38 protein-coding genes and 3 pseudogenes (1 of these 41 running past the window's edge) are annotated in these 57,671 nt (G+C 72.0%); 20 read left to right on the top strand and 21 right to left on the bottom strand.

Translation table 11 applies throughout. The features are described 5' to 3' along the window. Positions 1-17, bottom strand: the start of a protein-coding gene (locus tag AC068A_RS18985) for a phytanoyl-CoA dioxygenase family protein (protein WP_478586283.1). It extends 775 nt beyond the left edge of the window; 17 of the gene's 792 nt are visible here — the first part of the coding sequence; it begins with the start codon at positions 15-17; its stop codon lies off the left edge, out of view. A gap of 534 nt (positions 18-551) precedes the next feature. Here AC068A_RS18985 and AC068A_RS18980 point away from each other — a divergent pair. From AC068A_RS18980 to AC068A_RS18965, 4 genes are all read left to right on the top strand, one after another. Continuing rightward, positions 552-884 carry a hypothetical protein gene (locus AC068A_RS18980; protein WP_478586281.1) on the top strand — a complete coding sequence of 111 codons (333 nt, stop codon included), beginning with the start codon at positions 552-554 and terminating at the stop codon, positions 882-884. Positions 885-1,277: 393 nt separating this feature from the next. Continuing rightward, entirely contained in the window at positions 1,278-1,802 is a 525-nt protein-coding gene (locus AC068A_RS18975) for a GNAT family N-acetyltransferase (protein WP_478586279.1), read from the top strand. A gap of 579 nt (positions 1,803-2,381) precedes the next feature. Next, positions 2,382-2,762 carry an RNHCP domain-containing protein gene (locus AC068A_RS18970; RefSeq protein ID WP_478586277.1) on the top strand — a complete coding sequence of 127 codons (381 nt, stop codon included), beginning with the start codon at positions 2,382-2,384 and terminating at the stop codon, positions 2,760-2,762. 26 nt (positions 2,763-2,788) lie between these two features. Next, the gene (locus AC068A_RS18965) at positions 2,789-3,211 is read left to right on the top strand and encodes an RNHCP domain-containing protein (protein WP_478586275.1); all 423 of its coding nucleotides are present in this window, start codon (positions 2,789-2,791) and stop codon (positions 3,209-3,211) included. Positions 3,212-3,617: 406 nt separating this feature from the next. Here AC068A_RS18965 and AC068A_RS18960 read toward each other — a convergent pair whose 3' ends face one another. Beyond that, a complete protein-coding gene (locus tag AC068A_RS18960; RefSeq protein ID WP_478586273.1) occupies positions 3,618-5,165 on the bottom strand; it encodes an AMP-binding protein in 1,548 nt (515 codons plus the stop codon). A gap of 751 nt (positions 5,166-5,916) precedes the next feature. Then, positions 5,917-6,549: a DUF3105 domain-containing protein gene (locus AC068A_RS18955; protein ID WP_478586271.1), complete on the bottom strand. Its 633-nt coding sequence runs from the start codon at positions 6,547-6,549 to the stop codon at positions 5,917-5,919. Positions 6,550-6,767: 218 nt separating this feature from the next. On the opposite strand from AC068A_RS18955, the gene AC068A_RS18950 reads away from it, so the two are divergent. Together AC068A_RS18950 and AC068A_RS18945 are read left to right on the top strand one after the other, a co-directional pair. Next, positions 6,768-7,172, top strand: a complete 405-nt coding sequence (locus AC068A_RS18950) for a DUF6153 family protein (protein WP_478586269.1) — start codon at positions 6,768-6,770, stop codon at positions 7,170-7,172. 128 nt (positions 7,173-7,300) lie between these two features. Next, the gene (locus tag AC068A_RS18945) at positions 7,301-7,930 is read left to right on the top strand and encodes a DUF305 domain-containing protein (protein ID WP_478586267.1); all 630 of its coding nucleotides are present in this window, start codon (positions 7,301-7,303) and stop codon (positions 7,928-7,930) included. Positions 7,931-8,011: 81 nt separating this feature from the next. Here the strand turns inward: AC068A_RS18945 and AC068A_RS18940 are convergent, their stop codons facing one another. Both AC068A_RS18940 and AC068A_RS18935 read right to left on the bottom strand, forming a co-directional pair. Further along, positions 8,012-8,533, bottom strand: coding sequence for a hypothetical protein (locus AC068A_RS18940; RefSeq protein ID WP_478586265.1), 522 nt, complete (start codon positions 8,531-8,533; stop codon positions 8,012-8,014). Positions 8,534-8,550: 17 nt separating this feature from the next. Then, on the bottom strand, positions 8,551-8,706 hold the full coding sequence (locus AC068A_RS18935; RefSeq protein WP_478586263.1) for a hypothetical protein: 156 nt from the start codon (positions 8,704-8,706) through the stop codon (positions 8,551-8,553). Positions 8,707-8,786: 80 nt separating this feature from the next. Here AC068A_RS18935 and AC068A_RS18930 point away from each other — a divergent pair, with 80 nt between their 5' ends. After that, entirely contained in the window at positions 8,787-9,356 is a 570-nt protein-coding gene (locus tag AC068A_RS18930; protein ID WP_478586261.1) for a TetR/AcrR family transcriptional regulator, read from the top strand. A gap of 803 nt (positions 9,357-10,159) precedes the next feature. Further along, on the top strand, positions 10,160-10,879 hold the full coding sequence (locus AC068A_RS18925; protein WP_478586259.1) for a hypothetical protein: 720 nt from the start codon (positions 10,160-10,162) through the stop codon (positions 10,877-10,879). Positions 10,880-10,892: 13 nt separating this feature from the next. Here AC068A_RS18925 and AC068A_RS18920 read toward each other — a convergent pair. Beyond that, positions 10,893-11,153: pseudogene (locus AC068A_RS18920) on the bottom strand (transposase); the annotation flags it as partial. A 551-nt stretch (positions 11,154-11,704) separates the two neighbouring features. On the opposite strand from AC068A_RS18920, the gene AC068A_RS18915 reads away from it, so the two are divergent. From AC068A_RS18915 to AC068A_RS18905, 3 genes and pseudogenes are all read left to right on the top strand, one after another. Further along, on the top strand, positions 11,705-12,193 hold the full coding sequence (locus AC068A_RS18915; protein WP_478586257.1) for an allene oxide cyclase barrel-like domain-containing protein: 489 nt from the start codon (positions 11,705-11,707) through the stop codon (positions 12,191-12,193). A gap of 553 nt (positions 12,194-12,746) precedes the next feature. Beyond that, positions 12,747-13,100, top strand: a pseudogene (locus AC068A_RS18910) (IS110 family transposase); the annotation flags it as partial. A 153-nt stretch (positions 13,101-13,253) separates the two neighbouring features. Continuing rightward, positions 13,254-13,646, top strand: a complete 393-nt coding sequence (locus AC068A_RS18905) for a hypothetical protein (RefSeq protein ID WP_478586255.1) — start codon at positions 13,254-13,256, stop codon at positions 13,644-13,646. A 214-nt stretch (positions 13,647-13,860) separates the two neighbouring features. On the opposite strand, the gene AC068A_RS18900 is transcribed toward AC068A_RS18905, so the two are convergent. After that, positions 13,861-14,523 (bottom strand): response regulator, encoded by a 663-nt coding sequence (locus AC068A_RS18900; RefSeq protein ID WP_150497990.1) that lies wholly within the window; start codon positions 14,521-14,523, stop codon positions 13,861-13,863. Continuing rightward, positions 14,498-15,670 (bottom strand): sensor histidine kinase, encoded by a 1,173-nt coding sequence (locus AC068A_RS18895; protein ID WP_478586253.1) that lies wholly within the window; start codon positions 15,668-15,670, stop codon positions 14,498-14,500. Before AC068A_RS18895 ends, AC068A_RS18900 begins: the two co-directional genes overlap by 26 nt. Before the next feature lie 175 nt (positions 15,671-15,845). Between AC068A_RS18895 and AC068A_RS18890 the strand changes: the two genes are divergently transcribed. After that, a complete protein-coding gene (locus AC068A_RS18890) occupies positions 15,846-18,116 on the top strand; it encodes an MMPL family transporter (RefSeq protein ID WP_478586251.1) in 2,271 nt (756 codons plus the stop codon). Positions 18,117-18,211: 95 nt separating this feature from the next. Here AC068A_RS18890 and AC068A_RS18885 read toward each other — a convergent pair. After that, positions 18,212-18,660: pseudogene (locus AC068A_RS18885) on the bottom strand (DEAD/DEAH box helicase); the annotation flags it as partial. A 428-nt stretch (positions 18,661-19,088) separates the two neighbouring features. Here AC068A_RS18885 and AC068A_RS18880 point away from each other — a divergent pair. Next, the gene (locus AC068A_RS18880; protein ID WP_478586249.1) at positions 19,089-19,934 is read left to right on the top strand and encodes a glycerophosphodiester phosphodiesterase family protein; all 846 of its coding nucleotides are present in this window, start codon (positions 19,089-19,091) and stop codon (positions 19,932-19,934) included. 504 nt (positions 19,935-20,438) lie between these two features. Then, positions 20,439-20,627 (top strand): DUF3117 domain-containing protein, encoded by a 189-nt coding sequence (locus tag AC068A_RS18875; protein ID WP_478586408.1) that lies wholly within the window; start codon positions 20,439-20,441, stop codon positions 20,625-20,627. A gap of 120 nt (positions 20,628-20,747) precedes the next feature. On the opposite strand, the gene AC068A_RS18870 is transcribed toward AC068A_RS18875, so the two are convergent. Further along, a complete protein-coding gene (locus tag AC068A_RS18870; RefSeq protein WP_478586406.1) occupies positions 20,748-22,781 on the bottom strand; it encodes an APC family permease in 2,034 nt (677 codons plus the stop codon). Between the two features lie 167 nt (positions 22,782-22,948). Here AC068A_RS18870 and AC068A_RS18865 point away from each other — a divergent pair, with 167 nt between their 5' ends. After that, a complete protein-coding gene (locus tag AC068A_RS18865; RefSeq protein WP_478586247.1) occupies positions 22,949-23,116 on the top strand; it encodes a hypothetical protein in 168 nt (55 codons plus the stop codon). Between the two features lie 685 nt (positions 23,117-23,801). Further along, positions 23,802-24,608: an SDR family NAD(P)-dependent oxidoreductase gene (locus AC068A_RS18860; RefSeq protein WP_478586245.1), complete on the top strand. Its 807-nt coding sequence runs from the start codon at positions 23,802-23,804 to the stop codon at positions 24,606-24,608. 417 nt (positions 24,609-25,025) lie between these two features. On the opposite strand, the gene AC068A_RS18855 is transcribed toward AC068A_RS18860, so the two are convergent. The 11 genes from AC068A_RS18855 to AC068A_RS18805 all read right to left on the bottom strand — a co-directional run bounded on the left by AC068A_RS18855 (position 25,026) and on the right by AC068A_RS18805 (position 51,995). Next, positions 25,026-25,556: a flavin reductase family protein gene (locus AC068A_RS18855; protein ID WP_478586243.1), complete on the bottom strand. Its 531-nt coding sequence runs from the start codon at positions 25,554-25,556 to the stop codon at positions 25,026-25,028. Positions 25,557-25,607: 51 nt separating this feature from the next. Continuing rightward, the gene (locus tag AC068A_RS18850; protein WP_478586241.1) at positions 25,608-27,182 is read right to left on the bottom strand and encodes a tryptophan halogenase family protein; all 1,575 of its coding nucleotides are present in this window, start codon (positions 27,180-27,182) and stop codon (positions 25,608-25,610) included. A 129-nt stretch (positions 27,183-27,311) separates the two neighbouring features. Further along, the gene (locus AC068A_RS18845) at positions 27,312-41,510 is read right to left on the bottom strand and encodes an amino acid adenylation domain-containing protein (protein ID WP_478586239.1); all 14,199 of its coding nucleotides are present in this window, start codon (positions 41,508-41,510) and stop codon (positions 27,312-27,314) included. A 188-nt stretch (positions 41,511-41,698) separates the two neighbouring features. Continuing rightward, a complete protein-coding gene (locus AC068A_RS18840; protein ID WP_478586237.1) occupies positions 41,699-43,000 on the bottom strand; it encodes a glycosyltransferase in 1,302 nt (433 codons plus the stop codon). A gap of 28 nt (positions 43,001-43,028) precedes the next feature. Then, a complete protein-coding gene (locus AC068A_RS18835) occupies positions 43,029-44,099 on the bottom strand; it encodes an LLM class F420-dependent oxidoreductase (RefSeq protein ID WP_478586235.1) in 1,071 nt (356 codons plus the stop codon). Next, positions 44,096-45,748 (bottom strand): class I adenylate-forming enzyme family protein, encoded by a 1,653-nt coding sequence (locus AC068A_RS18830; protein ID WP_478586233.1) that lies wholly within the window; start codon positions 45,746-45,748, stop codon positions 44,096-44,098. The genes AC068A_RS18835 and AC068A_RS18830 overlap by 4 nt, the downstream gene beginning before the upstream one ends. A 160-nt stretch (positions 45,749-45,908) precedes the next feature. Beyond that, positions 45,909-48,032, bottom strand: coding sequence for a BTAD domain-containing putative transcriptional regulator (locus AC068A_RS18825; protein WP_478586404.1), 2,124 nt, complete (start codon positions 48,030-48,032; stop codon positions 45,909-45,911). Positions 48,033-48,189: 157 nt separating this feature from the next. Then, a complete protein-coding gene (locus AC068A_RS18820) occupies positions 48,190-49,221 on the bottom strand; it encodes an ornithine cyclodeaminase (protein ID WP_478586231.1) in 1,032 nt (343 codons plus the stop codon). Then, positions 49,218-50,240, bottom strand: a complete 1,023-nt coding sequence (locus tag AC068A_RS18815; protein WP_478586229.1) for a pyridoxal-phosphate dependent enzyme — start codon at positions 50,238-50,240, stop codon at positions 49,218-49,220. Before AC068A_RS18815 ends, AC068A_RS18820 begins: the two co-directional genes overlap by 4 nt. Further along, a complete protein-coding gene (locus AC068A_RS18810) occupies positions 50,237-51,118 on the bottom strand; it encodes an oxygenase MpaB family protein (protein ID WP_478586227.1) in 882 nt (293 codons plus the stop codon). Before AC068A_RS18810 ends, AC068A_RS18815 begins: the two co-directional genes overlap by 4 nt. A 19-nt stretch (positions 51,119-51,137) precedes the next feature. After that, positions 51,138-51,995 carry a terpene synthase family protein gene (locus AC068A_RS18805; RefSeq protein ID WP_478586225.1) on the bottom strand — a complete coding sequence of 286 codons (858 nt, stop codon included), beginning with the start codon at positions 51,993-51,995 and terminating at the stop codon, positions 51,138-51,140. A gap of 357 nt (positions 51,996-52,352) precedes the next feature. Between AC068A_RS18805 and AC068A_RS18800 the strand changes: the two genes are divergently transcribed. The 4 genes from AC068A_RS18800 to AC068A_RS18785 form a co-directional block, all read left to right on the top strand. Next, positions 52,353-53,141: a thioesterase II family protein gene (locus AC068A_RS18800; protein WP_478586223.1), complete on the top strand. Its 789-nt coding sequence runs from the start codon at positions 52,353-52,355 to the stop codon at positions 53,139-53,141. Next, positions 53,138-53,935: an enoyl-CoA hydratase/isomerase family protein gene (locus tag AC068A_RS18795; protein ID WP_478586221.1), complete on the top strand. Its 798-nt coding sequence runs from the start codon at positions 53,138-53,140 to the stop codon at positions 53,933-53,935. Before AC068A_RS18800 ends, AC068A_RS18795 begins: the two co-directional genes overlap by 4 nt. A gap of 141 nt (positions 53,936-54,076) precedes the next feature. Further along, complete coding sequence (locus AC068A_RS18790) at positions 54,077-55,021, top strand: TauD/TfdA family dioxygenase (RefSeq protein WP_478586219.1); 945 nt, start codon at positions 54,077-54,079, stop codon at positions 55,019-55,021. Positions 55,022-55,135: 114 nt separating this feature from the next. Next, the coding region (locus AC068A_RS18785; RefSeq protein ID WP_478586217.1) for a non-ribosomal peptide synthetase at positions 55,136-57,671 on the top strand (2,536 nt) is incomplete at its 3' end.

The following is a 57,671-nucleotide window of genomic DNA, read 5'->3' as shown; positions in this document are numbered from 1 at the left end:
AAGGTCGTGTCATCCATGCCCCCATCGTGCGGCGGCACCGGTCCCGATCACCCGACATTCTCCGCACCGCCTTTGTCGGGTGTTCACCGAGCATCACGGCTTGGCAAAGCCCGAAGCCCGGCGTCACACAGGCGCCTTCGCAGACACCTGTGGCAGGTGAACGGCGGGACAGGCCCGCCTCAGCCTTCAGGAGCGCCCGTGGCGAGTACCGCCGATGATCCCGGGCAGACCCCTGTCCGCGCCCGGACAGCCACCTCCACAGACCCCTCCGTGCCCCCCTCCGCGCCGACTTCTCGGCACCGTGCCGTCTCCGCAGGTCAGACCGTGCGGTCAAGGGGGCGGGCGAGGTCCGATAACCCTTCTGCCGTCCGACCCGAGTACCGGTGCGGGTCGACAGGGCCTCGGAGGCGGGAGGTGCAGCAGGCGCTGGGGATCCGGGCCCGGGGCCACAGCACCACCTGGCACGAGAGGGGCACCACCATGAGCACCGCGACGACCGAGCTGCACCGGTTCCTCACCATCACCGGCCAGCGCCTGAAGAGCGGCCAGCCATGCCCGAGATGTTGTCCCCGGCCGTGGACGCCGCCTGGCACGACATCCTCGGCACCCCCGCGTACGCGGCCCTGTGCCAGGAGACCGCCGGCCAGCCGATCCGCCACGTCGCGAACAACGGCCACGGCCCGATCGCTTGGGCCGCCGACTACGAAGCCGCCTACGGTCCGCTCCCGGAGATCTGGTTCACCAACGCCGACGGCACCGCGGACGACCAAGCCCTCGCCCGCTACCGCTCCACCGGCACCCTGGTCGCCGAGTGGGACTGCGGCCCCGCCGGCGGCGACGGCGACGACCTCACGCCCGAGCAGCCGGATACCGGCCGCCGGTGACCACCGGACACACCAGCGCAGCGCCCCGGCCCTCGCCTGCGTCCCTGACCCCGACGGGCGCCTGCCGTACCGGGGCGCTCTCACCCACACGACCGCCCCCGAGATCGCCACCGCCATCCTCTCCACCCCCACCGACAGCCACATCCAGGCGCAGCCGGCCTCCGATGTCTGGAGCCTGGGCGCATCCCTCCTCTGGTGCTGGACCGGCCACCGCCCCGTCCCCTACGACGACAACGCCGACCGGCCGGACAAGCTCGCCGCCATCGCCAAGGGCACCACCACGGCGCTCCGCGACGTACGGCCCTGGCCGTTCCCCGACTTCGAGAACACCATCACCGCGTGCCTGGCCCCCGACCCCGCCGACCGCCCCACCGCGAAGGAGCTGACCACCGCATGGTGACCCTGCGCGCCCTGGCCCTCGAGGACGCCGAAGCCCTCACCCGCATCTACAGCGGCGCCTCCGTCCGGTACACCACCGGCCAGGCCCTCACCCACGACCAGGCCCAGGAGAAGGTACGCGCGGCCCTCGCCCGAGCCGCCGAAACCCCGCGCGCACAGTGGAGCTGGGCCATCCTCGTCCACGGCGAGATGATCGGCCTGATCGCCCTGCGGCGACGCTCCCCGACCATGGGCACCCTCAGCTACATCCTCCGCGACGACACCTGGGGCAACGGCTACGCCACCGAAGCCGTCAAGCACGTCGTCGCCCACGCCTTCACCACTGCCGGCCTCGAACGCCTGGAAGCCATGCACCACCCCGCCCACCCCGCCCACCCCGCCTCCGGCCGCGTCCTTGCCAAGGCCGGCTTCACTCGCACCGGCACCTACGAGCAGCCGGCCGCGGACGGATCGGCCGTGCCGTACACGGTGTACGTGTTGCCGGCCGCTGCCCTCCATCGGGGAGCGGGTAGCAGCTGACCGCGGCTCGGAGAGCACGGCGGGCCGCGAAGGGGTACTCGTGCCGCATGAGCCGTGAGCGGGTGCGGTGGCCGGCCGTGGTGGACCAGGCCCGGGAGATCGTGGAGGGGTACGAGGGCGGTGTCACCTCCTGGCTTGCCGAGTACGGCATTCCGGTGCTGGTGGTCCGAGGCTTCGCTCGCAGTCCCGACGTTCCGCGAGGCGCCGTCAGGCGACGGCTCCGCAGGGGGCGAGGCTGAGGGGCGAGGCTGGGGGGCGAGCGCGCGGGTCCGGTGCGTCGAATAATGCGTTGACACCCCCGGAAGGCGTCCTGTTAGCCTTCCAGGGTCGTTCTGTTTCGTTCTGGGCCTGTGTGCCCTGGAAAAGGGTGTTTGATGTCCCGGCCCGCGCCGAGTGCGCCTCGCCGTACCGCGTAACCGTCCGCTGTTTCCCGCTGCCCGCTTCTCCGGGCGGCTGCCGGACGTGTTCTCCGGTGCTCTGACCTGCCTGTCCGCCGTTCCATGGCGTTTTCGGGCCCTCTGACGAGGCCACTCGGCCTGCTCTTGCTGTCATGACCGACTTCCAGCAAGGAGCACCCGGGTGTCCAGCAACACCAGCAACACCAGCAACACCACCAACACTTTCAGCCTCGGCACCTTCGCCTGCGCCTGGTGCGGGCTGACCGTGTCCGCGTACGCCGCCGACGGCGCGCCGCGCAACCACTGCCCGTCCTGCCTGCACTCCCGGCACGTCCTCGACCACGTCGAGGGCGGTCCGAGCGACTGCGAGGGCCGGATGTCCCCGATCGCCATCGCCGTGCTCCGCACTGGTGACTGGATGGTGATCCACCGCTGCGTGCGCTGCGACGAGCTCACCTCGAACCCGGTCCGCGCCGACGACAACCAGCTCATCCTGATGCGCATGGCGGTCCGCCCACTGGCCCAACCGCCCTTCCCGCTCGAAGCGTTCGGAACCCTCTGACCGCCCGACAGGGAAGGAGTACCGCCATGTCACGCAACAACCACAGCGGTCGCGGGCGACGGCGCCGTCCGCAGCGGCACAAGGACGTCCTGCACACCCAAGGCGGCCACCGGGCAGGCGCCTTCCGGTGCACCTCCTGCCGGCTCGACGTGTCCCTGGACGCCCCCGGCACCGCACACCGCAACCACTGCCCCAACTGCCTGGCCAGCCTGCACGTCGACCGGAAGATCCCCGGCGACCGCGACGCGGACTGCCGCGGCCGGATGGAGGCGCTGGGCATGTCCGTCCGCACCGACGGCGAGTGGATGATCATCCACCAGTGCGCCTCCTGCGGCGAACTCAGCGCCAACCGCATCGCCGGCGATGACAACCCGCTCGCCTTGGTCCGCCTCGCCCTCAGACCCCTCGCCGACCCCAAGTACGCCGGCCGTGCCCTGCTCACCCTGTGACCCGCCCGCGGCGGCCGTGGGCGGGCCGCACGCGCGGCCAGCACCTGCAGCCGCGCCCCGTCCACGGCGCCAACCGACCACGACCAAGACTTCCATCTCCACGGAAAAGGAACACCCCAGCAGTGAAGATCAGGACCGAGACCCGCACGACACCGAGCGCGTACGCGAGGTGATCACCGCGGCCCCTTCGGCTCCCCCGAGGACGCCGACCTCGTCGACGCCCTGCGCGCCGACGCGTGCCGGATCCCCGAACTACCCGCGGTTCGGCTTCGAACGCGCCGACGCCCACGGGGTCACCTGCACTCTCAGCGCCGGCCCCGGCGAGGCCAACATGGTCCTCTCCCTCGACGGCAGCCCGATCCCGTCCGGTGACATGACCTTCGTCCCGGCACGGTGTCGTCCATCGTCAGGGAGACTCGACCAGCGTGACGGCCCGGCCGCGGAGCAGCTTCTTGTCCGGCTTGCCCGCGTCGGTCAGGGGCAGCGCGTCGACGAAGGTGATGCTCGCGGGCTCGTACATGGCGCCCTTCCTGTCCCGCACCATGGCGCGCAGCTCCTTTTCGCCGACGTCGCCGCCCGGCGTGCGGACGACGACGGCGTGGACCCGCTCCATGAGGCTGGCGTCGGGGACCCCGAGCACTGCGCTCTGCCGGACCTGCGGGTGGGAGTTCAGCACGTCTTCCAGTTCCACCGTGTACACGTGGCCTCCCATCACCACGATCATGTCTTTGAGCCGGTCCACGATCGTGACGTAGCCGTCCGAGTCGACGAACCCGATGTCACCGGTGTGGAGCCAGCCGTCCCGCAATACCTCCGCGGTGAGCTCGGGCTGCTTCCAGTAGCCCTTCATCACGTGTGGGGAACGGACGCATATCTCGCCGTGCTCGCCGGCGGGCAGGTGCCGTCCTTCCGGGTCGAGGACGGCGACCTCGACGCCTTCCATGATCTTCCCGGCGGTGCGCAGTAGCCACGGGCGTTGCGGATCGTGGTCCTCGGGGGAGAGCCTGCTGATCGCGCCCGCTTCGTTCTGGCCGTAGAACTGGTTGAGTACGGGGCCGAAGCGCCGGACCGCCGCCGCGAGGCGGGTCGGGGAGGATGCGCAGCCCCCGTAGGTGAGCATGCGCAGGCTGGAGGTGTCGGTGCGGTCGACCGCGGGGTGGTCCATCAACTGGTAGAGGAGCGGCGGCAGCAGGAACATGTGGGAGATGCGCTCGCGCTCTATGGCAGCGAGCACGGCACCGGCTTCGAACTCGTCAAGCAGGACGACGGTGCCGCCGCGGTGCAGCGTGGTGTCCGCCATGTGGCCTGCAGCATGCGCGAGGGTGGTGCACACGAGGGCCCTGACGTGACCCTCCTCGGACCAATCCGGTCCGATCGACGCCCGCTGCTTGAAGGTCGTACAGATTGCCTTGGGATGACCGGTGGTGCCACCGGTGTGACGGATGGTGCAGATGTCCTGCGGATGCGCCGCGCCCGGTAAGACCTCGGTGGATTGCTCGGCGGCGAGGTTCACCAGGTCCAGACCCACACCGGTGCCTCCGCCGAGGACCAGCACCCGTTCCAGCGGCACCCGCTGGGCCAGGTCGGCGGCGCGATCGCGGTAGGCGGGGTCGACAATCAGCGCCCGGGTTTCGACGTCCCGGAGGATGTCGGCGTGCACGTCGGCCGAAAGACCGGGGTAGAGGTGGTTCACGGCGCAGCCGAGCAGTCCGGCGGCGTGGCGGGCCGCGATCGTCTCGGGAAGGTTGCCGGAGAGGAGGGTGACCGTCTGACCGCGCCTCACCCCCTGGGACCGCAGCGCGCGTGCCATGCCGTAAACGAGACCGCGTAGTTCACCCGCGCTCACACGCCGGCCCCGGTGTACCAGGGCCTCACGGCCGGGTTCCTCTTCCAGGGCGTCAAGAATCTCTTCCACGTGGCTGTGGAAGTGTTCGGTGGTGTCGTCCACACACATCTCCGTTGGTTGACTTGAGCAACTAATGGAAGCCTAACGGTCGGTGATCCACCAGCCCAAATCGGACGCCGACATCCAGCCAGTACTCCCCGCACTCGTCCACGCGCCCGTCCGCGCCCTCCGTCGTGCCCGCGCATCGCGTTCGTCTTCGCCCCGGCCCCGCGCCGCGCGGCCCCGGAAACGAGGGAGGCAGCCTTCCACGAGCGGGCCCGCGGCGTCGGGGGCGTGAACCACCGGCTCGCCGTGGCGACCACGACCCTGCCCCTGCTGACCCGCGACGGGGCCGATCGGCCGGTGTGGCGGGTCGTCGGCCGCGGCGAGGACCGCCTGCCCCTGGCAGCACTGCCGAAGGCACGGTGAGCGCGACGGGGTGACAAGCCATCCGGCAGGGGCTTGCCCGCCCGCTGCGGGAGCCGGCCCAACAGGCTGGGCAAGCCCAAAGGGAGCCTGGGCAAGCCGCCTTGAACAGCGGCTTGCCCACCCAGGCCGGAGCGCCTCCTCAACGAGGCCGCGTTGACCGACGGCCGGTGACCGGTTCGGCCGGGAGTTGCACGGGCCGGTCACGGCGCTGACGCGCTGTTTGACCGATCACGGGAGGCGGATCGGTCACGCTCGGTCCGCCGACCGGGCATCGGTCACGGGCCTGGCTGGGCAAGCCTCTCCGCACGAGGGGCTTGCCCGGCGGTGAGCAGCAGGTACGGCGCTCCAGGGCATCGCAGCACCGGCTCAGCGCCCTCGCCTGGTTGGTTGGTCAGCCGGTCTTCCCGCCCGTGCACGCCGCACCCGGCTCGGGGGTCTGCTCGCCCTGTACGTACTTCTCGAGGAACTGCTCCACCCGCGGGTCCGACGCGTTCTCCACGTTCAGCTGGTGCCCCCAGGCGGTGAGCGTAACCGGCGAGGGCTGGCCGGGATACGGACTCATCAGGGTGTAGGGGGACTTGGACACCTTCGCTGCCAAGGCCTTGACGTCGGTGCTGGTGGCCTTGTCGTTGTACGTGACCCATACGGCGCCGTGCTCCATGGAGTGCACGGCGTTCTCCTGCCGTATCGGCCGGGTGTAGACGTCACCGTTGCAGTTCTGCCAGACCGGGTCGTGGTCACCGCCGGCGGGCGGGGTCATCGGATAGCCGACGGTCCCTGTGACGTGGTTCCGGCTCAACTCCGACCAGGTCCGCTCCCCCGCGATGGGAGCGGCCTTGGCCCGCTCCTTCCCTCCGCCGAAGAGGTACCAGCCGCCCACGGCGAGTCCGGCGAGGATCACGACAGCGACGAGCGCGGTGAAGAGCATGCTGCGGCGGTCACGGGCCTGGGCGGCCCGGCGCGTCTCCTCGGCCCGGGCTCGCCGCCCCGCCGCTCCCTGGTCTTTCCGGTCGGAAGATCCCATGGGACGTCCTTGTCCCCGCCGCGCCCGCAGGACTCGGCGGTGCCGGTCGAGACCGCGCGGCACCGGAACCGCGCGCCCCGCCCCTTTCCATGGTGCGCCCGCGATCCTCGCGCAGGGCGGTGACGAGGCGCGGGAGAAGGTGGGGGAGGCGTCCCAGGCCATCGCCCGCATGGTCCGCTCCTGACGGCGCGCCCGTCGGCGACTCGTACGATGACCTCATGACCGCCGCCCAGCGCTCGAGGAGCCGCCGCCCTGCCGGGCGGGGGTTCGTCCTGCTGGTGCTGGCGGTGCTGGCCGGCGTGCTGGCGATGCACGGCCTGGGCCCGACGCCGGCCTTCGCGGCGCAGGGTCGGGCGCACCACGCGGCGCCGGTGTCCCACGGCGAGAGCGCACATGCCGCCGATGCGGCCTGCTCCCACTCGGCCGGCGGGTCGGGACACCTCGATCACGCGGATGGGACCTGCGCGGCGGCCGGTGTCGGCTCCGCGTACGCGCCGCCGCCGCTGGCCGCGGCTCTGAACGAGGCTCTGCCGCCGGCCGGGCCGCCCGGCCTGGCCGGGGCCGGGGCGCAGGGCGGGCGGGCTCCGCCCGATCCGGCCGAACTGCAGCTCCTGCGGATATAGGACCGCCCGCGCGGCCCCTGCCCTGGCCGAGCGCCGAGCGCCGGGCGCCTGGTGCCGTGCTCCGGGTCCTTCATCCGTTCTTCGCGCATGCCCCGACCGGGGCATCCGCTGCAAGGAGTTGCACCACCATGAGCACCAGCAAGCGTTCCCTCATCCGCGGTACCGCCGCCGTCCTGGCCGCGGGGGCCGCCGCGGTCGTCCTGGCCGCCTGCGGAGGCAACGACGGCGGCTCGGCCGGACACAACGGCCACACCACCACCTCGCCGTCCGCGTCGGCTCCGGCCGCCCAGGGGCAGCACAACGCCGCCGACGTGGCGTTCGCCAAGGGGATGATTCCCCACCACCGCCAGGCCATCGAGATGGCCGACCTCGCCCCCTCCCGGGCCGAGTCGGCGGAGGTGAAGAAGCTCGCCGAAGACATCAAGAAGGCCCAGGACCCCGAGATCAAGACCCTGTCGGGGTGGCTGACGTCCTGGGGTGAGCAGGTGCCCGCCCCCGGCGCCACGGACCACGCCGCTCACGGCATGGCCGGGATGATGAGCCCGCAGGAGATGGAGAAGCTGAAGAACGCCTCGGGCAAGGCGTTCGACACCGCCTTCATGGAGCTGATGATCAAGCACCACGAAGGAGCGGTGGAGATGGCGAAGACCGAGCAGGCCCAGGGTGGCTTCCAGCCCGCCAAGGACATGGCCGGCGCCATCGTCACCTCCCAGTCCGCCGAGATCGAGCAGATGAACGAGCTCCTCGGCAGGAACTGACCCGCCCCGCGCCAGGTCCAGGGGTCGGACGCCCGCCCGGCGCCCGCCTCCTGGGTCCGGCGGCCCGTGCGCTGTACGGCGTCAGCCGGCGGCGGCCATCGGTGCGCCGAGGTTCTGCTCGCGGCGTTTGCGCAGGCCGTAGCGGGTCATCCCGCGGGGCTTGAACACCGACAGGCAGGCGGTGGTCAGCAGTACCACGATCGCGGCAGCCGCGTCGGCGACCAACTGGATCCGCATGCCGGACAGCTCTCCTTCGGCGAGCGCGGCGCGGGCGGCCGCATCCGCCAGGTGCCCGACCGGCTGCATGTGCACCAGCAGCAGCACCGTGGCCGCGACGGTCAGCAGCAGCTTGGCGATGACCCAGTAGTGGCGCAGCAGCCCCCACACCGTGCCCAGCGACTGCACCACACCCGTCACCAGCGCGGCCACGCTCAGCGGCACGATCACGAACCAGCCCACCACATCCATCGCCACATACGCCCCGCGCACCGTCTGCGGCTCGGCGCTGGTCAGCCCCGCCAGGGCGAGGGCGAGGAAGGCGGCCACCGACCCGAGCCAGCCCAGAGAAGCGGCCACGTGCGCGGTCAGCAGTGTCTTGCGCACAGCGGGCGGGAACGGCTTCACGACCCGTGCCCCACCATGCCGCCGCCGGCCAGGTGCACGATCACGAACACCACCACCAGCGCTACGGCCACCGCCGCGGAGACCTTCACCCAGCGCGGCGTGTGGTGCTCCTCCTCCGGCTGCCCGCTGTCAGGGGTCTGTGAACCAGACATGATCACCTCCGCTTTATCGAGACACTCTGTCTTGCCTGTGCTCGGAGTGTAACTCCCGTGGACGTCCGTATCCTGTGTGGGTGCCGAAGCTGTGGAACCAGACCATCGATGCCCACCGCCACGCCGTACGCGAAGCGATCCTGGATGCTGCCGCCGAGCTGGTCGAGGCCGGCGGGCTGCGGGCGGTGAGCATGTCCCAGCTCGCCGAGCGCGCCGGGATCGGCCGCGCGACGCTCTACAAGTACTTCCCCGACGCCGAGGCCGTCCTGTCGGCCTGGCACGAACGCCAGGTCGCAAGCCACCTCCACCAGCTGGCCGAGGTCTGCGGCCGGCCGGGCACCACTCGTGAACGCCTCACCGCAGTTCTCGAGGCGTATGCGGCAATGGCCGGCCGGCGCCACGGCGGCGAACTGGCCGCCCTCCTCCACCAGGGCGACCACGTCACCCACGCCGAACGACGCCTGACGGGCATGGTGGAAGCCCTGATCGCAGACGGCGTCGCGGCGGGCAACCTGCGCTCCGACGTTCCCCCTGCTGAACTCGCCCAGTACTGCCTCCATGCCCTGACGGCTGCCGCCGGCCTGCCGTCCAAGGAGGCCGTCCAGCGCCTGGTCGAGGTCACCATCGACGGCCTGCGCCCACCCGCCTGACCCGCAAGCCGGCCCGTCTTCCCCGGCGCACAAGGGTCCGTTCCCCCTGCCGGAACGGTGCCGCTATGCTGCCCGGCATGGTTGCGGCCCGGCCGATACGCGGTGCGCTGCGGTCCCGTTCTCGTGCAGCGGGTCCGTGGCGGAGCTGGATATGGGCCGTCCTCCTCCTCGCCCTGGCCTACACCCACGGCGTCAGTGCCGAGAGCGCCGCAGGCCACGCGCACCCCGCAACGGCGCCCGGCACAGCGGTGACTCAGGACCGCCATCAGGCCGGGCACAGCCACGACGCAGCGGGCCCGCGGTCCGGCCAATGGGACACCGGTCACCACGACCAGGACATTGGCCACCACGACGTGCCCGAATCCGACCACGCCGCTCACCAGTGCGTGTCAGGCCACCCGAAGACGACCCCCGCGCTGCACGGCCCGTCCGTAGGTGCTCCCCTCGGGCCCCCGCTCCGGAATCTCCTCGCCGCCGGCCCCGTCCGGGCCCTTCGGGCGTCCGTCCCCTTGCCGGATTCAGCGGTTCTACGGATCTAGACCGTTCATGCCGCCCAGCCTGCAGACGACCCGCTGGGCACACCTCCCACCACCTCTCCGTCAGTGCGCTGACGGCGGCTCGGCCCTGCCGCACAAATGCCCCTTCCCGCTGCCCGTGGTGACCCGTGCCGCGGAAGCCGGGGGCCACCAGTCCGTCTGGGCCTGCCGCCGCGCTCTCGGCCGCCTGCCACACGTCCCTGACAGACCCAGGTGATCACCCCCTGGGCAGGCAGGCCACTTACCTCACCTGTTGAAAGGCCCGTTTTGTCTTCCTCGTCCGGTCTCGTCACGACCCCGCTGCCGACCCCGTCGGAGCCGACCCGCCGACAGCGCCGCTCGGCAGGCAGGCGCGAGAATGCCTCTCTGCCGTGGCGCTACCTCGGCTATGTCGGCTACTACGTCGGTGCCGGCCTCATCAGCGGCGCGGTGGTGCACCACCCCATGGACCCCACCCGCTACACGATGATCGCCGCGTCCGGCGTGCTGGTCTTCCTGCTCGCCACCGTCCTCAACGACATCATCCTGGCGTCGGAGAAGCCCGTCCTCTCCCGCATGCTGCGCGTGCTCGGCACCTCGACGATGCTCTCCTTCGGCCTCGGCATGCTCAGCGGCGGCATGCAGCACTTCGCCGACCTCCCCGACCGCTGCGCCGTGCTGATTCCCCTGGGGATCGTCCTGTCCTTCATCGCGTTCTTCCTGAAGGAGGCCAAGAGGCCGTGGCGCCGGATCTTCGGCCTCATGGGCCTGGTCGTGCTCGCCGTCACGGCAGTCACCTTCCTGGGTCTGCGGCACATCGCCCCCACCGTGGCCGGCTCCGGAGGCGGCCACAGCCACGGCGACGTCGCGCCGGAGAAGGGAAGCGGGGAAGGCCATGGCGGCGAACACAGCACCGGCACCCCCACCCCTGCCCCCTCGCCCACCGCCTCGTCGAAGGACACCCACCCGAGCAAGGAACCTGGGCACGACGACGGACACCAGCACTGAACCGACGCTCACGCCGAGCACTTCTGCGTCGCAGACGATGGCCGATCCGGTCGGACGGCTGGGGAATGACCGCACGGATCCCGCGCCGGCGGAGGTGGCTCCGGATCGCACGGGACGAGTAAGCCCGATCGGCCAGGACGGCCTCCGGCCGGGTCCTCGGTCTTCCGGGTCCGCTTCGCGGAACACGGATGCCTGCCATGACGGCTTCGAAAGCCGGTGCGTCGCCCGCCTGGCCTGCAGTGACGCGAAGGACCAGAGGCCGTGCACGGCTGTCGAATGGATCACCGCCCCCGACGCACCCGGGCCCGCACAGCGCCGCTGACCGCATCCCCCCGCGTGCCGACGCTCGCCTGCATCACCGCACCTGCGCACCGCCCGCCCTGCCCGAGGACGACCATCGCTGAACTGCAACACGTCACCACGGACGCCAACGCTGCATCCGCCGCGTTCAGCCTTACCCCGGAGCCATTCACAGCCTGCTGTCGCGAGTGACCCCACTGCCTGGGCTTGTGCTCGATTTCAGCGCACACAGAGGAACGGCAGAAGAGAGAAACATCCGCAACTCGCCGATCACATTCAGTGGCTCAGGCTGACTCGCCCGGCCCACACGCAGAAGGGGTGCCACCGATCCGGTGGCGCCCCTTCCGACCTGTCCGGCAGCTCCTGGACAGGCCGACAGGTGGTCCGCGCGGGCCCGATCGGGCAGGATTCCACGCCCGCCCCGGCGCGCCGCGTCATGCAGGTAATCCGGCGAGGTAAGCACAAGACCGTAAGTGATAAATCATCACTTACGGACGAATCATCCACTCTCTCAGGAGACGTAAGATGCGCCGTTTCAGGGCACTGGGGCCCGTCGCGGTCACCGCGCTGGCCGCCGTCCTCGCCTGTTCACCCCTCGCGCAGGCAGCCACCCCGACCCCCGACACGACCTCGGCCGGCGACGACAAGGGCATCGCGCTGGTCGCCATCCAGCGGGAGTTTGCCTTCATTGACGAGGGCACGCCGGGACCGAGCCTCGGCGATGAGGCCGTCGGCTCCGATGAGCTCTTCCGTGACGGCGTATCGGTCGGCAGGGACGGTTTCGTCTGCACGGTGACCAGCCTTGCGCCGAACCTGCGGGAGTGCCGGGCCACCTTCCGCCTGCCCAAGGGTGACATCACCGTCGAGGGGCTCGCCTCGGTGACCACCAGCTTCCCCGCGGAGTTCACTTTCGCCATCACCGGTGGCACCGGCAGCTACCGCAACGCCGGCGGCTTTGTGAACGGGGTCAACGTCGATGGCACGCGGACCGAGCTCACGTTCCACCTCAAGTGATCCGGTTCGCAGACGCGTGAGCAGGAGCGGCAGATGCGGTCGAGGATCTGGTCGGCGGTCCCGGTCCACTCGAACCGGTCACGAGCCGGCTTCCCTCCCACCATCCGAATGACACAGACCACGACGGCCAGCAGCAGCGCGGCATCGGCATCCTCCCGAACGACACCCACGGCGTAGGTCTCGCGCACCCGGAACCACTTGCGCGAGACCAGTGCCAGCAGCTCCCCGGCGTACTCGATCCCGAACTCCCGTTCCAGGATCCGCCCGCTGCGCACCACATCCCATCGAGGCACCCCCCTTGGTATGTGATCAGCCAAGCCTCGGCCAGGCGCGAGCGGCGGCACAAGACCGCCTCACGCCATACCCCGCCGAACATACGCCGGCCTGGCTTCCGTAGCGGCCGATGAACCCGCGGAACGTCCGCTCGGCGACCTTCAAGGTGCTCCACGTGCCGGTCACGGATTAGGAATCGCGAATGATCGCTCCGTAGGGAATCGACAGCGAGGTCGTCCGTCGGGAGGCACCCAGCACACCCACCGCACGGAGGCACCACATGGCCGCGATCTGGGCCTGCATCGACGCAGGCAAGACCCACCACCACTGCGTCGCGATCGACGAGCCCGAACTCCTCGAACTCCTCGCCGACGTCCTGGGCCTGGGCGACGAGGTGACCTGGGGCATCGACCTGGCCGACGGCGGAGCCGCCCTGGCCATCACGATCCTCCTCAACCACGACCAGCCGGTCCACTACATCTCCGGCCGGGCCATCCACCGCGCATCCGAGAGCTACCGCGGTGAAGGCAAGACCGATGCCGAGGACGCCGCCGTCATCGCCGACCAGGTCCGTATCCGCCGCGACCTCAACCCCTTACGCGGCGGCGACGAGACGGTCATCGACCTCAAAATCTCCGCAACCGCAGCGTCCGCGGCGGCGACATGACCGCCTTCGGAACCCCCGACCGCCTCGCCGGCTTCGGCGGCGTCGCACCCGTTCCCCACGATTCGGATGCCCGACGCACGCACTTGCGCGGTAGCGCCCTCCAGCCTTTACGATCTTGCGGTGCAAACCTGGACGGAGCGCCCGCCTAATACGGATGTCGAGGCGACCATTTGTCGCTACGTCAGTCTGCTCCGGGCCGGCAAGATCCCTGAGGCCGAACGACTCGTCGATCACTCACCGGTGATCCACGTGCTCGCGTCACTGTGGGACGGCGCCCTCGGAGTCGGCGTTGATGCGGACGAGGCGAGTCACGCCCCTGTCGCCCACGGCGGCGAGCAGGACCTGTCTTGGCTCAATGAACTTGATGTTGCCGGCTTCCACTGGGGTCCCACCGGCAGCCATGTCTACGTCGAACTCACTTACCGCGCAGAAACTATCGAGGTTGCCTTCGGATTCTGGGTCAAACCAACCGAAGCCGGCTGGGTCGTCTCCGGACCAGCCACCCTCTGGTAGGACACACGCGATTTCCGGTGAAGACAGGGCAGAGCTGCTGGTCACATCCACGATATCGCGGTCCCACCCGGGGCCCGCAAGGTGTCTCACCGTCCCAGTTCCGGCCTCCTGGTACGTCACGCTCTGGGGCGGGTGAGGCACGTGGAGCAGACGTGAGCCGACCGGTGCACTGATGTCCGGGCGGGGACTCATGGGACATGGCCCGGCAGCCGGCTCAGGTTCCGGGGAGGATACGGCGCGTTTCGTAGGCCCACATCGCGATCTCGACCCGGTTGCGGGCGCCGAGTTTGGCCATCAGGCTGGCCAGATGCGTCTTCACCGTGCTGAGGCTGATGTGCAGCGCATCGGCGATCTCGGTGTTGGTCAGCCCGCGAGCGACGGCCAGGAGCACCTGCTCCTCGCGGGCGGTGACGGGGGAGACCGGCTGGGCCACGGGCCGGCCGGCGGGCAGGTCCGCGAATGCCTGGAGCAGACGGACGGTGACGCTGGGCGCGATGAGCGCCTCACCGTCGGACGCCGACCGTACGGCCTGCGCCAGAAGGTCTGGTCCCGTGTCTTTGAGGAGGAATCCGCGGGCGCCGGCACGCAGTGAGCCGTAGACGTACTCGTCGAGGTCGAACGTGGTGATGACGACCACGGCCAGCGGGTCGGCGACGCCCGGGCCGGCGACCAGCCGGGTGGCCTCGAGCCCGTCGAGTACGGGCATGCGGATGTCGAACAGGCAGACGTCGGGGCGTAGTTCGCGGGCCAGACGTACCGCTTCCCGCCCGTCGGCGGCCTCGCCGACCACCTCGATGCCGGGCTGGGCGTTCAGCATGATCCGCAACCCGGTGCGGATGATCGTCTGGTCGTCAGCGACGAGGACGCGAATGGACACCGCTCTCGCTCCTCGCTCTCGGCAGTTCGGCTTCGACATGCCAGCCCCGGTCAGTATCCGGGCCGGCTCGTAGTGTGCCGCCGAGCAGGGTCGCGCGCTCGCGCAGTCCGGTAAGTCCGTATCCGTCGCGACCCCGGCCGGTGCGCCGGCCGTTGTCGCGCACGCTCACCAGTACCGTGTGCCGTTCCGCGGCGACCCGAACGACGAGCTCGGTCGCGTCGACCGCATGGCGCAGCGCGTTGGTCACCGACTCCTGCACGATCCGGTAGACGGCCGCGTCCACGGCCGGGGGCAGCGCGTCCAGTTCGCCGTCGAGCCCCAGGTCGACCCTGAGGCGACCACCCGGGGTGCGCACCAGGCGCTCCAGATCCGCGACTCCGGCAGGGGGCGCCAGCTCGGCGCCGACCCCGCGGTCGCGCAGCGCGGCGACCATGGCGCGCATTTCCTCCAGCGTGCGCGCCCCTTCCTCCTCGACCCCCTCCAGCGCCTCGACGGCGGCGGACGGGTCGGTGCCCGCGAGCACCCGGCCCGCCTGGGCGATGATCACCATGGCCGACACGTGGTGGGCCACCGTGTCGTGCAGTTCCCGGGCGAGCTGCTCGCGCTCGCGGGAGCGCACCTGCTCCAACTGCCGCTCGCGAGCGGTCACCCGGAACCGCACGGCAGCCCCGAACACGCCGGGCAGCAGCAGGAAGACGAGGCCCACGACCTTTTCGACGACCGGGGTCTCGTCCATGACGACACACAGCGCGCCGGTCGCGACGATCACCGCGCCGCCCAGCACGATCTCGCGTCCCGATCCCCACCGGGGCAGTGCGTACACCAGCACGAGCACGACCGCGCCGGTGTACAGGCCGACGGGCTCGCGCGGTGCGGCGACGAGCGAGGCCACCGGAAGCAGGATCACCGAGCCGAACGCCAGCGTCACCATCGCCAGCGGGCGGGTCCGGCGCCACAGGGGCAGCAGGCACAGCCATACGGCGAACACCACCGCCACCGGCCGCCACACGACGTTCTCGCGCAGGGTGGCCTCCAGCGCCACACCGGCAAGGCCCGCGGCGAGCAGCACCCAGTCCCTCCGCACCCGGGCGGGCGCGTCGGGCGGCCGGGGCTCGGTCCACAGGGTTCGCAGGTCGTCTCGCAGCACGGTTCCCAGCCTAGGGACCGCGCAGCGCCGCGCATCGGCCGAAAGGACGGGGCGTCACTCCGACTTGAGGCCGACGGATCCGCGGCCCGCGAGCCGATGCCGCAGAGCGCCGTGGCGACGAGCCTCGGCATCGGCGGCCGTACAACGACGGCCAACGTAGTGGTTGGAGGACCCGATGCTCTCGAAAGCCCTGTTGCGCCTGGGCACAAGCGCCGCCCGCCATCCCTGGCGGGTGATCGCGGCATGGCTGCTCGCCGCCACGCTCGCCGTCCTCGCCGCCCTCGCCTTCGGCGGGCGGACCGCGGACTCGATGACCGCTCCGGGACTGGACTCCCAACAGGCCGCGGAACTGATCGAGCGGGCAGGCACCGGCCAGGAGGGGATGACCGCCCAAGTGGTCGTCACCCCCCTCGACGATGGTGCGACGTTCTTCGACGACGACGGCGCGCGCACCGCTCTCACGCGGCTGCAGACCGAGGTGAAGCGGCTGCCGCACGTGCTCGGCACGAGCGACCCGGCGCTGGCACTTGACGCAGGCCGGGACACCGCCGTGCGCGGCGGCCTCGTTTCGGCCGACGGACGGATCGCGGTCGTCCGGGTGCAGTACCCCGACCAGAGCCGGCTGTCGGCCGAAGACCTCGACGCCCTCGTCGATCTCGGCGACCGACTGCGCGCCGAGCTACCCCTGCGCATCGAGATGGGCGGGAACCTCTTCTACGCCTTCTCCGACCCCGACGGCGGCGCAAGCGAGCTGATCGGCCTCCTCGCCGCGGCCGCGATCCTGTTCCTGGCGTTCGGTTCGCTCGTCGCCGCCGCGCTGCCGATCGGCATGGCGGTCTTCGGGCTGACCATCGGAGTCGCCACGATGACGGTACTGGCGGGGGTGATGGACGTCCCGACCTTCGCCCCCGTCCTGGGCAGCATGGTCGGGCTCGGAGTGGGCATCGACTACGCGCTGTTCGTGCTCGCCAGGCACCGGGAGTACCTCGCGCGCGGGCTCGATCCCCGCGAGGCGGCGGGGCGAGCGGTGGCCACGGCGGGGAGGCCCGTGGTCTTCGCCGGCGTCGTCGTCGTCGTGTCGATCCTCGGCCTGGCGGTCGCGAACGTGCCGTTCATGACGGTGGGCGGGGTTGCCGTCTCGATCGTCGTCCTGACGATGGTGCTCGCGTCGGTGACGCTGCTGCCGGCCTTCCTCGGCGCGGCGGGCCCGCGCCTGGCCCGGGCCGGCCGGATCGGCCGGGCTCTGCAGACCAGGAAGCCGGGCCGACTCGCACGGCGGCGGGACCCGGCGGCAGGCGCCGCCCACGCCGCCGGGTGGCGTCGCTGGATCGGGCACGTCAGCCGGCACCCGGTGCCGTACGCGGTCGGCGCGGCGGGGCTGCTGCTGACCGCGACGCTGCCCGTGCTCGGCCTGCGCGTCGGCCTGCCCGACGACGGCTCACTGCCCCAGAGCCGTACCGAGCGCCGCGCCTACGACCTCGTCGCCGAGGGGTTCGGCCCGGGCACCAACGGTCCCCTCGTCATCGCCGCGGACCCCACCGGTGATCCGGGAGTGCTGGACCGACTCGTCGCAACGGTCGCGGCGGATCCGGGCATCGCATCCGTCGCGCCGACGCACATCGATCGGGCCACCGGCATCGCGACCCTCGTGGTGTTCCCGACCACCGGCCCTCAGGACAAGGCCACGGCCGACACCATCGCCCGGCTGCGCACCGACGTGCTGCCCACGGCGATCGGGCACGGCCCGGCCAGGGCCCACGTCGGCGGCGCCGCCGCGAGCCTGTCCGATGTGGGCCAACGCACCAGCCAACGCCTGCCGGTGTTCGTCGCCGCCGTGCTGGCGATGTCGTTCCTGCTGCTGATGCTGGTCTTCCGCTCGATACTCGTACCGCTCAAGGCGGTACTGCTGAATCTGCTGAGCATCGGCGCGGCCTACGGCATCATGGTCGCGGTCTTCCAGTGGGGCTGGGGAGGCGCACTCATCGGGCTGGAAGCGACGGTTCCGATCGTGTCGTTCATCCCGATGTTCCTCTTCGCCATCCTGTTCGGCCTGTCGATGGACTACGAGGTGTTCCTCCTCTCCCGTGTACGCGAGGAGTACCTGCGCACCGGCGACAACGGCACGGCGATCGTCGAGGGCGTCTCGCGCACCGCCCGGATCATCACCTCGGCCGCCCTCATCATGGTGGCGGTCTTCCTGTCCTTCGCCGTCGCCGAGGACCCCTCCACCAAAATGTTCGGGCTCGGCCTGGCCACCGCGATCTTCATCGACGCCACGGTCGTACGCATGGTGCTGGTACCGGCGACCATGACACTCCTCGGCCGGACCAACTGGTGGCTGCCGAAGTGGCTGGACCGGATGCTTCCCCGCGGCCCGGTCGGCACCGACGACACCGACGCGGAATCCACGGGTGAAGCCCCGCGTCCACGGCTGGTTGACCGTTGACTCAACTCCTGCCCGCCCTTGGCGTCCGGCACCTCAGCGCGTCACCCAGGGGCATAGCGAGTCGTGATCACCGGGTGGTCCTGGTGAGGTCCTTGATCAGACTCCTCCCCCAAGACCCGTACGGAAGCGAGGAACGCCCGGTGCACGCGCCGGTTGTCGGCGTGGATGCCGCCTGCGAACTGCCGCAGTACCTCGCGCCGCTCGGTGACGAGGTGGTCGCCGCACAGCGAGGCAGACCAGACGCGGTCCGGCGGGACGTGGCGGCCGGCCTCCAGCTCGTAGCACTCCGCGTCGATCGCCTCGCCAGAGCGCGTCGTCCGACGTCTCGGTGACGTACAGCTCCGTGGCGGCTTCCGGCAGCTTGTCCGCGAACGCGGCGGCCTCTTCCACCCGCTGGTGGAGCGTCATCACCCGTCCTGAGGTTGTGCCGGGCGTCGTGCTCCAGGCGGGCGGCGTGCAGGAGCGCGAGGCGCCAGCCTCGCAGCGCCTCCTCCGGCAGGCCGAGGACGGGCGAGGGGCCGCGGATCTCGAGGACGTCGATCTCGTGAACGAGGCCGGTCTGTGCCGGCTGGTCTCCCGGTCGTCGGCCGGCGTGGGCCATGCCCGGCGCCGCGCCTCGGGCGTTCCCTGCCCGGGGCGCGGAAGGGTGTGGTGGGGTGGGGTCTTGGCCGTTGTGTGTCGGGTGGGGGTGGTTTTCGGCCGGGGCTGGGCTGGCTTGAGGGTTGGGTGGGTAGCGTCCGCTGCGACGGTTCATGATCGAAACGGGATGGGGTTCGGGTGATGGCGTACGGGGTCGGGAGGGAAGCCGGCAGGTGGGCGGCTGGTGTGGCCGCGGCGGTTGCTGTCGCGGCCACCGCTGTTTCGGCGGCCGCGGTCCCGGACCATGCAGGGGCGTCTGCTGTGCCTGAGCGGCGGGCCGCCTCGGCCGCGGGCTCGGAGCGTCATTCGGCGGCGGGTGATCGTCGTCCGTTGGTGATCGCCCACCGTGCCGGCACGGCGGACTTCCCGGAGAACACCGTGCGGGCCATCGACGGCGCGCTGGCGCACCAGGTGGACATGATGTGGCTGAGCGTGCAGGTCAGCAGAGACGGCGTCCCCGTCCTGTACCGGCCCGGCGACCTGTCGGCCCTCACCGACGGCACGGGCCGGGTAGCCGACCACGACGCCGCCGAGCTGATGGGTCTGAACGCCGGCTACCAGTTCAAGGACGACTCCGGCGCCTACCCGTACCGTACGCACCCCACCCCCCTGCCCACGCTGGAGGAAGCGCTGCGGCGGATCCCGCAGCGGATGGGCGTGCTGCTGGACATGAAGTCCGCCGACGCCCAGGCCCTGGTGCCCGCGATCGCCAAGACGCTGGACGCCCTGCAGAGCCAGGGACGCAGGGAGTGGCAGCGCGTACGGTTCTACTCCACCGAGAAGGCCAACCTCGACGCGATGGCGTCCCACCCCCAGGCCCGGTTGTTCGAGGACCGCGATACCACCCGCACCCGCCTGGTCACTTCGCGCCTGACGGGCGACTGCCTCGACGCACCCCGGACGGGGACCTGGGCCGCTTTCGAGCTGCGCCGTGACGTGACGGTGGCGGAGAAGTACACACTCGGCGAGGGGCGCAGCCCGGTGCAGCGGGCCCTGATGTGGGACCGGGCCGCCGCTGCCTGCTTTCACACCCGCCCCCAGGTCAGGACCGTGTTAATCGGTATCGAGAGCAAGGACGACTACGCCACCGCCTGGGGACTGGAGGCCTATGCGGTCCTGGCCGACTCGCCCGAGCGGATGATGAAGATCAAGAACGAGACCGAGACGGCAGCTCGCTGAGCAGCCTGGAGCACGCCCTCGTCCAGCCCGTACGAGGCGTTCATCGGCCGAAGCCAAGCCGTCGAGCCGCCCTGTGGCGAGCTGCTGGGCCTGTCCGCGAGACTGGCTCACATGGCCGTCCGGTCGACACCCGGTTCGGGGAGGGGGAGGATGGATGCGGCGCCTTTTCCGATCAGTCCGGCGCGCCGCAGCGGCGCCACAGCCGTAGATCCGTTGTCGCGCTCTGGCTGGAGGGGACCACTCCCGGAGCGCTGGCGCGGCGGCTTGCCTCCGTGTTTCCGTGGCGCTCTCCACTCATCGCGAGGGAGGATCCCCGTCATGGCTCGGCGCATCCGACGCAATGCTGTCGTCCCGCTCGTCGTCTCATCGTTCGTTCTGGGGGCCACGGTCGTCCTCACTCCTGTCGCCACCGCGGCCCCCGCTCTGGGGACGTGCACAGTCGCGACCGAGGGCAGCGGGACGCGGGCACTGTCCCTCAACGACGGTGGATTCCCTGACGGCAGGATCAGGCCGCGGACGGGCGACGGTCCGCTTGAGGCCACCAAGGAGGGGCAGAGCGTCGTCATGCGCGTACCGCTTGAAGGCGGCGGTCGGATCGTGGTCGAACTGACCCCGGAAGAGGCTGCCGCCCTCGCCGACGCACTCAACAATCCAGCGGAACCTGAGCAACCCGAGCAACCCGAGGAACCGTAACGAAGCGGTCCGGAGTGGCTGACGGCCCGCTGGACCTTGTGCCCGATGACGACGGATCTGGCCAGGGCGCGGGGGTGGGTTCAGTCCTGGATGTACGGGCGGGGGAGTGCCGGGGCGGAGTCAGTTTCCGCCGGCGTTCTCCGGTCCGGTGCGGGCGGTGGCGTGTTCGGGCGGGTTGGGGGGTTCGCCGCGGCGGACCGAGCCGGGGGCGCGGGCGGCGGCGTGGTCGGCGATGGCGGCGGAGGAGAGCTGCCAGGGGACGCTGGTGACGGTGACGCCGGGGGTGAAGAGCAGGCGGCTCTTGAGCCAGAGGGCGGACTGGTTGTGGAGGAGGTTCTCCCACCAGTGGCCGACGACGTATTCGGGGACGAAGACGGCGACGACGTCGCGTGGTCCCGCGCGGCGGATGGAGCGTACGTACTCGACCACGGGCTTGGTGATCTCGCGGTAGGGGGATTCGAGGACCTTCAGCGGCACCTCGATGGCGAAGTCGTCCCACTGTTTGCGCAGGGCGGCCAGTGAATCGGGGTCGACGGCGACGGTGAGTGCTTCCAGGTGGTCGGGCCGGAAGGCGCGGGCGTAGGCCAGGGCGCGCAGGGTCGGTTTGTGGACGGTGGAGACGAGGACGATCGCCTGCACCCGGGAGGGCATGAGGCTTTCCGCGCGGGGGTCGGTGACGGCGAGTTCGGCGGCGGTGTGGTCGTAGTGGCGGCGGATGCTGCGCATCATCAGCCACAGCAGGATTCCGGCGAGTACGGCCAGCCAGGCGCCCTGGGTGAACTTGGTGGCGAGCACGATCACCAGGACCAGGCCGGTGACGGCGGCGCCGGTGGCGTTGATGGTGCGGGCGAGCTGGTGCCGTCGGCGCAGGGCGGGATCGGTTTCGGTGCGCAGTTCGCGGTTCCAGTGCCGGACCATGCCGGACTGGGAGAGGGTGAAGGAGGTGAAGACGCCGAGGATGTAGAGGTGGATGAGGCTGGTGACGTTGGCCTTGTATCCGTAGAGCAGGAGGCCGGCGGCGATGGCCAGGGCGAGGATGCCGTTGGAGAAGGCGAGGCGGTCGCCGCGGTTGTGCAGCTGGCGTGGCAGGTAGCGGTGCTGGGCGAGGATCGAGGACAGCAGCGGGAAGCCGTTGAAGGCGGTGTTCGCGGCGAGGATCAGGATGAGGGCGGTTGCGGCCTGGATGTAGTAGAAGCCGATGCTGTTGTTGCCGCCGAAGACGGCTGCGGCGAGCTGGGCGATGACGGTGCGCTGGGTGTAGCCCTCGCAGTCGGCCAGGCCGGTGAGGCGGCAGGCGTCCTCGGCGATGTGGACCTTGGCGACGATCGCGAGGGTGGTGACGCCGGCGAACATGGTGATCGCGATGATGCCCATCGCGGCCATGGTGGTCGCGGCGTTCTTCGGCTTGGGCTTGCGGAAGGCCGGTACGCCGTTGGAGATCGCCTCCACGCCCGTCAGCGCCGTACAGCCGCTGGAGAACGCGCGCAGCACCAGCATGAGCAGGGCCAGCCCGGCCAGGTCCGCGTCGCCCTCCTCCGGGGTGATGCCGTATTTGGCGCTCTCGGCGACCGGCGCGTCGCCGAGGAGGTAGCGGAGCAGACCGGTGCCGACCATGATCAGCACGCCGCCGATGAACAGGTACGTGGGCGCGGCGAACAGCCGGCCGGACTCGCGGACGCCCCGCAGGTTCATCGCCGTCAGCAGGGCCACGAAGCCGAGTGCCATCGCCACCCGGTAGTCGGCCAGCTCCGGCACCGCCGAGATGATGTTGTCCACTCCGGAGGCGACCGAGACCGCCACCGTCATGACGTAGTCGACCAGCAGCGAGGCCGCAACCACCAGACCGGCCGAAGCACCGAGGTTGGTCGAGGCGACCTCGTACGAGCCGCCGCCGCTCGGATAGGCGCGGACGACCTGGCGGTACGACAGCACCACCACGGTCATCAGCGCCACGACCGAAGCAGCGATCCACGGGGTGAAATGCAGGTAGGCCAGGCCACCGAGAGTGAGGACCAGCAGGATCTCCTGCGTGGCGTAGGCCACGGAGGACAGCGGGTCGGACGCGAAGATCGGCAGGGCCAGCCGTTTGGGCAGCAGCGTCTCGCCCAGCTCCTCACTGCGCTTGGCCCGCCCGATCACCAGACGCTTCAGCATCTCCGTCGCCTTCGGCACGGCGTGAGCGTATTGCGACCGCCTGAAAATCGGCACTGGTGGCGGGCATTCGGCGTAACCGACCCACGTCATCAAGACCCCGCTTGACACACGTCAGAAGGACGTCAAGATCCCCGACGCCAGTCCCTCGCACTCCTAGGCTCGGCTCCATGGGACGCTGGTCGCAGGAGCCGCCGCCGGTCCGGGACCTGGACTGGGCAGGTGCGCTGCGGTGCGCAGTCGTCTGCTCCAGCTCCCTCCTCGCCCTTCTGCTGCTGGTCGGCGCCGCCGCTCGGACGGAGGTGTCAGCCGAGCTGCCCTCCTCGGCGGTCAGCTGATCACGGGACAGGCACGCCGGACGCGTGCGAAGACGAGTACGCCAAGACAACGCACAGAGCCGCCCGGCCTCCGGTATCCCCTACACCGGCTGCCGGGCGGCTCATCAGTCGGCGACGGACGCGCGGTGAGCGAAGGGTTCGCCCCGCCCCCCACGGACAGAACGACCCGGCGCCCCGTCCGGGGCACGTCCAGGCCGCGCGCCGTACGGAGGCATCCCCACGGTCTCGGCCGCGGCGATGTCGCGAGATCATTCTGCGGCTGGCCCGCGGCCCCTGCACCCGCTCTTGACGGGTTCCTTCCGCGTCGGCGGCCAACCTTGACGCACTCCTGACGGATTGTCATCCTCCCACGTCAGAGGGTCGTCAAAGCGGTGCGCCGCCCCTTGCCCGGGGCGTCAGGATGCGCTGGGATGGCGGTCATGAACAGCGGTCCGCGCTACGAAGACCGGCCACCGTCATGGCGGAGCCGTGCCGGTGTCGTGCCGGTGTCGCCGACAGCGCCCGCTGCCGGCCCGGCCATCTGAGCCGACCGTCGGCCGTACGACGCCGCGTACCCGCACCCCGGACGAACCGTCACGGGGCCACGCCTTCCCGCGTTCCTCATCCTTCCCGCATGACCTGAGCCCTCCCCTGCCCCGTGCACGGGCGCGGGCACCTCGGCCATGCCCTCTCACAGGAAACCCACATGTCCTCTTCCCTGTCCGGACGCACCATCCTGGTCACCGGCGCCACCTCCGGCATCGGCTACGAGACCACCCGACAGCTGGCCGAGCAAGGTGCGACCGTCCTGTTGCACGGCCGCACTCCCGAGGAGGCGCAGAGCGCCGCGGACCGCCTCATCACCACAGCCGGTATCGAGTCCGCCCAACTGCGCCCACTGGCCGCCGACTTCGCCCACCTCGACGAGGTCGAGTCCCTCGCCCGCACCGTCAACCGCGAACACCCCGGCCTGTTCGCCCTCGTCAACAACGCCGCGATGGCCGCCCCCGAGCGCCACACCCTCACGCCCGACGGCAACGAGATCGCCCTCCAAGTCAACTTCCTCGCCCACTACCTCCTCACCAACCTCCTCGAAGACGCCCTCACCAGCGCCCCCGGCGGCCGCGTGGTCAATGTCTCCTCCTCCCTCCACCGCGCCGCCGCCATCCAGTGGAACGACCCGCACCGGCTGCGCCGCTACTCCCGCCTGGCCGCCTACGCGCAGTCCCAGCTGGCCCTCACGGTCTTCGCCGCCGACCCGCGCGTGACCGCCGTCTCCGTGCACCCCGGCGTCTGCGACACCGGCCTGCTGCACCTGTACGGCCACGAGGGCGAGTCCGCCGCCGAGGGCGCCGCCCACGTCGTACGGCTCGTCGACCCGGCCACCGAGATCGTCAACGGCGCCTACTACGACCGCGACCAGCGCATGGCCCCCGCGCCCGCCGCCACCGAGGAGCGCACCGTCAAGCGCCTCACCAAGCTCGCCGACCTCCTCGTCGGCCACACCGCCTGAAGAGGCACCAGCAGAAAGGCTCCACCACCATGTCCAAGCGCGCCCGCAAGAAGAAGGCCCGCCGCAAGAAGGCCGCCAACCACGGCAGCAAGGCCGGCCAGCGCTAGCCACCACCCCTCCCCGCGGGGCGGCCCTCCATCCAGGGCCGCAAGGCCGACGACCGTGGCGAGGCAGGCCTGCCTCCCTGGTGACGATCTCCGTGATGTCGCCCGGGCAGACGGGACCGGGTGCTGAGGGCCGGACTCGGCCCCGGGTGGTCGGACGCCGAAGCGGGCCGGCCGGGCCGGGCAGCCGGCCGGCCGCGCCGGGCTTCTTGCAGGGCCGCCGGGACGCCCTGCGACGCGGCGCGCCGGGACCGGAGCACTGCTCTGCGGATCCCGGCACGTGCCGCGCGCCGCACACAGCCTGTGCCGTGCCTCAGACGACGGTCCCCGTGCCGGGCCACGGGCTGTAGGTACGCAGGCCGTACAGCAGTGGACGGCAGTCCCCCTGCCGACTGACGCGGACCACCTCGCCGAACACCGCCACATGGTCGCCCACCGACTGCGACATGCGGACCGTGCAGTCCGCCACGGCGTGGGCGTCCCGCCACAGGTGGGGGCCGGATGCGTCCCCGTCCTCGTGCCATGCGACCTTGCCGAACCGGTCGGGGTCGCCGGACGCGAACAGCTCGGCGGTGGCGCGGCCGCCGTCGTGGAGCAAGTTCACTGCGAACCGGCCGCGGGAGAGGACCGCGGCCAGGGTGGGGCTGGCGGACCGCAGGCACACCAGCAGGGTGGGCGGCTCCAGCGTGACGCTGCACACCGACGAGCACGTCATCCCCCACGGGGTGCCCGCGGCGTCGGTCGCGGTCACGACGGCCACACCGGTCGGGAAGCCGCGCATCATCCCGCGCAGGCCGTCGGACACGGACGGTTCGGGGGCCTGCGCGGTTGTCGAGTCGGTCACGAAGGGTCCTCCTGCGAGGCGGATGCGGCGGGGTGCATGCCGAAGAACCGGTCAGGCACGCTTCTGCATCGCGGCGAAGTACTCGTACTGGCTCGGCAGGGTGTCGACCAGGAACCGCGCCTTGTCCCGGACGGCGGCGAACTCCTTCTCCGCCGCCGTGGGGTCGGTCAGGGCCAGCGCGGGCGAGGGGCGCAGCCCGATCGCGCCGGTGCCGAGCAGGATGGCCATGTAGGAATACGGCGGCAGGCCGTGGTAATGGGGGAAGACGTTCTCCGAGTCGGGCAGCTGCACCTTCCAGCGCTCGATGCGCTCGGCGAGGGCGTCCGGGATCGCCCGGGTCTTGGTGTCCTTCCAGTACTGGGTGTCGTTGCGTGCCGCGCCCTTGTAGTGGAGGACGAGGAACTCCCGTACGCCGTCCATCACGTTGGCGACGGCCGAGTTGTAGCCCGCGCGCAGCTGCGGGTGCCAGTCCGCGGCCGGGAAGTGCTTGACCAGCTGCTCGATGGCGTGGTGGATGAAGAAGATGCCGGTCGACTCGAGCGGTTCGACGAAACCGCTCGACAGCCCGATGGCGACGCAGTTGTTCTTCCAGGACTCCTCGCTGCGCCCGATCCGCATGCGGATGTGGTTGGCCTCGACGTCGGCGGCCTCCGGGCCGACGAACTCGCGCAGCGTACGCTCGGCCTCCTCGGGGGAGCAGTAGTCCTTGGCGTACACGTATCCGGTGCCGATCCGGCCGAACAGCGGGATCGTCCATATCCAGCCCGCGTCCTGGGCAGTGGCCTGGGTGTACGGCGGGATGCCGCGCGTCTTCATGTCGAGCGGGACCTGGAGGGCGACCGCGCTGTCATTGGGCAGGGTGTCCTGGTAGGAGATGAAGGGCACGCCGAGCGCCTGGTTCAGCAGCACACCGCGGAACCCGGTGCAGTCGACGAACAGGTCGCCGCCGATGTCGCCGTGCTCCTTGGTGACGACGTGGCTGATCCAACCGCGCTCGTCGAGCTTCACCTCCTGGACGTCGTCGATGACGCGCTCCACCCCGCGGTCCGTCGCGTACGCGGAGAGGAACTCGGCGAGCAGGGCCGCCTCGAAGTGGTAGGCGTACGGGAACTGCGTCTTGCCCTGGTGCTCGGACATCGTGAGCCCGGCGGGTTTCTCGGCGCGCTCGTCGAACTCCTGCTGCAGGAGGGAGCCGTTGAGGTAGCGCGGACTACGCCCGGCGTCGCACAGGGATGCCATGACGAAGCAGTCCCGGTCGAACCTGTCGGTGGGTCCGTTCTGCAGCCACCAGTCGGTCAGGGGAAACCCGTCGACCGAGCGCATCTGCTCGAACGGGTGGTAGAAGTGGTGGCCGGGCCGCTGCCAGTCCTGGAACCGGACGGCGAGCTTGTAGGTGGCGTTGCAGGCCGGCATCCAGTCCTCTTCCCTGAGGTCGAGGAACTCGAAGAAGTGCCGGATGTCGCTGAAGGTGGCCTCGCCGACGCCGACGGTGCCGATCCTGCCCGACTCGACGAGGGTCACGGCCACGCGGTCGCCGAATGCCTTCTTCAGGTACGAGGCGGTCATCCAGCCGGCCGTGCCGCCGCCGACGATCACGACCTTGTCGGGGTTCTTCTTCGTATTCATGTCAGCAAGACCTCGCAAGTCCTGGGGGAAGAAACGGGTGGGGGGCCGGGCCCGCGGGGTTCCGCGGGCCCGGACGGGTTCGATGGGGTGGCGGCGCGCAGCGGCGCCGACGGGCTGCCCGGAGCCGGGTCAGTCCTCCCAGTCGGCCTCGAGTTCGTCGATGTCGTCCTGGAGCAGGTCCACCAGGAGGAGGTCGGACGGCATCAGGCCGCGGGTGTCCGTGGGGGCGGGGGAGTGTGCCGCCAGCAGCTCCAGTGCCTCGAACCACAGGTCGGTCAGGGACCGGATCTCCTGCTCCTCGAAGAGTCCGTCCGGCCAGGACCAGGACACGCTCAGCTCCGCGCCCCCCGGGCGGTCATGGGCGACCGCGTTCAGCTCCAGGGAGTGGCCGAACGGCATCTCGGGGTCTGCGGGGGCGATGCGCACCTGCTCCGGTGCCGCCCCCCAGTCGGCTGGCCCGGTCTGGTCGGTCCGTACCCGCCCCAGGTAGTTGAACGCGACCTGCGGGCCGGGGGCGCCGCGGAGTGCGGGGGCCGTACGCGGATTGAGGTGGCGGAGCAGGCCGTACCCCGTGCCCTTGCCGGGCAGGGCGCGGAGCTGCTCCCGGACCCGGTTCAGCGCGGTTCCCGTGGCGGGCCCGCCGTCCCGGACCTCGTGCCACCTGGCGCCGGGATCCAGCCGGATGGGGTGGGCCGAGGTGAACCAGCCGACCGTGCGCGACAGGTCCGCCGTGCCGGTCTCGTCCCGCCCGTGTCCTTCCAGGCTGAGCAGGACCTGGCTGCTGCCGCCGCGTCCGCGCCGCCGCCGCCACTCGGCGAGCGCCAGCGCGAAACCGGTGAGGAGCACCTCGTCCACGCGGGCGTCCACCGCGGCGGGCACCGTGCCGAGGAGCGGTTCGGTGAGCCCGGCCGGCAGTACGGCCGTGTGGTGGCGGGCAGTGGCCTTGGTGTCCCGGGCGGGGTCCAGGGGCCGCTCGGCGAGGACGGGGTCCGGCCCCGATGCCATCCGCTGCCACAAGGGCAGTTCGGCTTCGACGGCTGCGGTGCCGGCCCGTTCGGCGAGCCCCCGCGCCCAGGTGCGGAAGGAGGTCCCGGCGGGCTCCAGGACGATCTCACGGTCGGCCGCGGAATCGAGCCAGGCGGACATCAGGTCCGGGGCGAGGATCCGCCACGAGACGCCGTCGACGACCAGGTGGTGCAGCATCAGCAGCAGTCGTCCGGGACGGTCGCCGCCCGCGTCGAACCAGACCGCGCGGACCACGACGCCGTCGTCGGGGGCGAGCTCCCGGCGGGCCGCCTCGGCGTGCTCGGCGAGGACGGGTTCCAGTGCGGCCTCCGCGAGCGCGGACACGTCGACCCGGCGCACGCAGGGCGCCGCGTCTACCGTCCCGGCGGGCGGGACCTCCAGGGTCCAGCCGTCCGGGCCGGACCGGTCGAGCCGCGCGCGCAGCAGGTCGTGCCGGTCCAGCAGGGCCTGCACGGCCGCGACGAGCGAGTCCCGGGCCAGGCCCGCGGGTACCCGCAGCAGCACCGCCTGGTTGAACCCGTCGATCGGGCCTCCCAGCTCCCGCAGCCACCCCATGATCGGGGTCTGCGGCACCGTACCCGTGCCCTGGTCGGGCTCCGTCCGCCGGCCGTCCGGTGCGGCGGCGACCAGCGCGAGACCGGCCACGGTCTGGTACTGGAAGACGTCCCGCGGGGTGAGCAGGAGGCCGGCCTGTCGGGCCCGGCTCACCAACTGGATGGAGACGATGCTGTCGCCGCCCATCGCGAAGAAGTTGTCGTCCACCGTGACCTCGGGCACTCCGAGCAGTTCCGCGAACAGCGTGCACAGCAGCTGCTCCCGGTCGTTGCGCGGGCCGCGGCCGCCGCTGCCGGAGTAGTCGGGCGCGGGCAGTGCCGCACGGTTCAGCTTTCCGGTCAGGGTCAGGGGCAGGGCCTCCAGGGACACGATGGCCGAGGGCACCATGTAGTCCGGCAGGAGTGCGGCGAGGTGGCCCCGCAGCGCGGCGGGGTCGACGACGCCGTCGGCCGCCGGTACGACGTAGGCGACGAGGCGCTTGTCGCCCGGACGGTCCTCACGCACCATGACGGCGGTCTGCGCAACGCCGTCGAACGACCCCAGCGCGGACTCGACCTCGCCGAGCTCGATGCGGAAGCCGCGGACCTTGACCTGGGAGTCCGCGCGGCCCGCGAACTCCAGGACACCATCCGTGCGCCAGCGCACCATGTCACCGGTGCGGTACATGCGGGTGCCCGGGGGGCCGAAGGGGTCCGCCACGAACCGCTCCGCCGTCAGCGCCGGCCGGCCGACGTAGCCGCGGGCCAGGCCGTCGCCCGCGACGTACAGCTCGCCGGTGACACCCGGAGGTACGGGCCGCATCCCCTCGTCGAGGACGTACACCCGGGTGTTGTCCATGGGCCGGCCGATGGGGAAGGAATTCCGCTCGACGTCCTCGTCGGTGATCGCATGGTGGACGATCGCCAGGGTCGCCTCAGTCGGCCCGTAGCTGTTGGTGAGCCGGGCCCGGGCGTTGTGCTCGCGCACCCTGCGGACCGCGGCCGCCGAGACGGTGTCGCCGCCGATCGTGACGTGGCGCAGGTCGCGGAAGCTCGCCGGGTGGTTCTCGGCGAGCAGCCGGAAGATGCCCTCGCTGAACGGGCCGACGGTGACGCGGCGCTCGGTGACGGTCGCGGCCAGGGCGGCGATGTCCGTGGACTCGCCCTCCAGGGCGACGATCCGCACTCCACTCAGCAGCGGCACCCACAGTTCGTAGGTGGAGGCGTCGAACGAGGGCGGCTGGTGCATCAGCTGCCGGTCGCCCGCTTCGAGCGCCCACCAGCGGTCCTTGACCAGGCCGACCACGTTGCGGTGGGTCACCGCGACGCCCTTCGGCTCACCGGTGGATCCCGACGTGTACATGATGTAGGCGAGCTGGTCGGGGTGGACGGCCACCCCGGGGGGGTCCGCCGGCCCGTCGGCCCGCAGTTCCGGCCCGTCGACGAGGACGACGGGGGCCGAGGTCTCCGGGAGCAGCCCGCAGGACGTTCGGTCGGACAGGACAACCACGCTGCCGGTCCCGTCCAGGATGTGGCGCAGCCTAGCTTGGGGGCTGCGGCCGTCCAGCGGCACGTAGACCGCGCCGGCCTTGGCGACGGCGATCGTCGCCACGACGTTGTCGACGCGCCCGCCGAGCAGCAGGGCCACCCGGTCCTCGGGGCGGACCCCACGGTCGAGCAGCAGCCGCGCCACCCGGTTGCTGCGGACGTCCAGCTCCTCGTACGTCAGCTCCAGGTCCCCGCATTCCAGCGCCGGGGCCTTCGGCGACCGGGCCACCCGCTCACGGAACAGCTCGGGCAGCGACACGTCTGGCACTTCATGGGCGGTGTCGTTGCGGACGATCAGCAGCTCGTGCCGCTCTTCCTCGGCGAGCACCTCCAGGCTGCCGATGGGCAGATCGGGTTCGGCGACCGCCGCCGCCAGGAGCCGCCCGAACCGGGCCGCGAGGGCCTCGACCGTGGGGCGGTCGAACAGGTCCTCGGCGTACTCGATCTGTCCCAGGATGCCGTCCGCCGCACCGTCGGCGGCGTACTGCTCCCAGAGGCTGACGGACAGGTCGAACTTCGCGACGGGGGCCTCGGCGCCCTCGACGCTCACGTCCAGTCCGGGCAGGTGGGCCTCGGGCCGCCCGGTGTTGTGCAGGATCAGCATGATCTGGAACAGCGGGTGCCGGGCCAGCGACCGCGCCGGGTTCAGCTCTTCCACGAGCCGTTCGAACGGCAGGTCCTGGTGCGTGTAGGCGGCCAGGTCGGTCTCGCGCACCCGCGCGAGCAACTCCCGGAACGTCGGATTCCCGGCCGTGTCGGTGCGCAGCACCAGAGTGTTGACGAAGAAGCCGACCAGCTCGTCGAGGGCGTCGTCGGTCCGGCCCGCCACCGGCGTGCCCAGCGGTATGTCGGTGCCTGCCCCCAGGCGGGTCAGCAGGGCGGCGAGGCCGGCCTGGAGCACCATGAACGCGCTGACGCCGTTCGCCCCGGCCAGTGCCACGAGCCCCGCGTGGGTCCCGGCGCCGACCGCCAGGGGTACGCAGGCCCCCCGGTAGCTGGCGGCCTCCGGACGGGGCCGGTTGGTGGGCAGGTCCAGCTCCTCCGGCAGCCCCTCCAGGGCGGCCGTCCAGTAGCCGAGCTGCCGGGACAGCAGGCTGTCGGGTTCGTCCGCGCCGCCGAGCAGCTCACGCTGCCACAGGGTGTAGTCGGCGTACTGCACCGGCAGCGGCGTCCAGGTGGGCGCGCCGCCCCGCCGGCGTGCGGCGTACGCCTGGGACAGGTCGCGCAGCAGCGGGGTGAGGGACCAGCCGTCACTGGCGATGTGGTGCATCACCAGGACGAGCGCCGCACTGTCGCCGCAGGTCAGCAGCCGCGCGCGCAGCGGCGCCTCGGTGACCAGGTCGAAGCCGCGCACGACGGTCTCGTGGATCGCCTCCGGCAGCTGCCCGGGGGACACGTCGGACTCTTCCAGGACCGGCGCGCCCGCGTCGGCGTCGAGGACGTGCTGGAAGGGCGTGCCGTCCTGCTCGGGGAAGACCGTGCGCAGGCTCTCGTGCCGGCCGGCGACGTCGCGCAGGGCGGCCCGCAGCGCGTCGCGGTCGATCTCGCCCGTGATGCGCAGGACGAGCGGGACGTTGTAGGTGGCGCTGGGGCCCTCCAGCCGGCCCAGGAACCACAGGCGGCGCTGGGCGAAGGACAGCGGGACGCGGTCGCCCCGGTCCGCCGGGACCAGCCGCGGACGGGCCTCGTCCGGGCTGGCGAGGCGGCCGGCGAGCCCCGCGACGGTGGGGGAGTCGAAGATCGCCTTGACGCCCACCCGCACGCCGAGGGTGGAGGCGATGCGGCTCAGGAGCCGCATCGCGAGCAGCGAGTGGCCACCCAGGGCGAAGAAGTCGTCGTCGACCCCCACCCGTTCCGTTCCGAGCACGTCGGCGAAGAGCCCGCAGAGGATCTCCTCCTCCGGGGTGCGCGGCGAACGGCCCACCGCGGAGGCGTCGAACCCGGGAGCGGGCAGTGCCGTCCTGTCGACCTTGCCGTTGGCGGTCAGCGGTAGCCGGTCCAGGACGACGACCGCGGACGGCACCATGTACTCGGGAAGCAGCTCCGCGAGCTGCGTGCGCAGGTGGCGGGACGTCACGCGCTCGCCGTCGCCGGGGACGGCGTACGCCACCAGCCGCTCGTCGCCCGGCTGGTCCTCCCGCACCACGGCGAGCGCCTGACGCACGCCGCGGGCGGACAGCAGCGCCGACTCGACCTCGCCGAGCTCGATGCGGAAGCCGCGGAGCTTGACCTGGTGGTCGGTACGGCCGACGTACTCCAGCGTCCCGTCGGCGCGCCACCGGGCTCGGTCCCCGGTGCGGTACATCCGCGTGCCGGCCGGACCGTACGGGTCGGGTACGAACCGCTCCGCCGTCGCCGCGGGCCGGCCCAGATAGCCCCGGGCCAGGCCGGTGCCCGCGATGTACAGCTCGCCCACCACGCCGTCCGGTACCGCCTGCAGTGCGGCGTCCAGCACATGGGCGCGGGTGTTCCACATCGGCCGGCCCAGCGGGACCGGCCCCGCGGGCAGCGGGCTGCCCGCCGGGACGCGGTGGTCGAGGACGCCGATGGTGGTCTCGGTCGGGCCGTAGTGGTTGACCACCTCGACGCCGGGGTGCCGCTCCCGCCACGCGGCGAGCTGCTCGCCGTGCAGGGCCTCGCCGCCGGTCATGAGCTCGACGGTCGGGGAGCAGGCGTCGGGGAGGGAGTCGAGGATCGGCAGGTGGCTGGGGGTCGCCTTGAGGAACGTCAGACCGCCCGGCACCGCAAGCCGCTCGTCCAGGTCGGCGATGTACAGGCAGCCGCCGGCCAGGAGGGTGCCGTACAGGGTCGTGAGCCCGAGGTCGAAGGAGAGCGGCGAGTGCAGCAGGGTGCGGCCCGCCAGGCCCGCGTAACGGTCGGCGGCACGCGCGGCGTACGCCGCGACGGAGCGCTGCTCGACGAGGACGCCCTTCGGGCTGCCGGTCGAACCCGAGGTGTAGACGACGTATGCGGCGTCCGACGGGTTCGGCGGCGCGGGCCGGTCGCCCTCGCCGAGGTCGCTTCCGGAGTGCCGCGCGAGCGCGGCCGCCACCTCCGCCCGGTCCACTGCCAGTACCTCCCACGGGCCCTGCGCCAGTCTGGGGGCGGAGGCGAGGACTTCCTCCGTGGCCAGCAGCAGGGCCGGCCTCGAGTCCTCCAGCAGGACGGCGAGGCGGTCTCCGGGATGTCCGGGGTCCAGGGGCAGGTAGGCGGCGCCCGCCTTGCCCACGGCCAGCATCGCCGTGACGGCCTCGGCCGAGCGGGGAAGGGCGAGCGCGACCAGGGCGCCGGCGGCCGCACCGCGGTCGACCAGCAGCCGGGCCAGTCGGTTGGCACCGGTGTTGAGCTGTTCGTACGTCAGCTCCAGCTTCCCGCACACGACCGCCGCGGCATGCGGAGTACGCGCGGCCTGCGCCTCGAACAGCTGCGGGAGCGTGGCCTCCGGCACCTCGTGCGCGGTGTCGGTACGGACGGCCAGCAGCTCGTTCCGCTCCCGGTCGTCCAGCACCGGCAGGCGGCTGATCGGCAGGTCCGGATCGGCCAGCGCAGCCTCCAGCAGGCGGGTGAACCGGACGGCCAGGGCCTCGACGGTGGACCGGTCGAACCGGTCGGCCGAGTAGCCGGCGGCCGCCTCGATGCCGAGGGGGGCGCCCTGGCCGTCGAACCGCTCTGCCGCGCTGAACAGCAGGTCGAACTTGGCCATGTCGGGATCGAACTGTGCGATCCGGGCGGTCAGGCCGGGGAACTCCACCAGCGGCCGGGCCAGGTTCTGCAGGATGAGCTTGACCTGGAAGAGGGGGTGGCGGCTGAGCGAGCGCCGGGGATTCAGCGTCTCCACCAGCCGCTCGAACGGCAGGTCCTGGTGGCCGAAGGCGGCGATGTCCGCTGCGCGGGTGCGCTCCAGCAGCTCGCCGAAGGACGGGTCGCCCCCGCTGTCGACCCGCAGGACCAGCGAGTTGACGAAGAAGCCGACCAAGTCGTCCAAGGCCTCCTCGGAGCGGCCGCTCACCGACCCGCCGACGGGAATGTCCGTGCCGGCGCCCAGCCTGGTCAGCAGTGCCGTCAGCGCGGTGTGCAGCACCATGAACACGGTGGCGCCACGCGCACGGGCCAGGCGCAGCACCGCCGCGTGTGCCTCGGCCGTCAGCGCGAACGGCACCAGCCCGCCGCGCCCGCTGGGTACCGCCGGCCGGGGCCGGTCCGCGGGCAGGGCGATCTCCTCCGGGAGGTTCGCCAGCGCCTCCGTCCAGTAGGCGAGCTGTCGGGACATCGCGCTGTCCGGGTCGCTCTCGTCGCCCAGCAGGCCGTTGTGCCAGAGGGTGTGGTCGGGGTACTGGACGAGCAGCGGCTCCCAGGCGGGCTCCCGGCCGTCGAGTGCGGCCGCGTAGGCGGTCGACAGGTCGCGGGCGAGCGGAGCCGTGGACCACCCGTCGCTCGCGATGTGGTGCGTGACGACGACCAGCACGTGCTCCTGCGGACCGAGGACCAGGAGCCGGGCCCGTAGCGGCGGTTCGCACGTCACGTCGAAGCCCCGGCCAACCTCCTCGGCGACCAGCGCGTCCGGGTCCCGGCCCGCCGTGTCCACCACCGGCAGCGCGGGACGGGCCGCGGCGGGATCGAGGACGACCTGCCTGGGCACGCCGTCCAGCTCGGGGAAGACGGTGCGCAGGCTCTCGTGGCGGGCTGCCACGGAGGCGAGGGCCTCGGCCAGCGCCCCGGTGTCCACCTCGCCGGAGAGGTGCACCACCAAGGGGATGTTGTAGGTGCCGTCGGCGGGATCCAGCCGGTTGATGAACCACAGTCCGCGCTGGGCGTGGGACAGCGGGACCACCTGCGGCCTGTCCGCGCGGACCGGGCCGCGGCCGGCCGGCGACGCGGCCGGGAGCTGCCGGGCCAGGCCCGCGACGGTCGGCGCGGAGAAGAGGGCGGCGACACCCAGGTCGGCACCGAGCACCGCGCGGACACGGGCCATCAGCCGGGTGGCCAGCAGCGAATGGCCGCCGAGCGCGAAGAAGTTGTCGTCGATGCCGACGGCGTCGAGCTCCAGCAGGTCCGCGAAGATCCCGCACAGGAGCTCCTCCTCCGGGGTCCGGGGTGCGCGCCGGTTCCCGGCCGCGAAGTCCGGCACGGGCAGCGCCTTGCGGTCCACCTTCCCGTTGGACGTCAGCGGCAGGGCGTCGAGCGGGACGAGGACCGACGGGACCATGTGCTCGGGCAGTACGGCGGCCAGGGCCTCCCGCAGGGGCCGGACGTCCTCCCTGCCCACCACGTACCCGACCAGCCGGCCGTGCCCGCCCGGGGCGGTGACCACGTGGGCCACCGCGTCGACGACCCCCTCCAGGGCCCGCAGCTGCGCCTCGATCTCGCCCGGTTCGACGCGCCGGCCGCGGATCTTCACCTGCGTGTCCCGGCGGCCGAGGAACTCCAGCTGCCCGTCCGGTCGGTGGCGCACGCGGTCCCCGGTGCGGTACATGACGCTGCCGTCGGCCGCGAACGGGTCGGGCACGAAGGAGGCGGCCGTCCTGCCGGGGTCGTCCAGGTAGCCCCGGCCGACGCCGGCGCCGGCGACGTACAGGTCGCCCGCGATGCCGGCGGGCACCGGCTGGAGCTCGTCACTGAGCACGTACAGCAGCGTGTTGCGGACCGGTCGGCCGATCGGCGTCGTGGTCCGCCCGTCCTCCACCCCGTCCGCCGTGATCAGGGCGTGGGACACGTCGTCGGAGCACTCGGTCGGCCCGTACGCGTTGACCAGGGGGACCTCCGCGAAGCGGGCGAACCAGCGCCGGCACAGTTCGGCCGGCAGCTCCTCACCGGTGACGACGAGCAACCGCAGTTCCGGCAGTCCCGGGCACTGCACGCCCTCGTCCCAGGCGTCGAGCGCCGCCCGCAGTACGGAGGGCACGACCTCGAGCACGGTGACGCCCTCGCGGGCGGTCCGGCCGAAGAGGCCGGGAGCGTCGGCCGCGAGGCCGTCCGCCACGGCCAGCACCCGGCCGCCGACGACCAGCGGTGCGGCCATTTGCCAGACCGACACGTCGAACGTGAGCGGCGCGTTCTGCACCACAGTGTCCCCGCGGGTCAGCCCCAGGTCGTCGACCTTCGCCAGCAGGTGGTTGTTCATCCCCCGGTGGTGCACCATGGCGCCCTTGGGGCGGCCGGTGGAGCCGGAGGTGAACATGACGTACGCGAGCCGGCCCGGGGCGGGCGCCGACGCTTCCGCGGGCGGCACCGCAGCCCCGCCGGGTGCCCTGTCGCCGGGGGAGTCGAGCCGTAGCACTTCGGGCGCGCCGGCCGCAGCCCCGGCCGCCCCTTCCGCAGCCTCGTGGCATCCGGCGTCGGCCAGCAGCCAGTGCGCGTGCGCGTCGGACAGCAGGGCGGCGGTCCGCCCTACTGGCGCGCGGGTGTCCAGCGGCAGGTAGGCCGCGCCGGCGGCCAGCACGCCGAGGAAGGCGGTGACCGCGTGCCTGCCGCGCTCGGCGAGGACGGCGACCACCGACTCGGGGCCCGCCCCGCGCGAGCGCAGACGGGCGGCCAGCGCGTCGACGCGGTCCATCAGCTCCCGGTACGTGACGTCGCCGTCGTCATCGGTGACGGCGACGGCTTCGGGGCGCCCGGCGGCGATGCCGCGGACCCGGCCGACGAGGTCGGTGAGGGACTCCGGCGCCGCGGTCCGGTTCCATTCGTCGACCAGTTCGCGGCTTTCCTCCGGGGTGAGGATCGCAGCGCTCCCGATACGGGTGTCCGGAGCCTCGGCTGCGGTCCCGATCAGCCGGCCCAGCCGGGCGAGGAGCGCCTCGGCGGTGGCCCGTTCGAACACGTCGGAGCGGAACTCCAGGGCGAGGAGGACACTGCCCGCTCCGTCGGCCGCCGAGAGGTCCTCCCGGACGGTGAACGAGAGGTCGACCTTGGCGCTGCCGGTCGCGACGTCGAGCAGCCCCAGGCGCAGCCCGGTGGCGGGCTCGGGCAGTCGGCGCTGCGCACCGTCCATGGCCAGCATCACCTGGAACAGCGGTTGGCGGGCCGTCGAGCGCGTGGGGTTGAGGACCTCCACCAGCCGCTCGAACGGCAGGTCCTGGTTCCCGTAGTCGGCCAGGTTTCCCTGCCGCACCCGGGCGAGCAACTCGCGGAAGGTCGGATTGCCGCCCGTGTCCGTCCGCAGCACCAGGGTGTTGGTGAAGAAGCCGACCAGCGCCTCCAGTTCCTCGTCGCCGCGCGCGGCCGCGGGGACGCCGAGGGCGATGTCGGTGCCGGCGCCCAGCCGAGTCAGCAACGCCGCGACCGCGGCCTGCACGACCATGAAGACGCTGGTGCCGCTCGTCCGCGCCAGCTCCGCGACCCTCCCGTGCACCCCGGGTTCCAGGTCGAGGGTCACCAGCCCGGCGGGGGCGGACCCGGTCGGCGGAAGCGGACGGTCGAAGGGCAGGTCGAGGCTCTCCGGCAGGCCGTCCAGCCGCTGCTTCCAGTAGGAGAGCTGCCGCGCGGCACGGCTGTCCGGGTCCTCCTCGGAACCCAGCACGCGGTGCTGCCAAGCGGCGTAGTCGGCGTACTGCACGGACAGCGGGGGGAGCTGCGGGGCCAGTCCGCCGCACCGCGCCTCGTAGGCGGCGACGAGGTCGCGCAGCAGCGGCGCGAGGGAGTCGCCGTCGGCGGCGATGTGGTGCAGCAGCAGCAACAGCACGTGCCGACCCGGTTCCACCGCGAACAGCGTCGCCCGCAGGGAGGGCTCGGCCGCCAGGTCGAAGGGGCGGGCCACCGCCGAGGCCAGCCTTCCGGACAGCTCTGAACCGGTCACGGTCTCGACGGGGAGGACGGTACGCACACCGGCGTCGAGGACGAGCTGGACGGGAACGCCCTCGCTCTCCCGGTAGACGGTGCGCAGGATCTCGTGCCGGTCGGTGAGGTCGCCGATCGCCGACTCCAGCGCTCCGCGGTCGAGTTCACCGTCGAGCGTGAGGACGATCGGGATGTGGTAGGCGGCCGTGGAGGCTTCCAGCCGGTGCAGGAACCACAGCCGCCGCTGTGCGGGGGAGAGGGCGAGATGCCCCTGGCGCGGTACCGGGCGCAGAGCCGGGAGCTCCTCCGCCGGGTCCACGAGGCGCTCGGCCAGGCAGGCCGGGGTGGGGGCCGAGAACAGGGCCTCCACCCCGCACTCGACGCCGAGCACGCTGCGGATCCGCCGGCTCGTGCGGGCCGCCAGAAGGGAGTGGCCGCCCAGGGCGAAGAAGTCGTCGTCGATCCCGACGGAGTCGAGGCCGAGGGCCTCGGCGAAGACCTCGCACAGGGCCTGCTCGCGGGCGGTCCGCGGGGCGCGCCGGGCGCGGGCACCGTCCGAGGCACGCGGGCGGGGCAGGGCCGCGCGGTCGGTCTTGCCGTTCGCCGTGACGGGTACGGCGTCCAGCACGGTGAAGGAGGCGGGGACGAAGTGGCCGGGCAGGGACGCGGCGAGCAACTCGCGCAGGACCGCCGGGTCGATGCCTTCGCCGGCGGGTACGACGTAGGCGGCCAGCGAGGGCTCGCCCGACGCGTCCCGGTGCACGGCCGCGGCGGCCCGGACGACGCCGGGCAGGCGCAGGAGGGCCGCCTCGACCTCCCCGAGCTCCACCCGGTAACCGCGGATCTTGACCTGCTCGTCGGCGCGCCCGACGAATGCGAGTGCGCCGTCGGGGCGCTGCCGCACGAGGTCCCCGGTGCGGTACATGCGCGCGCCTGGAGGCCCGAAGGGGCTGGCGACGAAGCGCTCCGCGGTCAGCGCACGGCGCCCCAGGTAGCCGCGGGCGAGGCCGGGGCCCGACACGTACAGCTCGCCGGTCGAACCGGCCGGCACCGGGTGCAGGGAGCCGTCGAGCACGTGGGCGCGGGTGCCGGGCAGTGGCGTACCGATCGGCGGTTCCTCGTCGCCGGCCAGGGCGTCGCTCATGGTGGCGATCACGGTGGTCTCGGTGGGGCCGTAGGCGTTGACCAGGATCCTGCCGGGGGCCCAGCGGGCCGCGAGCTCGGCCGAGGTGGCCTCGCCCCCCACGAAGAGGTTCATCTCCGGGGGCAGGTCGCCCTCGGCGTCCATCACGGCCAGCGAGGAGGGCGGAAGGAGCGCATGGGTGATGCGGGCCTCACGGGTGAAGGAGGCCAGTGCGTCGCCGGGCATCAGCTGCTCCCCTGGCGCCAGGACCAGGGTCGCGCCGGACAGCAGGCCCATGCACAGCTCCGCGACCGTGGCGTCGAATCCCATGGCGGCGAACTGCAGTACGCGGCTCCCAGGCCCGATCCCGAGGCGCCGGACGCAGGCCTCGGCCAGGCCGGGTATGCCGCGGTGCGTGACGACCACGCCCTTGGGGCGGCCGGTGGAACCCGAGGTGTAGATGACGTAGGCGGGGTGTGCGGCGGTGAGCGGCGCGGTCCGGTCGCCGTCCGCCGGATCGGTCTCCGGCCGGACCGCCAGTTCCCGCACGACCTCGACGTCGTCGAGGAGCAAGGGGCGGCAGCCGGCCGCCTCGGCCGGGGCCGCGGTACCCGAATCCGCCAGGACCACGGCGGGCGCGGCGTCCCGCAGCACGTAGGCGATGCGCTCCGCGGGGTAGGCCGGGTCCACGGGCACATAGGCGGCGCCCGCCTTGGCGACGGCGAGGGCGGCGACCGCGAACTCCGGCGAGCGGGACAGCAGCAGGGCGACGCGGTCCTCCGGACCGACGCCCCGGGAGGCCAGCGCGTGGGCGAGGCGGTTGGCCCGCCGGTTCAGCTCCGCGTAGTCGAGGACGGTGCCCGCGTATTCGACGGCCGGGGCCGCGGGCGAGGTCCGTACCTGCCGTTCGAAGAGCGCGGGCAGCGTCGGCCCGGCCGGGGTGCCGTCCGCCGGGCCGGGCGGCGCGTACGCGGCCCGGGCCTCGGCGTCGCCGAGCAGGCCGAGCCGGCCGACGGGCGTGCCGGGTTCGCCCAGGGCCCGTGCGACACGGCCGATGAACTCCAGGTAGCGGTTCTGGACGGCGGCGGCCTCCCCGTCGTGGTAGAGCTCCGGGTGGACGTCGAAGTCCACCCGGATCCGGCTCCCGTCGCCCCGGTCGTACACGCAGATGGTGAGGTCCTCGATGAGCCGCAGCGACATGTTGTGCGCGTCGCTGCGGCTCCCACCGAAGCGCAGGTCGTAGTCGAAGGGCACCACGTTGATGAGCGGGCCGAAGAAGCGGCGGTGGTCGGGAGGCAGCGCGAGGTCCCGCCGCAGGTCCTCGCCGCGGTACCGCTGGTGCGACACGACGCCGCGGAGCGCGTCGCGGGTCCGCGCCAGCAGCTCGTCCACGGTCGTGTCGGGGGTGACGGCCACCCGTACCGGCAGGACGTTGGCCACCATGCCGGGCGCCAGGCGCGACCTCGCGTCGTGTCGGGCGGTGACGGGCAGTCCCAGCACCACGTCGGTGAGGCCGGTCATGCGGTGGAAGAAGGCGGTGGTGGCGGCGACCACGATGCGGGACCTCGCGACCCCGATGCGCTCCGCCGCAGCAGTGAGGTCCTGCTGGACGTCCTGCGGCAGGTGGGCGGTGTGCCGGACGAACTCGGCCGTCGCGCGCAGCGGCCGGGCCGACAGGGCGATCGGTTCCGGCCGGTCGGCGAACCGGTCCAGCCAGAAGGCGCGGTCCCGCTCGAAGTCCTGGGAGCCGCGGTAGGCGGAGTCGGCGTCGAGCAGGGTGCGCACCGGCTCGAACGGGCAGGGGTCCGGCTCGGTGCCCGCCGCCAGGGCGCTGTAGACGTGCGCCACCCTGCGGACCAGCAGCGCCGCGCCCACCCCGTCGAGCAGGATGTGGTGGTAGGCGTGGTACCAGAACCAGTGGTCGTCGCGGACGCGGAAGAGCGCGTAGGTGAACAGCGGCGAGCGGGTGAGGTCGATCCGCCGGCGCAGGTCCCGCCCCATCCACTCCTCGGCGGCGCGCCGCGGATCGGGCTCGCCGGACACGTCGACGGTCTCCAGCCGCCAGGACGGCGGCGGGCCCACCACCTGGCGGGGTCCGTCCGCGGTGTCGAGGAACCTGATGTGCAGGGCGTCCGCCTCCGCGAACACCTGCCGCAGCGCCTGCTCGAACAGCGCGGGGTCGACGGGCCCGTGGATTTCCAGGTACTCGGCGGCCCTGAATATCGGGCTGTCCGGATCGACCTGGGAAGCGAACCAGACCCCGGCCTGGGCACCGGTCAAAGGAAGGGTCTGCTCGCCGGCTGCGAAAGACTGAGATCGGTTCATGACTCCTCGCCACTCACTTCACTTGCGGGAGTGCGGGGACATTGCGCTGGGAGTCTTCCGCAGCGTGCCTCCCGCACGGGAAACGGATCTGGATTTCCGGGCGAGCAGCCACTCCGGTTTTCGCCAGGACACTATCCAGCCCGCCCACGGGCGGGCTGGATGCGTTCTGTACGGTGAGCTGCCCCCGGTCAGGCGGCGAGCCGGCCGTGGTTCGCGTGGATCTTTTCGAGGATGCGGACAGCGGTGCCGCAGCCGTCGTCGTTGCGGACAGCCTCCGCGAGTTCCGCCACTCGGCGGGCGATCGCGGGGTCCGTCGTGGTGGTGCGGATCGCGGCGGCCAGGCCCTCGGCGGTGAGATCGCGCAGCTGGATGGGGGTGGGGGCGACCCCGATCTCCTCCAGGTACTCGGCCCACATCAGCTGCTCCCGGTGGAAGGGGCAGGTCACCTGGGGGATCCCGGCCAGCAGGGCCGCGTTGTGGGTGCCCGTCCCGCCCGCGTGGACGGCTGCCCTGACGCGCGGGAACAGCCAGTCGTAGGGCACGTCGCGTGCCACGTACACGTCGTCCGCAGCTTCGGTGATCTTGATTCCGCCCCAGCCCTCCACGACGACCGCCCGGTTGCCGGTGTTGCGGACCGCCTCCAGCACCATGCGGCCGACGCCCTCCGGGTCGAGGCCCCGCATGCTGCCGAAGCCGACGAAGACGGGCGGCTCCCCGGCGTCCAGGAACCGCTGCAGGTCTGCCGGGGGCTGCCACGCCGGGTGTGCGGGCAGCGACCAGAAGCCGGTGGTGTGCACCCACTCGGGCCAGTCCTCGGAGTGCTTGAGCACGTGGGGGCTGAAGCCGTGGATGACCGGAGTCGGGGTGCCGTCCGGGTAGTGGCGGAAGTCCATCTCGTCCTCGCGGGGCGGCAGGCCCAGCGTCTCGGCGCGCCAGGCCGTCACCATGGCGTGCGTCATGGGGTCGAGGGGCTCGCGGGCGGCCCGCTCGTGGTCCGCCAGGTTGTCGGGGCTCGACGACAGGCCCACTCCGGCCGGATAGTCGCGCGAGGGCACGAAGTGGGGGTAGAGGGGGGCCATCACGTGCGGGATTCCGAGCCGTTCGGCGATCTGGTGCGTCGCCTGCCGGGAGGAGTGCGAGTAGACGATGAGGTCGGTGCCTCCGGCCGCCGCCTCCCACATCTCGCGGAGGATGATCGGGTAGAGCCGGGGCACCAGCTCCTTGGCGATGGACTCGCGCAGCTGCATCTGCTCGGGCGTCGGCCGGTCGTTGTTCATGAGGATCTCCTGCACGTCACGGCGGGCGTGCAGGTCCATCATCTCGTCGTTGAGCGGGGCGAATTCGACGCCGTACTCCGCTGCGAACGGGGCGAAGCGGCGCGGCCCGACCAGGACCCCGGTGTGGCCCGCCCGGTTGAGGGCGTAGGCCAGCGCCAGGTACGGCTGGATGTCCCCGCGGCTGCCGTGGTTCGAATAGATCAGCGCTTTCACAGTGTCCTTCTCCGTCTGGAGTGGTGGTTCAGTTGCAGAGTTCCTTGAGCCGCGACACCAGCCCGGCCTCGGTCTGGCCGTCGTCCGGTACCGGTGTCACCTGGACGTGGGTCACACCGGCCGCCCGGTAGGCCGCCAGCCGGTCCTTCACGTAGACCTCGGAACCGCACAGCGTCGTCGCTTCCAACAGCTCCTCCGGTACGGCCGCCTCCGCGGCGGCCCGGTCGCCCGCGGCGTACAGGCGCTGGATCCTGTCGGCGTCGTCGCCGAATCCGTACCGGCGGATGAGCGCGTCGTAGAAGTTGTGGCCGGGTGCGCCCATCATGCCGACGAACAGGGCGAGTTGACGGCGTGCACGCTCGCGCGCGCGGTGCGCACGCGGACCGATGGCCAGCAGGCCGCCCGCCGAGATGCGCAGCGGGCCCAGCGCGGGGTCCCGCTTCGCCAGCCCCGCCCGCAGGTCCTCGCCCCAGACCCGGTCGGCCCATTCCGGGACGAAGAACATCGGCAGCCAGCCTTCCGCGATCTCCGCGGTCATCCGGACGTTGCGCGGGCCGAGGGCGGCGATCCACACGGGGACCGAGTCGCGTACGGGCGGGGACAGCAGCCGCATCGCGGTGCCCAGTCCGCTGCCCTCCGGGGCGGGCAGCGGCAGCCGGTGCACCTGTCCGTCGTGGCGGACCGGCCCCTCGCGCCGCCATATCTTCCGCATGATCTCCACGGTCTCCCGGGTGCGGGCCAGCGGGGTGGTGTAGGGGACCCCGTGCCACCCCTCGATCACGCGGGGTCCGGAGGCGCCCAGCCCGACGTGGCAGCGGCCGTGGGAGAGGGCGTCCACCCCGGCCGCCGTCATGGCGAGGACGGTCGGGGTGCGGGTGAACAACGGCATGATGCCCGACCCGATGTGGACGCGCTCGGTGCTGGCGGCGATGTAGCCCATGAAGCTGGGAGCGTCATAGCCGTAGGCCTCGGGGACCCAGACCAGGTCCAGCCCGGCCTTCTCGAGCGCGCTCACCCGTCGGGCCGACTCCACCGCGTGGCCGTCGTACTGGATCTGCATGGACACCTGCATGGGGGCCTCCGGGAGTGTGGCGGTCACGGTTGCAGGACGGGCCGGAGCTCGGCCATGTGCTCCTTGACGAGGAACTTCTGGACCTTGCCGGAGGGAGTGGTGGGCAGGGTGTCGAGCAGGTACCACAGCTGGGGCACCTTGAAGGGCGAGAGCCATTCCCGGCAGGCGGCCCGCAGCGCCTCCACGTCGACGGTCCGGCCCGGCGCGGGCAGGAGGCCAGCGGCGACGATCTCGCCCCAGGCCTCGTCGGGGAGGCCCACCACAACCGCCTCCTGCACGGCTTCGTCGCGCAGCAGGCACTCCTCGATCTCCGCCGCCGAGATGTTCTCGCCGCCGCGGATGATCACGTCGCTCAGCCGGCCGATGATCCGCACCGCTCCCGTGGCGTCCATCGAGCCGAGGTCGCCGGTGTACAGCCAGCCTTCCTCGTCCGTCTTGGCCGCGGTGGCCTCGGGGTCTCCGAAGTAGCCCAGCATCTGCTGGTAACCGCGGGCGCAGATCTCGCCGGGAACCTCGAGCGGCTGCGTGTGCCCGTACTCCGGGTGGCTGATGCGGCACTCGACGTGCGGCAGCGGCCGCCCGACCGTTGCTGCCTTCTCCTCCGCGCTGTCCTCGGGCCGGGTCAGCGTGAGCACGGAGGCCAGCTCGGTCTGCCCGTAGAGGTTGAAGACGGTGGTGTCGAAGAGGTGCTCCACCTCGGCGATGAGCCGGGAGCGCACGGGGGCCCCTCCCGTGAGGACGGCACCGATGCGGGGTGCGGCGGCCTCGTCCTGGCGGGCCGCGTGGGCCAGGGCCGTCAGAACGGTGGGCACGCTGGTCAGGACGGCGTCGGGGGTCTCCCGCAGCACCTTCAGGAGCAGACGGGGGTCGAACCGCTCCAGGAGGATGAAGGGACCGCCGCACCACAGCGGGCCCAGGCACGAGATGACGCAGCCGGCCGTGTGGAACATGGGGAGCGGGGAGACCACCGGCGCTCCGTCGGAGATACCGAGCACGTCGAAGGTGAACCGCGAGACGTTCACGACGGCCTGGTGGGACAGCAGTACCGCCTTGGGCAGGCCGGTCGTCCCCGAAGTGAACTGGATCTGCGCCGGCACGGCCGTGGCGGCGCGCTCGCGTTCGGCGGGCACCGGTGCACTGCCGTGGAGCGCCTCCCAGTCGGAGAGGGGGACCACGTGCTCCAGCAGGGGGAGCTCGCCCCGGACGTCCTCGACGACGGCGGCCATGTCGTACCCGCGGCTGTGCTCGGCGTACAACAGCATGGTCGAGGCCGACGCGCGCAGGGCGTGCAGCAGCTCGCGTGCCCTGAGCGCCGGGTTGAGGGCGACGAGCGTCACGCCCGCGAGGGCGGCGGCGTACTCCGCGATGGGCCACTCGGCGACGTTCGGGGCCCAGATCGCGACCCGGCCGCCCACGGCCACGCGCTCGCTGATCCCTGCGGCCACCCGCTCGGCCTCGGCCAGGAGTTCCGCGTAGGTCCAGCTGCGCGGCTCGCCTTCCTCCGGCACCGACACGAGGGCCACCTGGTCCGGTCGTGCCGCGGCGACCTCCCGCAGGAGGGAGCCGACCGTGTGGGACGCGAGGGTGCCGCTGGTGTCGGCGGTCCAGTGCGACTCGGTCAGCACTCTTCGGTCGCCGGGGAAGACCCCTGGCGGGGACGGGTTCTGCAGTGTCATGAAGCACTCCGTGAACGGATCGGGAGGAGCGCGCGGCGGACCGCGCCTCGGCCGGCCGAGGGCGGGGCAGCGCGAAGAGAGGGTGGGACGTGGAGAAAGGAAGGGAGGGAAGGAAGGGCAGGGCAGGGCAGGGCGAGAAGCGCGCGAGGGAGGAGGCCGCTCAGGGCTGCGGTTCTCTGGCTTGAAGCCGGACCAGCGGGGAGAAGGAGTACGTCTCGTCGCCGGCGTCGGCCGGCTGGATCACCTGCTGGTCGACGAGGCGCTCCAGGAGGTTGTCCGCCTGCAGGGGCGAGCACCCCAGTGCGGCCGCGGCCGTGTCGGTGCAGAAGCCGCCCTCCACTGCGCACGCGAGCTCGTGGAGCGCCCTGCGGTCCGCGGGTGCGAGGGCGGCGAGGCCGGCCTCCAGGCGCGGACGCACGGCGAGCGCACCTTGGGCGAGTGCGTCGAGGCGGTGGTCCTCGTCGCGGAGCCGCTGCGCCATGTGGGCCAGCGTCCAGTACGGGCGCATGGCCAGGCGCAGGCCGACGATCCGAATGGCGAGCGGCAGCGCGTCGCAGAGTTCGACGATCTCGTCCGCCACGTCGCCCTCCTCGGCCGTCCGGTGCTGGCCGACGATACGGGCCAGGAGTTCCCGTGCCTGCTCCGTGGTGAAGTTGGGGACGCGGAAGTGGCGGGCGTCCTCCAGAGCCGCCAGCGGCGCCCGGCTGGTCATCAGGACCGAGGTGTTGAAGCCGCCCGGCAGCAGCGGACGCGCCTGTTCCTCGCCCGCGACGTTGTCGAGGACCACCAGCGTGCGCCGGTCGACGAGCAGACTGCGGTAGAGCGTCGTGCACCCGGCCAGCGACCTGGGGACGTCCTGTTCGGCGACCCCGAGGGCCTGGAGGAGCTGGGACAGTGCGGCCTGTGCGGGGAGGGGCTCGGCGGTATGGCCGCGCAGGTCCGCGTACAGCTGGCCGTCGGGGAAGTGGGGGCGGCTCGCGTGGGCGGTGCGGACCGCCAGAACCGACTTGCCGGCGGCGGCCGGCCCGTAGAGGGAGACGACGGAGGCGCTGCCGATGGCCGACGCCGAGCGGCTCGTGGTGAGCGTGCGGAGCACGGGGTGGTGCTCGCTCCGGCCGACGAAGTCCTCCACGTCGCGGGGGAGGAGACAAGGGGACAGCGGGCGCTGGCGGTGTGCCGGTCGGGTGGGGGGATCGACCGGCCACGACGGCGCGCCCTGGCCCAGGACCGACAGGTGCGCGGCCCGGAGCTCTGCGCTGGGCTCGATGCCGAACTCCTTGCGGAGCGTCGAGTCCAGCTCGGTGTAGACGGCCAGGGCGGCCACCTGCTGCCCCGAGCCGGCGAGCGCGACCATGAGGCGGGAGTTGAGGCCCTCGTGCAGCGGATGGGCCCGCTGGACCTGCCGCAGCCAGGGGACGGCCTCGTCATACTGGCCTGCGCCGATGGCGAGGTCGGCCAGGCGTAGGGTGGCGGCGAGGTGGACGCGGTAGTAGTCGGCAACGGCGGGATGCGCCCTGAGCCGTTCACCGAAGCCTTCGAGGAGCTCGCCGGTGTACGTCTGCACGACCCGGGAGAGGGCACGGTGCTCTCTGGGGACGTCGCCCAGCTGCCGGGCCGCGCCTGCCGCGGCGGCCAGCTCCTGGAACTGGAGCAGATCGACCTGGTCCTGGTCGATGCAGAGCTGGTAGCCCTCCGAGCGGCGGATGATCGAGGGAGCCCCCAGCTCCTCGGACCGGTGGCGGTCGAGGAAGCTGCGCAGGCGAGAGACGTGCGTGTGCACGAGCTGCCGGAAGGAGTACGGGGGTTCCTCGCCCCACAGTACGTCGATGATCTCGCTACGGTGGACCGCCTGGTTGGCGTTGAGGGCCAGGAGCGCCAGGAGGTGCCGCTGCTGCGGTGTGCCGATGTCCAGTTCGACGGTGCCGCGCAGGGCGGTGAAGGGGCCGAGGAGCCGGATGCCGAACTCCGCGGTCTCCTCGTGCGGGTCGGCGGGGCGCGGCCCGCCGGTGCGGGCGGCTGTGCAGATCTGAGGTTCGTTCAGGACCTCGGCCAGACGCTGGAGGGACATCGCACGGGGTCTGGGGACCCGGTCCTGTTCGATCTCGCGCAGGGTCCGCATGCTCAGGCCGGACTGCTCGGCCAGCGTCCGCTGGCTCATGCCCACCTGCTGTCTCAGATTGCGTACCAGCTTGCCCAATGAACTCGTGGTCAGGCCACCTACGGCCAATTCTGTCTTCACGAAATCCCCCTTCCTGAAGACACGGGTCGAACAAATGTTGATCATGGTGGCGGCGTCCGGAGTCCTCATTGATCGACATTCATCGGGTCGTCAATTTCGGTGTGACATCGGTCACTTGATGACCCATCAGTTTCCGGAGGACCCTATTCCGGGCCGTGTGCGGTTCCGGGCGCTCCCCCGGAACCGCATCACCGCCGCACGGTCACCGGGGCAACTGCGTGCCCACCCCGGCCGCCACGGCCCTGGCGTGGATGACGTCCGCGAGCGCGATGTCGTGGACGCCCATGCCGAACGGATTGACCACGACCCGGTGGTGCGCCTCGACGGTCCGGCTGTAGTCGCCCGCCACGAGCGAAGGCAGCTCGGCGTCCACGGCCCGCCCGCCCGCCGGCGCGGTGCGGCCTGGCCCGGTCACCCGGCCCGACCGGGCCAGGCGGCCCAGCAGCCGGTGGTCGTCGCCGCTCACCAGCTCCCAGTCGTCGACGAACAGGTGGTCGCAGCCCATCAGCAGCCCCTCGGAGGCGTCGTCCAGCGAGACGTTGACGAAGATCCCGCCCTCGGGGACCCAGTCGGGTTCGACATAGGCCCGCGTCGTCGTCGTCACCGCGATGGTGAGCCCGGCCCCGGAGACGGCCTCCCGCGCCTGCGCCGTCTCCCGGACGTCGAGGCCGGGCGCGGCCCTGCGCCACTCCTCGGCCAGCCGTGCGCGGGACGCCGGGTCGCGGTCGTACAGCAGCACCCGCTCCAGCTGCGGGCACTCGGCCAGCAGCAGCTCTTGGTGCGCCCGCGCCTGGCGGCCGCACCCGAGGAACGCCACGCTCGTCACCGACGCCAGCCCTCGGACCGCTTCGACCGCGGCGAGGGAGACACCCGCGGTGCGCAGGGCGCTGATCCGGGCCCCCTCCATCACGCAGCTCGGGTGCGCGGTCTCCGGGTCGGCCAACACGATCAGGCCGGCCGCCCGGGCCACTCCTCGCCCGTGGTTGCCGAGCGAGCTGTTGATGATCTTGCAGCCGTAGCCGGTACCCGACCATCCGGGCAGGATCAGGCTGCGTGCCGAGGCGCCGGCGGGCGTCGTCCAGCGCAGTGCCGCCTCCGGTGTCAGGCCCGCCGTGCCGGCGCGGAACGCCAGGAGTGTGTCGCGGACCAGGTCGACGATCCGCAAGCTGCGGCTCAGCTCCTCGACCTCCGCCCCCGTCAGGTACCGGATCGAGGCGTCTGCGTCGCTGCTCACTCTGGCTCTCCGTTCTCGAGCCGGGCCGCTCCCAGGGCATGCAGGACGGCCGGGACTCGGTGGTCCGCCTCCGGTGGCACCGGAAGGGGGCGGGCGTATATCTGTTCGTACTTGTCGCCGGCATCGGGGCAGATGCACACGACCTCGGCGGCCCCCGGTGAGTCGAGGGCGTGCAGCAGCGCGGCCAGCACGGCGGCCCCACCCGAGCCGCCGAGGCGGACGCCCGCGCTCTCCGCGATCCGGCGGCAGGCCAGTGCCGCGTGCACGTCGTGCACGCTGAAGGCCCTGTCCCACTCGCCGCCGGTGAGGAACCGCGACCTCTGCCCCGAGCCGAAGCCGGCCAGCTTGAAGGGGCGGTCGCCGACTGCACCGCCCAGCGCCGCCGACCCCACGGCATCGACGGCCAGCAGCTGCGTCCGCGGCCGGTGCTCACGGAAGTAGCCGGCGACGCCCGCCAGCGTGCCGCCGGTGGACACGGCGACGGACACGGCGTCCAGACGGTGCTCCGGCACGGCGTGCGCCAGCTCGGCTGCCGTACCCCACTGATGCGCCCGCGGGTTCGCGGGGTTCTCGTACTGGTCGGTCCACACCGCGGTCCGGTCGTTCGCCAGGATCTCCCGGACGGCGTCCAGCCGGGCACCGAGGGTCCTGCCGCCGGCCACCTCGCGGACCACGACCACCTCGGCGCCGTGGGCAGCCATCTCGTCACGGCTGCGCTGCGGTGTACTGGGCTCGACCACCAGCGTGCACCGGTATCCGCGCTCGGCGCAGAGCCCGGCCAGCGCCACTCCGAGGTTCCCCGACGTCGACTCCACCACGCGGCTTCCCGGACCCAGCCGGCCGGCCGCCTCCAGTGACCCCAGCAGGGCCTGTGCCGTGCGGGCCTTGATGGATCCGAAGGAGTTCTCGGCTTCCATCTTCAGACGCACGCGCACGATGCGGCCGCCGAGCGGGACCCGGAGGGAGAGCAGGGGCGTGCCGCCTATCACGCGTCGACGCGACGCCAGTCCGCCGCTCACGCGTTCGGCACCTTCGGGACCGGGGCGCAGGCGCCGCCGGGCCCGATCTGGGACAGGTTGTAGCCGACCGGGTAGCCCGGATAGGTCCTGGCCGCCGGACGCGTCAGCAGCCGGCCGACGGTTTTCGGCGCGATCTGCTCCGCGAGCGCGTGTCCCCGCAGGCCGATCCGGTTCAGTGCGCGCGCCCAGGGCGAGGGCGGACCGATGCCGAGCATGCGCAGCGCCACCCCGTCGAGCCGGCACGGCAGCGTGGCCCCCACCACGGCGTCGAGGGGACGCGGGTACCACGAGGAGTAGAGCCGGAGCAACGACATGCCGACGCGGTGGTTGCTCGGGGCGGGCCGGAACATCCGCTGCTCGTACTCCCGGTTGAACCGCTCGAACTCGTCGTAATCCGTCGGGAGTTCCCTGATGTTCATGCGCTCGCCCACGGCCAGGAAGAAGTAGAACGCGGCGAGCTTCTCCACCGTGCTGGCCCGGCGCCAGGCCCAGCGGTCGATCCAGCGGACCGGCTCGAAGATGAAGGTGGAGAGCACATACAGCATGTCCTCGTTCGCGATGTCGAAGCGGGCGTGGGCGCGGTTGATCTGGCGCAGTGCCTGACGGCCGCGCTCGGAGTCGTAGCCGTTCTTGACCAGCTCGCCGAGCAGGATGCGGGTGTCGTCGTACCGTTTCTGCGCCCTGAAGGCGAACTCCCCCGTGCTGTCGAGCATCTCGGAGATCACCGGCACGCAGCAGGTCCGCCAGATCGCGACCTCCAGGCCGCGGCCGTAGTCCCAGGGGAACTCCCGATCGGAGGAGACCCGGTGGATCAGCTCGTGGTCGGCCTTGGGATCCAGCGTCTGCAGGTGGCGGAGTGTGGCATAGCGGTTTCGCATGTCCGAAGGCCTCCGGGTGTCAGAGCGGCGTGATGCCGGAGGCGTCGACGACTTCGGGACGGGCCGGGTCGAAGCGGCCCGTCTCGAACCGCCACTGCAGCTGCCCGCTCATCCAGGTGCGCAGCCCCTCCACATGGAGCTCCAGCGCCTCGCGCATCCCCTCGTCGGCGCCCGCGCGACGCGCGTTCGCGTAGCAGGCCGCGGCGAGTTCCGTGAAGCGGTCCACGCGGCCCTGGATCATCCCGGCCACGGCGTCGGCGGCCGTCTGCAGATCCGTGCCGTTGGCCCGCCGGTACACCAGCACGAGGTTGTGCGGGTCGCCCAGCAGCGCTTCCTTCTCGCAGGAGAAGAGGTCGTTCGTCCACAGGTCCGCATCCGACAGTGCCTGATTCATCTCCGCGAATTCCGGGAGCCCGTACACCGCCTCCGGGACCTCCCAGTGCCGGGCGACTTCCACCAGGTCGAGATACGGCATGAGGGCGCAGCCGCGCATGCGTAGGTACTCGTCGAAATCGGGCTCCCGGCCGGCCGCACGATTGCCGGCCTCCCAGGCGCAGGTCTCGAAGAATTCGGCAATGTGGGCCGTGAACCTTTTCCGCCAGCCCGGCGTGGTGTAGGTGCAGGTGCGTTCCCACAAATCGCAGAACGCGGGCCGGAAGGCGGCGGTGAACGAGTCCTCCCCGGCCGTGTCCGCGAGGGGTGCCGGGCCCTCGGACGGCAGCCAGTCGAGCACTGTCGCGCACACCTGGCGCAGCCGCTCGGGGTCGGTGCCCAGCCGCGTCTCGTCGAACTGGTCGTCCAGGACGAGCAGACAGCTGATCCAGTCGGTCACCAGGGCCAGTTCGGCGAATCCGGCGTAGGGATAGGCCCGGGCCATCAGGGTGCCCAGCAGGGAGTCCTCGTGGTGTCGCCGCGAGGCCTCGTCCGGGACCAGGCCGAACCTGCGGACGAATTCACGGGTATGCCCCTCCGCGCGATCGGCGAGCGGGCTTATGTGTGGAAGAAATTCAACCTTGATATGCGGAATTCGCAGAGGGGGAGTCATCGCGCCAACCGTTGATTGGGAAATCGACGTGCCCGATCGTACGGTCCGACGATCCGCCCCGGCTGGACGCCGCCTATATGCAAAACTGCCTCTTGAACGGGCGGGTGACCGGGGTAGGTTTTCCGTTGATTCACCAAGGCGGGCAGCTCGACAGCTTTCGCTCGTCCGGTATCCAAAGCAGAGGCTCACATGTCTTCTTCGATTCCCGCGGCCATCTCGTGCGGTGGATGGATTCGCCGGTACCGCCACGTCCCCTCGCCCCGACTGCGCCTCGTGTGCTTCGCCCATGCCGGGGGATCGGCCGGCGTCTTCCGCGCCTGGCCCGGGCTGCTCCCACAGGACGTGGAGATGCTCGCGGTGCAGTACCCCGGCCGGCAGGACCGCTTCGGCGAACCGTGCATGGACTCCATGGAGCCCATGGCCGCGGGCATCGCCGCGGCGCTGACACCGTTCCTGGACCGGCCAGTGGCGTTCTTCGGCCACAGCCTGGGTGCGGCCGTCGCCTACGAGGTGGCGCTCCGCCTGGAGCGCATGCACGGAACGCCGCCGGCACACCTCTTCGTCTCCGGCAGGTCCGCACCCTCGCGGCCCCGCCCGTCCAGGAACCTGCACCGGCTCGACGACGACGCACTGCTGGAGGAATTGAGCGCTCTGGGCGGCACGGACGGGCAGGTCCTCACAGACCCCGGCCTCCGGGCCGTGGTCATGCCGGCGCTGAGGGCCGACGTCCGGATCGCCGAGACCTACCGGGCGGAGCCCGGCCTGCGGACCGGCGCTCCGGTGACCGCCTACCACGGCGACCGCGACGCCAGCGTGGAGGCGGCGGACGCGCAGGCCTGGTCCGAGCACACCGCCTCCGACTTCGCGTGCAGGCCCTTCGCGGGAGACCACTTCTACCTGCAGGAGCGGGCACCCGAGCTCGTGGCGGACCTCGCCACCCGGCTCGACGGCGTCGGACACCCGGGACGGGCGGCGTGAGCTCCCCCACGGTCCTGGCCGAGCGCGTCGGAGCGGACGTCATGCTCGTGACGCTCAACCGCCCGCACCGCAAGAACGCACTCACCGACGGGATGCTCGCGGAACTGGAGGCGCTGTTCGGCCGCGTGGCCGAGGACACCTCCGTCAGGGCCGTCGTCCTGCACGGCGCCGACGGGGCGTTCTGCTCCGGCTTCGACCTGGACGGCATGGAGGGCATGACCTCCATGCCTCCGTTGGAGCTGCAGCGCCGGGTGGAGCGGCAGGCCGCGGCGGTCAGGGCTCTGCACGGGCTGCCGCAGGCGGTGATCGCCGCCGTCGCCGGCCCGTGCATCGGCGCCGGCCTGTCCTTGGCGCTCGCCGCCGACATCCGCCTGGCCGCTCCGGACGCCCGCTGTCGCGCGGCGTTCGTGCGGGTCGGGCTCTCCGGGGGCGACCTGGGCGCCTCCTGGCTGCTGCCGCGCATCGTCGGCCTCGGCTCCGCCCTCGACCTCATGCTCAGCGGGCGGACCGCTACTGCGGAGGAAGCGTTCGACCTGAGACTGGTGAACCGGGTCGTACCCGGCGACGCCCTGCTGCCGGAGGCGCTCGCACTGGCCGCGGACATCGCGGCCAACAGCCCGGTCGCGGTCGCCGTCACCAAAGCCGTCGTGCACGCCAATGCGGGCGCCCCGTCCCTGGCGGACGCCCTCGCCCGCGAAGCGGCCGCGCAGGTCGTCACCGCGAAGTCCGCGGACGTCGACGAGGCCGTGGCCGCGTTCCACGAGGGGCGCCCACCTCGGTTCCCCGGACGGTAGACCCGGGTCGCGAAGGCCGAGAGGACGCCCGGAAGGGGGCAGTTCGTGCCGTACAGGCAGTGTCCAGCCCCGCCGCGCCGGACCTGCCTAGCATCGGCCACCGCTCCACGATCAAGATCGAAGGCTTGGAAGGACAGCCCGTTGAACACTGCTGAGAACTGGCGGCCGCTGGAACTCACCCCCTCGGCCGTCGGCGCCGAGGCGACTCCGGCCGGGCTCGTGGACCACCTCGCCGCCCTCGACCTCGCCGACCTGCTCAGGCAGGAGAAGGCGTTGGTCTTCCGCGGTTTCGGAGTCTCCTCGGGGACCTACGACACCGTCGCGGACGCCCTGCTCCCGCAGCGGCTCGCGTACGTCCACGGCAACTCCCCGCGGACCAAGGTCGCCGCAGTCGGGGAGAACGTCTACACGTCCACCGAGTACCCGCCCGAGTACCAGATATCCCTGCACAACGAGATGTCGTACGCCCACCAGTGGCCCGGGCGCTTGCTGTTCTACTGCGACCGGGCTCCGTCCACCGGCGGTGCCACCCCCGTCGTCGACGGGCAGCTGTGGCTGGAGTCCGTCGACCCCGCGATCCGGGAGGCCTTCGCCGACGGCGTCCGCTACACCCAGAACCTGCACGGCGGCCACGGGCTGGGCAAGAGCTGGCAGGACACCTTCGAGACCCGGGACAGGGACCAGGTCGAGGCCTTCCTCGACGGCACCGGCGCCGACTGGAAGTGGAAGTCCGACGGAACCCTGTGGATCAGCCAGGTCGGCCCCGGCACCGTGCGCCACCCCGTCACCGGCACCGAGGTGTGGTTCAACCAGGCCGACCAGTTCCACGTCGCCGGCCTGGGCGAGGACGCGGCCCTGCTGATGGAGCTGCTGTCCGAGGACGAGATGCCGCAGTCGGCCTCGTACGCCGACGGCACCCCGATCCCCGCCGAGCACATCGTCCACGTCCAGGAAGCCGGCCTCCGGCACGCCGTGGACGTGCACTGGAACGCCGGTGACCTGCTGCTCATCGACAACATCCTGGTCGGCCACGGCCGCCGCCCGTACACCGGGAACCGGCGCGTGCTGGTCGCGATGTCCGACTAGACCACCGCCCGTTGCGGACGGGGCCGGAACAGGGCCCCGGCTGCGGCGCCGTGAGTGCCCCCCTCGCCGCCCCCGTGGCCGAGATCGACGAGCCGAAGCCGACTGAGGAAGAACATGACCGCGAGTGACCGCCCCCGATACCAGCGCGCCGGGCTCGAAGACGTCCTGCCCCTCTCCCCGCTGCAGGAGGGTCTGCTCTTCCACGCGCACTACGACGGCCACGAGCGGGACGTCTACACAGTCCAGCTCGGCATCGACCTCACCGGCCCGCTCGACGCCGACCGACTCCGGGCGGCACTCCGCAGCCTGCTGCGGCGCCACCCGCAGCTGCGCGCCGGATTCCGGGTGACCACCTCCGGCAAGACCGTCCAGTTCATCCCCCGCCAGGCGGACCCCGCCTGGCGGGACGCCGACCTCACGGCGCTGGACCCCGCCGAGCGCGAGGCGGAACTGGACCGGATCGCCGAGCGCGAGCGCCTGGCTGGCTTCGACCTCGCCAAGCCGCCGCTGATCCGCCTGGCGCTCGTCCGGCTGCAGCCGGAACTGCACCGGCTCGTCCTGACCAACCACCACATCCTCATGGACGGCTGGTCGGGCCCGCTGGTGCTGCGGGAGCTCCTCGCCCTGTACGAGAACGGCCCCGACAGCGCCGTCCTGCCCCCCGCCACCCCCTACCGGGCCTTCCTGGCCTGGCTGGCCCGCCAGGACCGCAACACCTCCCTGGAGGCGTGGCGGCAGGCACTCGACGGGCTGGACGAACCCACCAGGGTGGCGCCGCCGGCCGGATCGGACGGCCTCGCGGCGCCCGCCGAGCAGATCGCCCTGGAACTCCCCGAGGACCTGAGCGCCGCCCTGCGGCGGCGGGCCCGCGATCACGGCACCACCGTCAGCACCCTGCTCCAGGCGGCCTGGGCGGTGCTGCTGGCCAAGCTCACCGGCCGGCAGGACCTCGTCTTCGGCTCCACCGTCTCGGTCCGCCCGCCTGAGATCCCCGGCGTCGAGAGCATGATCGGCCTCTTCATCAACACCGTCCCGGTGCGGGTACGGCTGCGCGCCCAAGAGACGCTGGGCACCCTGCTGACCCGGGTCCGCGACGAGCAGACCGCGCTGATGGACCACCAGTACCTGGGTCTGGCGGACATCCAGAGCCTCGTCGGCGTCGGCGAACTCTTCGACACCTCGGTCGTCTACGAGAACTACCCCGTCGACCGCGACGGCCTCGGCACGACGGTCCGTGGAGTCCGCGTCACCGGCGCCGAAGGCCGCGACGCCACGCACTACGCGCTCGGCCTCATCGCTGCCGCCTCCGGAGACCGGCTGGAACTGAGGCTCGAACACCGCCCCGACCTCGTTGACCGGACCGCCGCCGACACCGTCCTGGCCCGCTACCGGCGGATCCTCGAAGCCTTCGCCGCCACCCCCGACCTGCCTGCGGGACGGCTGGACGTCCTCGGCGGCGAAGAGCGCCGCCTGATGCTCGAAACCTTCAACGACACCGGGCAGGAGACGCCGCAGGCCACCGTCGTCGGCATCCTCCAGGAGCAGGCCGCCCGCACCCCCGACCGCACCGCCGTCGTCTTCGCGGGCGCCGCCACAGGCTTCGCCGAGTTCAACGCCGACGCCAACAGGCTGGCCCACCACCTCCTCGCCCGAGGCATCGGAGCCGAGGACGTGGTGGCCCTCGCCCTGCCCCGCACCCCGCAGAACCTCACCGCCCTCTTCGCCGTGCTGAAGACCGGCGCGGCCTACCTGCCGCTCGACCCGGACGACCCCGCGGACCGTATCGCCACCCTCCTCGACGACGCCCGGCCCGTCCTGATCCTCACCACCGTCGAACGTGCCGCCGCCCTGCCGCCCACCGACGTCTCCACCGTCCTTCTGGACGCCCCCGAGGTCGTGCGCGAGCTGGTGCAGCACCCCGCCACCGACCCTGCGGACGCCGACCGGGCCCACCCGCTGCACCCCGACCACACCGCGTACGTCCACTACACCTCGGGCTCCACCGGCCGTCCCAAGGGCGTCGCCGTGCCCCACCGCGGGCTCGCCAGCCTCTTCTTCAGCCACCGGGCACAGGTGTACCTCCCGGCCGCAGAAGCCCTGGGCAGGGAATGCGTCCGCGTCGTCCACACGGCCGCGTTGTCCTCCGATGCGCTCTGGCCGCCGCTGCTGTGGATGCTCGCCGGGCACGAACTCCACCTCATCGAGGACGTGGTGCGCCGGGACGCCGAGGCCCTCGTCGGCTACACCGCCGGCCACGGCATGGACATCGTCGACGTCACCCCCTCCTACGGCCGCCTCCTGGTCGCGCAGGACCTGCTGGACGACACTCGGCCGGCCGGCGGCACGTCCCCGGCCGCGGTCATGGTCGGCGGTGAGGCCGTCCCCCAGGCCCTCTGGGATCGGCTGCGAGCCGACGCCCCGCTCAGCCACAACTTCTACGGGCCGACCGAGACCACCGTGGACTCCGTCGTGGCCGCCGTCTCGGACGCCGACCAGCCGGTCATCGGCCGCCCCGTCGGCGACACGCGCGTCTACGTCCTCGACGCCGGTCTGCAGCCCGTCCCGCTGGGGACGCCGGGTGAGCTGTTCATCGCGGGTTCCGGTGTGGCCCGCGGGTACGTGGGCCGGCCGGGTCTGACGGGTGAGCGGT

This window comes from Streptomyces sp. NPDC043854 (assembly GCF_056436005.1).
The sequence above is the reverse complement of the archived record's forward strand: the minus strand, read 5'-3'. Positions and strand labels throughout refer to the sequence as shown.

What these genes read in the sequence shown, in the direction of transcription:
- AC068A_RS18935 (WP_478586263.1), bottom strand. Translation starts at nt 8,706, where the DNA reads ATGTCTGGTTCACAGACCCCTGACAGCGGGCAGCCGGAGGAGGAGCAC.
- AC068A_RS18850 (WP_478586241.1), bottom strand. Translation starts at nt 27,182, where the DNA reads ATGAATACGAAGAAGAACCCCGACAAGGTCGTGATCGTCGGCGGCGGC.
- AC068A_RS18950 (WP_478586269.1), top strand. Translation starts at nt 6,768, where the DNA reads ATGACCGCCGCCCAGCGCTCGAGGAGCCGCCGCCCTGCCGGGCGGGGG.
- AC068A_RS18945 (WP_478586267.1), top strand. Translation starts at nt 7,301, where the DNA reads ATGAGCACCAGCAAGCGTTCCCTCATCCGCGGTACCGCCGCCGTCCTG.
- AC068A_RS18800 (WP_478586223.1), top strand. Translation starts at nt 52,353, where the DNA reads ATGTCTTCTTCGATTCCCGCGGCCATCTCGTGCGGTGGATGGATTCGC.
- AC068A_RS18805 (WP_478586225.1), bottom strand. Translation starts at nt 51,995, where the DNA reads ATGGCCCGGGCCTATCCCTACGCCGGATTCGCCGAACTGGCCCTGGTG.
- AC068A_RS18810 (WP_478586227.1), bottom strand. Translation starts at nt 51,118, where the DNA reads ATGCGAAACCGCTATGCCACACTCCGCCACCTGCAGACGCTGGATCCC.
- AC068A_RS18860 (WP_478586245.1), top strand. Translation starts at nt 23,802, where the DNA reads ATGTCCTCTTCCCTGTCCGGACGCACCATCCTGGTCACCGGCGCCACC.
- AC068A_RS18845 (WP_478586239.1), bottom strand. Translation starts at nt 41,510, where the DNA reads ATGAACCGATCTCAGTCTTTCGCAGCCGGCGAGCAGACCCTTCCTTTG.
- AC068A_RS18830 (WP_478586233.1), bottom strand. Translation starts at nt 45,748, where the DNA reads ATGACACTGCAGAACCCGTCCCCGCCAGGGGTCTTCCCCGGCGACCGA.
- AC068A_RS18975 (WP_478586279.1), top strand. Translation starts at nt 1,278, where the DNA reads ATGGTGACCCTGCGCGCCCTGGCCCTCGAGGACGCCGAAGCCCTCACC.
- AC068A_RS18890 (WP_478586251.1), top strand. Translation starts at nt 15,846, where the DNA reads ATGCTCTCGAAAGCCCTGTTGCGCCTGGGCACAAGCGCCGCCCGCCAT.
- AC068A_RS18955 (WP_478586271.1), bottom strand. Translation starts at nt 6,549, where the DNA reads ATGGGATCTTCCGACCGGAAAGACCAGGGAGCGGCGGGGCGGCGAGCC.
- AC068A_RS18865 (WP_478586247.1), top strand. Translation starts at nt 22,949, where the DNA reads ATGGGACGCTGGTCGCAGGAGCCGCCGCCGGTCCGGGACCTGGACTGG.
- AC068A_RS18965 (WP_478586275.1), top strand. Translation starts at nt 2,789, where the DNA reads ATGTCACGCAACAACCACAGCGGTCGCGGGCGACGGCGCCGTCCGCAG.
- AC068A_RS18825 (WP_478586404.1), bottom strand. Translation starts at nt 48,032, where the DNA reads ATGATCAACATTTGTTCGACCCGTGTCTTCAGGAAGGGGGATTTCGTG.
- AC068A_RS18980 (WP_478586281.1), top strand. Translation starts at nt 552, where the DNA reads ATGCCCGAGATGTTGTCCCCGGCCGTGGACGCCGCCTGGCACGACATC.
- AC068A_RS18915 (WP_478586257.1), top strand. Translation starts at nt 11,705, where the DNA reads ATGCGCCGTTTCAGGGCACTGGGGCCCGTCGCGGTCACCGCGCTGGCC.
- AC068A_RS18960 (WP_478586273.1), bottom strand. Translation starts at nt 5,165, where the DNA reads ATGTGTGTGGACGACACCACCGAACACTTCCACAGCCACGTGGAAGAG.
- AC068A_RS18870 (WP_478586406.1), bottom strand. Translation starts at nt 22,781, where the DNA reads ATGCTGAAGCGTCTGGTGATCGGGCGGGCCAAGCGCAGTGAGGAGCTG.